This is a genomic window from Sphingobium soli (genome assembly GCF_020782245.1).
GTDB classification, from domain to species: domain Bacteria; phylum Pseudomonadota; class Alphaproteobacteria; order Sphingomonadales; family Sphingomonadaceae; genus Sphingobium; species Sphingobium soli.
On sequence record NZ_JAJGNP010000015.1, the window covers coordinates 56,367 to 100,491 of the forward strand.

The window sequence follows — 44,125 nt, forward strand, 5'->3', positions numbered from 1 at the left end:
TTCTCGACCACGACAATACGCTGATCTTGGTCGGCGAGCAGGTCGAAATCATCGGCGATTATCGTGAGGGTTGATTTCATCGTTCTCGTGTGTGCTTAAACTCGGCCGATCGGACTATCCCGATTCATCGGTTCTGCGCGGAAGGTTGTCGTTCGGCTGAGTGGCTATGCGCGGCCTTCCGCGTTTTCTCGTAGGTGATGTAAGCGTTTCTTCGCTTGAGAGAATGATGTCAGCGAAACTGATAGATCCTTCGCATTAGGTGAAGGACCAAGGCCGCAAGCCAGATCGCCAAGGTGAAATGCAGCAGGTTGACTTTGGCCGACCACCCCCCATCCCACAGCTGCGCGCTGAAGGCGATGGCGCCGAGAGCGTTGATCACCCCGTGCATCCACACCGCCGCAAGCGTGCTGCGCCGCGCCAGCAGCCAGACCCGAGTCATCAGCAGCGACAGGCCTATGACCGTCACCGTATAGGCGGGCAGGTAGAAGCCGAAACTGAGGCCGCCGCGCCATTCGGGCAGGATCGCCATGATCGGCAGATGCCAGAGCGACCAGATTGCCCCGAGCAGGAGCGAGGCCGGCACTTCGCCGAGGCGGTCAAGCAGGCGCGGGAGCAGATAGCCGCGCCAACCGCCTTCCTCGCCGAGCGGACCCGCGCCGAGCACGGCGGTGACCACGCCGTTGAAGATTACCGCCGGGAACAGGGTAAGATACGATAGCACCGGCGGCACGCCGTCCATCGGCACCGGCGTGTAGCCGAGCGCCGCGGTCAGGCCAAGCACCGCGAGCGGTAGCGGCAGGGCGATGGCCGCGATCCCTGCCCAGCCCATGCGCCAGCGCAGGAATCCGGCCGCCCATTCGCGCAGCCGCCCCTCGCGCGCGCTCAGCACCGCTCCCGCCAGACCCGGACCGAAGGAGCCGACATAGACCGCGAACAGCATCGGCGTGGCGGTGAGCGAATCCGGTCGTCCGGTCGCGGACCAGATGCCAAGCCAGACGAGCCAGCTGAAGCCGAAAGCGAGCGCGAGGAAGGTCGCGACACGGGTCGCCCAGGCGGCGGAATGCGGGCACGCGGACGCAGCCCCGGACACGAGGGAACTCATGGCAATCCTTTCTTGTATTACAAGGTAATAAAGTAAATTTTTGCACCGGACCCTACGTGGGGCGCAGGCTGCGCCGTAGCCACCGGGTCAGCAGGACGTAGAGCAACACGCAGATGGCTAGCGTCAGCGGCACCGACCACAGGCCGAGCAGGTCCTGGCCGCCGGAAGCGGACACGATCCCGAAGGTCAGCGAGCCGTCCGCCCCGCGGATCAGGCCGACATTGTCGCCAAAAAAGGGTTTCAGCACGGTCATGGCGGCAAAAATTGCGAGCAGCAGATAGCCCAGCCCGAACAGACCGGCGCGCAGGGCGCGGCCCGAGCCGGAGCGGATCGCGTGATAGAGCCCGCGCGAGATGAGGGGCGCGGAATAGCGTGCGGTGCCGCGCGCGATCAGCTCGTTGGCGAGCATTGGGCGCAGGAAATCGCCCGGGCGGCCGAGCCGGTCGATGGCGCGCTGCAACCGCTCCGCCTCCGCGCCCTGCGTTTCGCTGGCGAAACTGTCCGCCAGATGCATCCGCAGATCCTCCGCCAGCTCCGCCGCATCGGGCCCGATCAGCGCGACCATCCGGTCGATCTCGGCAACATAGCCAGCCCACAGGTTGCGAGCCTCTGCCTGGGTGAACGCGGGCGTGTAAGCGGGGTTCATCGATCAATCTCCGGTGCGGTCAGCGCATCAACCGAGGCGACCAACTTCGTCCAGCCCGCGGTCATCGCGTCGAGCATGCGGCGGCCATGCGGCGTGACCGAATAATATTTGCGCGGTGCCCCGCCATCGCCCTGCGCCAGACGCGACTTGATAAGATCGTCCTTCGCAAGCCGTAGTAGCAGTGGATAGATCGTCCCTTCCGACAGTTCGAGCGAGGAGCGCTTGGCAATTCCGGAGATCAGCTCGAAACCGTATTTTTCCCGCTCACGCAAAGCCAGCAGGATGACCAGTTCGAGCACGCCCTTACGGAGCTGGGTTTCCCAGCGCGCCACCGAATCATCCAACCGAGACTGTTCCTGCGTCATGATTACCTTGTATAACCATTATATTTGCATTGCAAGGATATTGGTTATTCCCCCGATGCGCATTCAACGGGAAAGGATTTCGCCCTGTTTGATAGCAAGCCGGGGCTCTCGCAAGATCGTCAGATCTTTGGAAGGATCGCCGTCATAGGCAATCAGACTGGCTTCTGCTCCTTCCGCAAAACTGCCGATCAGTCGATCTGGAAACAAGGCGCGCGGCGTTGCCGAGGTGGTAAGGGCAAGCACTTCTTCGGAAGTGAAGACATTTGTCGCATGGAGCGCCTCGACCTCGTCAATCACAGAACCATCGAAGAGATCGCTCCCCGCAAGCATTGGGACGCCCGCCGCCTTCAGACGCGTTAAGTTGTCGCGAATTACTGCCAGAAGTTCGGCCCGATCTTCGGGATGAGCAGCCAAGTAGTAACGTGTGACCGCAACAGTCGGAATGATTTTCGTACCGCGCCGCTTCATCTCGGCAATGGTGGATTCCGACAGACGCAGGTCGGTGGCCGTCAGTCCCTTCGGAATGCGCGTGTTGAGGTGTGCGACGATGTCTACACCAGAAGCAACGACGCGATCGATGTCGTCGGCACTGTCAACATGCGCGGCAACACGGGCTCCGATTGCATGTGCGCGCCGAACAACTTCGGGAAGCAAAGCCGTGCTCATCCCTCGGAAACCGTAGCTCGACCGATCCTTCCGCTGCTCCGCCGCATGGGCATCGTCGACAACAATCACCTTGATGAGTTCAGGCCTGGTTTCGGCAATCTTCGACCATTTGGCGTCGAGATCGCCAAGGCTGTCGATCGCCCAGAAGGACTTGTCGATATAGTCTTTTGGATCGTCTGGCATGCCCGCCTGCTTGGCACCTGCCAGCGCCAGCCCGAGAGGGTGCCCGTCCGAACTCGAGAGGGTCGCCTCTGCCCACAGGACATCAACTCTGCCCGGCCCGCCCAGCACGCCGCGATAACCAGCGATTTCTTCTGCATTCGCCGCCAATTGCGCCGAATAGAATATTCCGCGGCGCAGATAATCGTCGGCAAAGGTAGCTGCCGTCCAAGCATTCTGAAGATTGTGGTTATGGGCATCGGCGAGTGGCGGGAGGACGTATCGGCCGTCGAGATAAATTCGCACGTCGATTCTGGGCGGGGGGGTCCGCGTGAGCTTTCCATCGATGCTATACCAATGGTCTTCGACGAAGCGCTGGCCGTCGAACCACTTGCCACCTTCCAGCGAGAGAGCGGGTTTTGGGAAAGCCGCCGCGATCCGGGGGGGGCCGGCAATTTCGCCTTCGTTCGCAGCGAGCGGGGCAGAGGCGAGCAAGAGGGCAAGGCATGGGACAGCAAAACGGATCATGACAGCTCCTTGGTCGGGTTGCCGGTCGCTACTATGCTGGCGCATGCCTGCCAGTTTCCCTGGCGTGAAGCGAGGCTGCGGCGGCGCAAGGCGGTCAGCGTGTGCCCAGCGCTTTTTCGAGTTCGCCCCTGAAAGAACGGCTGAAGCGAACCCGCTTGCCGCCGGCAAGTTCCAGTTCGCCATCGCCATTGCGCCGGGTTTCCATCGCCGTGACGAGGCTGGTGCGCACTACGACGGAGCGATGGACTCGCACGAAACCAGGACCAAGTTGCGCGAGAAGCGCTGCGACAGGCTGTCGAACAAGATGCACTTCCCCTGCGGCATGAATGCACTGGTAGTGGCCCGCACTCTCTACTGCCGCGATCAATTCTGTCGCAATGTAGCGTGTCGAGGACCCGTCTCTGATCTCGATGGGCGGGGGCGGCGCGCCATGTCTCGCCTGACGAACGCGTCTCAGAGCCCGCCCGAGATCGGATGATGCAATCGGCTTGAGGAGATAGTCGAATGCGCCCTGTCGGAAGGCGTCGACAGCCGCAGTCGGGTCGGCAGTGAGGTAGACCAGCGCTGGCCCGTGACCGCGCCGGACCAGTTCGCTGCCAAGCGCGACGCCGGTGCCGTCGGGCAGACAGACATCGAGGAATACGACGTCGAAAGCCATTGCTGTTACAATTTTTCTAGCTTCAGCCAGACTCCTCACTTCAACGACTTGACCGATATCGTCATGGTTTTTCATCAACCGAAGCAGGGCTGCGCTCGCCAGCAGATTGTCCTCGACAACCAGCACAGACAGGTCAGCCATGTGGCACCTCGAGAATGACGGCAAACTGATCACCGTTAGGCGCTGCAGTCAGGCAGCCCTTATCTCCATAAAGGATCGCGAGGCGCTGCCTGACTTGGTCCAGACCGGTGCCAAGCCCCCGCGAAGCGCGTGAATCGCGAAGGATAGGATTCGATATGTGAATTTGTAGCGCGCCGAAAATATCTGTCACCGTCAGTTCGATCTGCCGCGTGCCGTCGGGCAGCGGTGCGCCGTGCGTCAGTGCGTTCTCGATAAGCGGAACAAGGATGCGTGTTGGCACTTGCTGCTGCCACAGTCCGTCGCCAACCTCGCGTCTGTAAACCAGCTTTCCATGCAGTTCACGATACAGCGTCACGTGCTCGTCGACAGCGCCCAGTTCGTCAGCCAGCGTGTGCATTTCCTCTTCCGCTGACAGGCCACTGCGCAGGACGTCGGCCAGCGCCAACAACGCCGCCTCCGCGCGTTCGGCAGACACGTGCGCCATCTGGGCGATCGATCCCAGCGCGTTCATAAGGAAGTGGGGACTGAGCTCTGCCCTCAGCGCGCGCAGCTCTGCCCGAGCTGAGCGAACTTCCTGGTTTCGCGCCCTGTTCGCCCATACAAGGGTCTGACCAATGGCGATGACGGCCACATAGGTTGGTAACGCGAACAGAGATGTGACCAGCACACGTCTGAGTGCTTCCGATGGCGCCTGCGGCTCACCGAACACTGCGGGCAGGGCTACTGCTCCCAGACCCTCGATCAACGGTAAGAAGCCCGCAAGGGAGGGGACAAGGCCTATCCCGATCAGCAGCAAGGCAGCGATGGATCGTGCATTGTTCCCTTCTCCGAGAGGATATCTGCGGCACACTGCGAAGAGGGTCGGCGTTGTCAGAGCCCACGGCAGGAACGTCGCGAAGCAAAGGACGATCGCGCTGGCGAAAGCCCGGAACGACGGATCCGGGCTCGCTGCTAGCGCGGCAGCCGGTCCCCATGCGATCGCAATGCATGACCATGCAAAGGCAATCCATATCCACAAAATTCGGTATGTGGGGCTGGTCGACGATTCCATGCGCGGCGAATAGGCTGAGCGGCGCTCCGACGACAATAGTGGAACGTTTACTTGTTCAAGCTGATCAAGGTTCACGGTGTCCACCGTGGTGCACGATCTCAGCCCAAAGTGGGTGGGATCAACCTGTGAAATGGCAGCTTTTGGGGCGATGCGCTCAAACTTCGAACGACCGGAGTTAGGGCGCATAGCCGACCGGGTGGCATGCGCGACCCGAATGGCAGGTTTCAGAGAGAGCCGCCACTCGCATCAACGACACTGAATGTCTTGAGTTGGTCGTCACCTGCCGGAAAAGCAGACCGTCAGCACCTGGGAAACTAAAAATGGATGCTGAGCGTCCGGCATGGGTCGTCCCTCCTTTGAAGCGTTATACCTATGGCCGTCAGGGCCACAGGAGAAGTGTCATGGGATTATCAGAATTTGATCCCGCTGCTCGCGAGCGGGTGTCTTGAAACGCTGGACGTAAGGTCGGCGCGAAGCGAGCGCTCAAGCCCCGGCAGATATGGGCGATCCGGTGAAGATCAGGATCAGCGACATAATTTGTGATCGGAAAATTCGAACACGGGCCACCGTTGTACAGCAAAAGACCGGCAGACCGGTTCAGTTTGAACTGATGACCGATGCTCGCGCCAGCCTGGTCAAGTGGCTGGAACTGCGAGGTGGATCGTTGGAGGAATTCGCATTTCCCAGCCGTACCGATCACGCAGCCCATATCAGCACGAGGCAATATGCTCGCCTCGTCGACGAATGGGTAACAGGAGTTGGTTTGCCCAGCGAAGACTATGGGACTCACTCTCTGCGCCGAACCAAGGCATCGATCATTTACAAGGCGACCGGCAATCTCCGTGCAGTCCAGATTTTGCTTGGGCACACTAAGATCGAGAGCACGGTCCGGTATCTTGGAGTTGACGTGGAGGACGCCTTGACGTTGGCCGAAGGCACCGAAATTTGAGGTCTGCTGGCTCCTTGCCAGTGTGAGGAGCCAGAACCTTAGCGTAGCGGCTACTGCACATACCAGTCATTGCTGAGGCCAAATAGGCTGCCCGGAGCCCGTCGCTGCAGCTTCACTCTGAATTGACCTGCTGTTATGATCGCGCCCAAAGGGGCTCTGATGCGGATTGTCATTATCGACGACAGCGGACTGCGCGCGACGGTCCTGGAAGAAGGGCTGCGCGATGCTGGCTATGACGACATTCACATCGTTCCACCACGCGGCGCCTTCGTGGCGCGGCTGGAGCGGATGGCGCCCGACGTCGTGCTGATGGACCTGGGCAGTCCCAGCCGCGATACGCTGGAAGAGATGCTGATGGTCAGCCGTGCGCTGGCCCGGCCGATCGCCATGTTCGTGGATCATTCAGACGACGCGATGATCGGCGCTGCGATCGACGCGGGTGTATCCGCCTATGTTGTCGATGGCCTGCGCAAGGAACGGGTTAAGCCGGTGCTGGAACTGGCAGTGCGCCGTTTCAACGCGTTTGCCAAGATGCAGACGGAACTGGACGAGGCGCGCACGGCTCTGTCGGAACGCAAGATCATCGATCGCGCAAAATCCATTCTGATGAACCAGCGCTCGCTCAGCGAGCAGGATGCTTATGCGCTGCTGCGGTCGAGCGCGATGAACCAGGGCAAGAAGATCGTGGATGTGGCGCAGGCGCTGATTACCGCCAGCGACCTGCTGGGAGGAGGATTATGACGATGAGCCTGCGCATCGCCTTCCTGCCGTTGACCGATGCCGCCGTGCTGGCGGTGGCGCGCGAACGGGGCTTTGCCGAGGAGGAGGGGCTGTCGCTGGACCTGATCCGATCGACAAGCTGGGCGACGCTGCGCGACCGGCTGGTCTATGGGCAGGTGCATGCGGCGCAGATGCTGGCGCCGCTGGCCGTAGCGGTGACACTGGGGCTGAGCCAGCAGCCCGCTGCGCTGGCGGCGCCCTACAAGTTGGGCGTCAATGGCAATATGCTGGTGATGGCGAGCGATTTCGCCGCTGCGCTCGATCCCGATACCGGACGGCGCCTGTCCGATCCGCTGGGCACCGCGCATGATTTCGCCGCAGCGATCGGCCTATGGCGGCGCAAGCCGGTGATCGGCGTGGTGCATCGTTTTTCTAGTCATTCGCTTATGCTGCGTTACTGGCTTGCCAGCGCGGGCATCGATCCTGACCGGGACGTGGTGCTGCGTGTGCTGCCGCCGTCGCTGACGGTGGAAGCGATGCGCGCGGGCGAGATAGATGGCTTCATAGCCGGCGAGCCATGGGGCAGTGCGGCGGTAGAAGAGGGGCTGGCTGAGACGGTCGCGATCGGCGAGCGCATCTGGCAGCGGGGCGTGGAGAAGGTGCTCGCTTTCCGCACGCCCTGGCTGGAGGAGAATCCCGACATTGTCGATCGGCTGCTGCGCGCGCTGATCCGGTCGGCTTCCTGGTGCGACGATCCGGCAAATCATGACGCGCTGGCGCAATTGCTGTCCGATCCGCGCTATGTCGATCAGCCTGCCGACCTCATCGCACGTGCGATGAGCGGACAGATCGTTGTGCGGCAGGGGGAAGCGCCTATCGCCAGCCCTGATTTCCTGCTGTTTTCGCGGGAAGCCACGCCCTTTCCATGGCGTAGCCAGGCGCTCTGGATCTATTCGCAGTTCGTGCGCTGGAACATGGTCGAACATGGCCCGGAGGCTTTGGCGAAGGCCGGTGCCGTGTTCCGTCCCGATATCTTCCGTCGGGCGCTGGCCGACGCGGATGTACCGATGCCGGGCGCGAATATGAAGGTGGAAGGGGCATTAGGCCTGCCTCTGGCTGTGGGATCGCGCAAGGGCGGATTGACGCTGGGGCCTGATCGCTTCTTTGACGGGCGCGTGTTCGATCCGGAACGGATGGAGGATTATCTGACCAATTTTGTGTCTCCGCTTTGAATCGGCGGGAAATTTTGTGCCTTGCAACATGATGCGATTCGCGAGATAACATACAGGTCGCGCGACGAAGCGCGCTTATCTGGATGTGCCGTCCCAAGGGTGGGGCCGCCATCCTCACCATATATCGCAGCAAAGCCGCTGACCGGATCATCCCAAGGGATGCTGTCCGGGCTGCGGCTTTTTTCGTGTCCATTTCCGTTTACTGGGGGACGTATCATGGCAACTGCTTATTGGGATCGCGAAGCACAAGACGCCGCGCTCGCGCCGACGACCAGCTTCTGGAAGGCCGGCCACGCGCCGACCCTTGTTGCTGCCTTTCTCTATTTCGACCTCGCCTTCATGGTGTGGGTGCTGCTCGGCCCGCTGGCGCCGATGATTTCCGAGACACTGGCGCTGACCCCGGCGGAAAAGGGGTTGATGGTCGCGACGCCGACGCTGGCGGGGGCACTGCTGCGCGTCGTCAACGGTTTGCTGGTTGATCGGATCGGGCCGAAATTGTCGGGCGCGATCAGCCAGATCATCGTCATCGCCGGTCTTTTCACCGCCTGGGTGGCAGGGATCAACAGCTTCGGCGGCACGTTGGCGCTGGGTGTGATCCTAGGCTTTGCCGGCGCCAGCTTCGCGATCGCGCTGCCGCTGGCGAGCCGCTGGTACCCGCCTGAGCATCAGGGCAAGGCGATGGGGCTTGCCGGAATGGGCAATTCGGGCACGGTGCTTGCCTCGCTCTTTGCCCCGGTGCTGGCCAAGATTTTCGACTGGAATGCGGTGCTGGGTCTGGCCTGCATCCCGTTGGCGATCGTCTTTGTCCTGTACATGATCATGGCCAAGGACGCACCCAATGCACCCGCGCCCAAGAAGATCGTCGAGTATTTTCAACCGCTCAAACAGGCTGACGCCTGGTGGCTGATGGCTTTCTATGCCGTCACCTTCGGCGGGTTCGTCGGTCTGGCCGCCAGCCTGCCCATCTATTTCACAGACCAGTTCGGTCTGACGCCGATCGTAGCGGGATATTGCACGGCCGGCTGTGTTTTTGCCGGATCGCTGGTGCGGCCAATGGGCGGTGCTCTTGCTGACAAGATCGGCGGGTCGAAGGCGCTGATGATCGTCTATGTCGTGGCCGCTATCGCTCTGGCGGGCGTCAGTCAAGCAACGACGCTGGCGGCGGCTCTGGCCTGTTTCGTGGTCGCGATGCTGGCACTGGGCACCGGCAATGGTTCGGTGTTCCAGCTGGTGCCCCAGCGTTTTCAGGCTGAAATCGGCATCATGACCGGCCTTGTAGGCATGGCGGGCGGCATTGGCGGCTTCTACCTCGCCAGTTCGCTGGGCCTTGCCAAGCAACTAGCCGGCAGCTTTGCACCCGGCTTCCTGATCTTTGCCGGGCTGGCGATCGTCGCCCTGCTGGGGGTGGTGCTGGTCAAGGCCAAGTGGCGCGCAACCTGGAAGACGGGCGCCCGCATCTGATCCGGAGAGGAGGGCGGCGGCAATGATCGCCGCCCCATTCGGGTCGCATCTATCTCGTCCGAGGGGGGACGTGCTTTCCATGAAATATCTTCTCGCGTCGGCGGCCGTGCTGGCCGTCGCAGGGTCCGCTTGTGCCCAGACCATCAGCCTGAAACCCGTTGCCGAGGGGCGGTTGCGCTACGAACATGCCGATCAGGAAGGATTGCCGGAGGAAAAAGCCGATGCGCTGACCGTCCGCGCCCGCGCCGGACTGACGGCCAGCAGCGGGGCGCTGTCCGCGACGATCGTGGGGCAGGGGACGCTGGCGCTGGTCGACGATTATTATGACGGCGTAAATGGTGCGGCCACCCGGCCGATCGTGGCCGACCCTGAAAATATAGCCCTCTATATCGCCCAGCTGCAATATAAGACGAAGGTGCTGACCCTGACCAGCGGGCGGCAGAAGATCGTGCTGGATGACGAGCGTTTCGTTGGCAACGTCGCCTTTCGCGATAACGGCCAGACCTTCGACGCCGTGCGCGCCGAAATTACGCCGGCCAAGGGCCTGAAGTTAGATATAGCCTATGCCTGGTCCGTGCGAACCATCTGGGGGTTTCAGGGCAAGGGGGTGCGGCAGCAGGCGGTGAGCGGCGACAATATCCTTGCCAATCTGTCTTATGCCACGCCTGTCGGCACGCTGAACGGCTTTGCCTATCTGGTCGATCAGGATGAAGCGGCGGTGCAGGCGTTTCGCCTGTCCAGCCAGACTTACGGGGTGCGACTGGCGGGGGCGCAGCCTTTGTCGAAAGTGGCGAAGTTCAGCTACCAGTTCAGCTATGCCCGTCAGTCGGACTATCATCGTAATCCCAACGCTTACAGCGCCGATTACTGGCTGGCGGACGGCACGCTGGACATGAAGGGATGGAAGCTGAACGCCGGCTATGAAGTGCTGGGCGCCAGCAGCGGGGCGCCTTTCACCAGCTTTCAGACGCCATTGGGCACCAATTTCAAATTTCAGGGCTGGGCCGACAAATTCCTGACCACGCCAGTCAATGGCATTCGCGACCTCTATGTTGGCGGCGGCTATGGCTGGAAGCAGTTGGGGCCGCTGTCGGGCGTAGCACTGTCGGCCAGCTGGCATCGGTTCGACAGCGACCGGCTCGATCAGCATTATGGCAATGAGATCGATTTTCTTGCGTCCGCGAGAGTGAAGAAGATGAGCCTGTCGATCCGGTACGCCCATTATGACGCCAGGGCGATGGCGACCAACACGGAAAAGCTGTGGCTTCAGGCCGACTGGGCCATCTGACTGAAAATCTATCAGAAGAATCGCTTGAGCCATCAGGCTATTCTTCATATGCTGCACTGCAAAGGACAAGGATGTCCTCCTTCACATTGCCGGGGCGGTTCAGGGTAGAACCGGCAAGGCGCGACATGATGGCAAAGCCGCCATCCTGACTCTCGGAAGCGAAAAGCTCCGGGGGCTAGGATGGCGGCTTTTTCTTTTCTGGAGTAACGGGGATGGAATTTCAGGACGGATTGGCGCCGGCGGCAGAGTGCGAAGGGGATATGCTCGTCCCCGCCGACGACGTACGGGAACATCTGGTGGTCGTAGGCAACGGCATGGCCGGTTGCCGCGCGGTCGAGGAACTGCTGGCGCGGGATGCGGGACGCTATCGCGTCACCATCTTCGGGGCTGAGCCTTATGTGAACTATAACCGCATCATGCTCTCGCCGGTGCTGGCGGGGGAAAAGACTTTCGAGCAGATCGTCATTAACGACCGCGCCTGGTACGACGACAACAGCATTGAACTAATCGCTGGTGATCCGGTGGCGTCGATTGATCGTGACGCCAAATGCGTGACCGCACAGAGCGGTCGCACGGTTCATTATGACAAGCTGCTGATCGCGACCGGTTCCGATCCGTTCATCATTCCGGTGCCAGGCAAGGATCTGCCCGGCGTCATCAGCTTCCGCGACATGAAGGATGTCGACGCGATGCTGGCGGCGGCGGAAGCGGGCAAGGCCGCAGGCGGCGGCAGCGCGGTGGTGATCGGCGGCGGCCTGCTGGGGCTGGAGGCCGCGCATGGGCTGACGCTGCGCGGCATGAAGGTGACGGTGATCCACCTGATGGACACGCTGATGGAGCGGCAGTTGGACGAGGCCGCCGGCTGGCTGCTCAAGAGCGCGCTGGAAGGGCGTGGCCAGACCATCCTGACCGGCGCCGATACAGAAGCCATCTATGGCGACGGCAAGGTCGAGGGCGTGCGCCTGAAAGATGGCCGCGAAATCCCGGCAAGCCTGGTCGTCATGGCGGTGGGCATCCGTCCTTCAACGGCTCTGGCGCGCGAGGCGGGGCTGGAGGTCAATCGCGGCATCAAGGTCGATGACCATATGGTCACCAGCGACCCCGATGTTCTGGCCGTGGGCGAATGCGTCGAGCATGACGGCAATGTCTACGGCCTTGTCGCGCCGCTGTGGGACATGTGCCGCAGCCTCGCCGATGGCCTGACGGATCAGCATAGCGGCTATATAGGGTCCGTTACTTCTACCAAGCTGAAGGTTGCCGGGCTAGACGTTTTCTCGGCCGGTGATTTTTCCGGCGGTGAAGGCTGTGAGGATATCGTGCTGCGCGATGCGTCGCGCGGCGTCTACAAGCGCGTCATCGTCAAGGACGACAGGATCGTCGGCGCGGTGCTTTATGGCGATACCGTTGATGGCGGCTGGTATTTCGACATGCTGAAGCGTGAAGAGAATGTCGCCGACATCCGCGACCTGCTGATCTTCGGTCATGCCTTCGCCTCAGGAGGAGGCGCGCTGGACCCTAAGGCGGCCGTTGCGGCGCTCTCGGACGATGCCGAGATTTGCGGCTGCAACGGCGTCAGCAAGGGTCAGGTCGTGTCTTGCATCGAAGCGGGCAATTGCAGCCTCGACGCGGTGCGCGCCACCTGCAAGGCGTCGGCCAGTTGCGGCAGTTGTACCGGTGTCGTCGAAAATCTGCTGGCGGTAGTCCTGGGTGACGACGTCAAGTCCGGGCCGAAGACGATGTGCAAATGCACCAGCTTCACCCATGACGATGTCCGTCGGGAGATTGTCGCGCAGAATATGCGCTCCATCCCCGAAGTGATGCAGTTGCTGCACTGGTCGACGCCGGATGGCTGTTCCTCCTGCCGCCCTGCGCTCAATTACCATCTGCTCTGCGCGCTGCCGGGCGAATATCAGGACGACCAGCAGAGCCGCTTCGTCAATGAGCGGATGCACGCCAATATCCAGAAGGACGGCACCTATTCGGTCGTCCCGCGCATGTGGGGTGGCCTCACCAACCCGCGTGAATTGCGCGCGATTGCTGACGTGGTCGAGAAGTTCAATGCGCCGATGGTAAAGGTGACGGGCGGCCAGCGGCTCGACATTTTCGGGATCAAAAAGGAAGATCTGCCCGCCGTCTGGGCCGACCTGAATGCCGCGGGCATGGTATCTGGCCACGCTTACGGCAAATCGCTGCGTACGGTGAAGACCTGCGTGGGGTCCGAATGGTGTCGCTTCGGCACGCAGGATTCCACCGGCCTTGGCGTCAAGATCGAGCGGATGACCTGGGGATCGTGGATGCCCCACAAGTTCAAGATCGCGGTGTCGGGTTGCCCCCGCAATTGCGCGGAGGCGACGATCAAGGATTTCGGCGTGGTTTGCGTGGACTCCGGCTATGAACTGCATGTCGGCGGCAATGGCGGCATCCATGTCCGCGCCACCGACCTGCTGTGCAAGGTCGCGACCGAGCAGGAGGCAATGGATTATTGCGCCGCCTTCACCCAGCTCTATCGCGAGGAAGCGCGCTATCTGGAGCGCACAGCGCCCTGGATCGAGCGGGTAGGCGTCGATTATATCAAGAGCCGAATAGTGGAGGACGATGCAGGTCGGGAAGCGCTGCGTGCCCGCTTCCTCTATTCGCAGAGCTTCTCCCAGGAAGACCCATGGGCAGAGCGTGTCGCGGGCGCACAGGCTGACCTGCACCAGCCGCTCGCCCCTATTGCCATCGCTGCGGAGTGAACGACATGACCGACTGGATCGACATCGGAACGCTGGCCGACATTCCCCGGCGCGGCGCCCGCACGGTACAGATTGGCGGGGACAAAGAAATTGCGGTGTTCCGCACCGGCGACGATCAGGTCTTCGCGCTGGTGAACGAATGTCCGCACAAGAAGGGGCCGCTCAGCCAAGGCATCGTCCATGGGCATAGCGTGGCCTGCCCGCTGCATAACTGGAACATAGCGCTCAAGACCGGCGAGGCGCAGGGCGCGGATAGCGGCTGCACGCCGACAATCGCGGTCAGGCAGGAAGGCGCACGCATCTGGATCGCGCGGCCGGTGGCGGTGCAGGTGGCGGCGTGAGGGGTGGACTATAATGTCCGAGGCGATCCGCACCACCTGTGCCTATTGCGGCGTAGGCTGTGGGATATCCGCGACGCCCAGCGGGCCGCGATCCGTTGTCATCAAAGGCGACGACGCGCATCCTGCCAATGCGGGTAAGCTCTGTTCCAAAGGCACGCATCTGGGCGAGACGGTAGGGCTGACAGGCCGCCTGCTCCACCCGATGATCGGTAGCAAGCGCGCCAGTTGGGACAAAGCGCTGGATCTGGTCGCGCGGAAATTTCGCGAGACGATCGCGCAACACGGTCCGGACAGCGTCGCCTTCTACGTATCGGGCCAGTTGCTGACCGAGGACTATTACGTCGCCAACAAGCTGATGAAGGGCTTCATCGGGTCGGCGAATATCGACACCAACAGCCGCCTGTGCATGTCGAGCGCGGTGGCGGGGCATATGCGCGCCTTTGGCGAGGACGTGGTGCCGGCCAGCTATGATGATTTGGACGCGGCGGACCTGATCATACTGGTCGGGTCGAACACCGCCTGGTGCCACCCGATCGTCTATCAGCGCATCCAGACGGCCCGCGCGGCGCGCGGTACGAAGCTGGTGGTGATCGATCCGCGCCGCACCGAAACCTGCGAGGGTGCCGACCTGCATTTGGCCGTAAAGCCGGGCACCGACGTCGCGCTGATGAACGGACTGCTGGCCTGGTGTGCGGCGGAGGGGATCACCGATCCCGCCTTCATCGCGGACCATGTGAGCGCGCCCGAAGGCTTTTGGAAGCATATCGCCACCGGCCATGACCTTTGGACGACGGCCAAGACCTGCGACATCGCGCCCGCTTTGCTGGAGCAATTCTACCGGCTGTTCGCCGCCACGCCGCGCACCGTCACCCTTTTCAGCCAGGGCATCAACCAGTCGATCCGCGGCACCGATCAGGTCAATGCGATCATCAACGTGCATCTGGCGACGGGCCGCATCGGCAAGCCGGGCGCGGCGCCTTTCTCGATCACCGGTCAGCCCAACGCCATGGGCGGGCGGGAAGTGGGTGGCCTCGCCTCGACGCTGGCGGCGCATATGGACTTTGAGCCCGAGAATGTCGCACGGGTCGGCCGTTTCTGGGCCGCGCCGACCATGGCGACCAGGCCGGGGTTGAAGGCCGTCGACCTATTCCGCGCGATCCATGAAGGGCGGATTAAGGCGCTGTGGATCATGGCGACAAACCCGGCAGTCTCGCTGCCCGACGCGGGCCGCGTGCGCGAGGCTCTGGAAGCAATCCCCTTCCTCGTCGTGTCGGACATCATGGCCGATACCGACAGCAGCACCCATGCCCATGTGCGCCTGCCCGCCGCCGGATGGGGTGAGAAGAACGGCACCGTCACCAACAGCGACCGCACGGTCAGCCGGCAGCGCCCCTTTCTGGCTCCGCCGGGAGAGGCAAAGCCCGACTGGTGGATCGTCAAGGAAGTTGGCCGCCGCATGGGATGGCGCAATGCCTTCGCCTATGATCGGCCGGCCGACATCTGGCGCGAACATGCACGCCTGACCGCCTATCAGAATGACGGGCAGCGGATGCTGAACCTGCGCGCGCAGGCGACCATGGGCAATGACGCCTATGACGCAATGCAGCCCTTCCGCTGGGGCGACCGGCCCTTTGCCGATGGCCGCTTCCCCACGCCGGATGGCAAGGCGCGGTTGGTGCTGACGAAGCAGATGGACATTCAGGCGCCGCTGAAGCAATGGCCGATGACGCTTAACACCGGCCGCTATCGCGACCAGTGGCACACGATGAGCCGCACCGGCCTGTCGCCGAGACTGGCGCGCCATCGCGAGGAGCCGCTGGTTGAAATCCATCCCGCCGATGCCGCTGCACTCGGCATCGTCGATCGCGACCTCGCCCGCGTCCAGACCGCGCAGGGCAACAGCATCTTCCGCGCGAGCTTGAGCGAGGAGCAGCGTCCGGGCGAAATCTTCACGCCGATCCACTGGACCGACCAGATGTCGAGCGGCGGCCGCACCGGCCTACTGCCCCGGCCGCTGGTCGATCCCCATTCGGGTCAGCCGGGCTTCAAATCGACCCCCGCCAGCGTTGAGCGGGTCGCGGCCGAATGGAAGGGATTCCTGATCCTGCGTGGGCAAGATGCGGTGAAGCTGCCCTGTCTGTGGGCGACGAAGATCAGCGTGCCGGGTGGCGCGCTCTACGAGCTTGCGGGAAATGGCGATCCGACCCGGCTCGATGCTTTCCTGCCCAAGGGCGACCGGGTCGAGGCGATGGACATGTCGCGCGGCACTCGTCGCATTGCCACGATCAGTGGGGGCAGGCTGAACGGGGTGCTGTTCGTCACCCGCACCGGCCTGTTGCCGTCACGTGATTGGCTGATCCGCCAGTTGGAGGCCGACAATGTCGGTGGTTCTGTTCTTGCTGCGCGCGGCCCCGGCAGCCAGCCGGACAAGGGCGCGACCATCTGCGTCTGTTTCGACATCGGCCTGAACCAGATCGTTGCCGCCATTCGCGACCGGCAACTGGTCGATGTGCCCGCCGTCGGCAAAACACTAGGCGCGGGGACCAATTGCGGATCGTGCCGCCCCGCCATCGCCAATATTCTTGCTCAAACCACGCAGGAGACACTGCATGCAGCCGAATGATCTTATCGCGCCGGGCGAAGTCTGGCTGGTCGGCGCTGGTCCGGGCGACCCGGACCTGCTGACGCGAAAGGCAGAAAGGCTGATCGCGGCCGCCGACATCATCTTTTACGATGCACTGGTCGGACCGGGCGTGTTGGACCTGATCCCCCTCCACGTCGAGGCGGTGAGCGTCGGCAAGCGGTCCGGTCGGCATTCAAGGGATCAGCAGACGATCGACCAGATGCTGGTCGCCGCGTCCCTGGCAGGAAAGCGTATCGTCCGGCTGAAAGGGGGCGACCCGGCGATGTTCGCCCGCGCGACCGAGGAGATGACGGCCCTGCGTGCGATCGGCGCACATGTGCGTATCTGCCCCGGCGTGACGGCCGCCAGCGCCGTAGCAGCGTCAGCGGGTATCTCCCTCTCGCTCCGTGGCATTGCGCGCCGCGTCCAGTTCGTCACCGCGCATAGTCGGCGGGGGCAGGCGCTTGATCTCGACTGGAATGCGCTCGCCGATCCGGCCTGCACGCTTGCGGTCTATATGGGGCGGGATGCAGCGCTTGAGCTCAGTCGCGCGCTAATCGTGGCCGGCTTGCCCGGAAGGACGCCGACGCTCATTACTTGCGACGCCTCCCTGCCGCATGAACAGATGCTGCGGACCCGACTGGACCTGTTGCCCCTGGTCATCCAGTCCTTTGCTCAGGATCGCCCGACATTGATCCTGATCGGTGAGGCGGTCGCTCAGCCCGATCTGGGCATCGCCATCGGCACGATGGCCGACGCTGCACTGACGGACTGAGGTGGTGCCAGAAATTCGGACAGGGTGTTAAGCTGGTCCCGACCTGATGGATTGGTACGGGAATGAAGACGACGAGGAAGCGCTACAGCGCGGATTTCAAGGCGAAGGTAGCGCTGGAGGCGATCCGTGGTGACCTGACGCTGGCGGAGCTGGCGGCCAAGCACGGCGTCCACCATACGATGATCGCGGCCTGGAAGCGCCAGGCGATCGAGGGGATGACGAGCACGTTCTCCGGGGCCGGTGATGCGGCCAAGGCCGTCAGCGAGAGCGAGGTGGAAAAGCTGCACGCCAAGATCGGGCAACTGGTCGTGGAGCGGGATTTTTTAGCGAAAGCCTTCGGTCGATGAGCGTGGACCGGAGGCGGGCGATGATCGAGCCTGCTCACCACCGTCTGTCGATCTCGGCGCAGTGCCGTCTTCTGGGGATCAGTCGCTCGTCGTATTACTACGCGCCGGTGCCGGAAACGCACGAGACGCTGGCGCTGATGACGGTGATCGACGCGACGTTCCTGGACTGCCCGTGGTATGGCAGCCGCCAGATGGCGCGGCACCTGCGGCGTGCTGGCCACGAAGTCGGGCGACGGCGGGCACGGCGCCTGATGTCGAAGATGGGCCTGTCACCGATCTACCAGCGGCCCCGCACCAGTGATCCACACCCGCAGCACCGGGTCTATCCCTATCTGCTACGCAAGCTGGCGATCGAACGGCCCAATCATGTCTGGTGCGCCGACGTGACCTATATCCCGATGCGTCGCGGGTTCCTTTACCTGGTTGCGATCATGGACTGGGCAACCCGCAAGGTCCTGGCCTGGCGGCTGTCGAACACCATGGACGCCGGGTTCTGCGTCGCGGCGCTGGAGGAAGCACTGGCGCGCTTCGGCAAGCCGGAGATCTTCAACACCGACCAAGGCAGCCAGTTCACGTCGCGGGCCTTCACCACTGTGCTGCGCGAGGCCGAGGTTCGCATCAGCATGGACGGGCGGGGCCGGTGGATGGACAATATCTTCATCGAACGCCTTTGGCGATCCCTGAAGTACGAATGCGTTTATCTCCACGCCTTCGAGACCGGCTCGGGGTTGAAAGCTGGCCTGGCCCGCTGGATCACCTATTACAATACCCAGCGTCCGCACTCGAGCCTGGCCGGAAAAACCCCGGCCGAGGCCTATCGGCGGATCGGGCAATCAGATCATGGGGGGCATGCCCCCCATGATCTGATGATCAAACAGGCGGCATGAACGACAACCGGGATTAGCTTAACTCAGCCGCCAAACTGTCCAAGAAGGCGGGACCACCTCATGTGGGACGCGCACCGCTTAGCGTCGAGAGGTGTTATTTGGATCATCCCCGAGCAACAGCAGGTAAATCCGGGGCGTCGGTCATTGGCACAGCCTGAGTATCTCCCGGCGCCACGTCATTATAGCGCTGAAGGACCAGATTGCCGCGCCGCCCCGCTTGCGGATCGAAACGATATTCTGTGACCGAGCAGTTGGCGACGTCCCCGTCTTGGTCGATATCCAGAATCTGGGCTTCATCCATATTTTCGATGATGTAGCGCAGGCAGAGGACGACTACCTGATGCGCGAAGATGATGACCCTCTGCCCCGAATTATGGAGGGACACCGTGTCCATCAAAGCCCGGAGGCGGAAGATGACATCGCACCAGCTCTCGCCACCGGGCGGGCGGTGATAGAATTTCCCAAGCGTCTGGCGGAAGGCGGCTTGCTGCGGCTCAAGCTTCGCGACCCCACCCGTCGTTAGCCCGTCAAGGATGCCGAACTCCTTCTCGCGCAACCGCTCGTCAATGCAAACGGGCTCCTCCATCGCAGCGCCGCCCTCCCCCCTGAACAGCTTGGCCGTCTCCACGGCCCGGCGATAGGGTGAGGAGAGGATCACATCGGGTAGCTGGCCCATCCCGCCATGGGCGACCCAACGACCAAGCGCTCTCGCCTGCGCCTTGCCCAAGGCACTGAGCGGGACATCGACGTCCCTTCCCTCCAGTGCGATGCGATCGAGCGCAGCTTCATGCGCTGCGTCGCGGGCGACATTCCCAGCACTTTGTCCATGACGGACGATCCAGAGTTGCGAAGGCCAAGGTGCATGCTCATTATCCATAGAGGGATCAATGCCGCTCGGCATCTTGCGGTTCCTGCGATATCGCTAGCGGCGCGATCAAGCACGCCACCGCGCAGTCCCGAAAGGTCTTGCGCGGGTGTCGAGGGCGAGGCTCTGGCTGAACAAGCTGCGGTGCGGACTAAAGATCGCAGCATTAAAGGCTCCGGGCTTCGGCGATCGCCGCAAGGATATGCTCGAAGATTTAGCCATAATCACCGGAGGCAACGTCACCAGCGAGGACCTTGGCGCCAAGCTCGATAACCTAATGATTCACATGCTTGCCGAGCCAAGGACGTCACTATCGACAAGGGCAACGCCACGGTCATCGACGACGTCGGCACCAAGGGCGATATAGACGCACGCGTTGCGCAGATTCGCCAGCAGAGCGATGAGACGACCTCCAACTATGACCGAGGGAAGCTCCAAGAGGGGCTTGCCAAGCTCGCCGGTGGTATAGCGGTGATCCGCGCCGGCGACGCGGCCGAGGTCGAGGTAAAGGAGAAGGATGTGGCTAATAATGCGCTCCATGCCACCCGCGCCGCGGTCGAAAAGGCCATCCTGCCCGGCGGAGGCATCTCGTTGCTGCGCGCGCTCAAGGCACGGGATGGCATCAAGGCGGCCAACGACCACCAGCAGTCGGGCTCAACATCGTCCGCTGCGCACTTCGCGCCTTCGCTCACAAGATCGCCGAGAATGCCGGCGAGCATGGTGCTTGGATCGTTGGGAAGCTGCTCGAAGCCGAGGACTATATTGAGCGTGGACATAATGACTCTGTTGTTCGCTATGTGATATGAAGGCCGCCGAAAGTGCGGCCCGCCCGCCTAGCTCCTATTCGGATCGGAATGCTCTTGCCTATCGAGACTATTGACGGATGCGGCTACCATCTTGTGGCGTTTTCGTGAGCGCACCGGGTGACGACGCCCCTTGATCAGATGACAAACCCTGCGCAATCCGTTTTGCAGGGGCAACGACTGCGCGACGAGTTGATACAGTCGAGCCGGCACTCGCCCCTTGCTACTATCGTAACGGACGCAAGAGCCGAAAATGTCATCATCGCTGCCAACGAAGCTTTCGAACGGCTGAGCGGCTATGCTGAGTCGGATGTCATCGGCCAAAACTGCCGCTTGCTTTCCGGGGTTGCGACCTGCCCAACATCTCGAGCCCTGTTGCGCCAGGCTATCGAAGCTGGCCGACCGGCATTTGTCACTCTGGTCAACTATCGTAAAGACGGTCACGCATTCCACAATGCCGTGATGATTGCGCCTGTTTATGACGAAGGTGGTCTTCTTTCCTTTTTCATTGGGACCCAATTGAAGGTAGATGGCGAACTCAAAGATGTCGGAACCGCAAAGGCAAAGTTAGCTGTCTTAACCCCCCAGCAGTTGAAGGTTCTCGCGCATATGGCGCGCGGCATGCGCCACGCCGAGATCGCAAAGAACCTTTGCCTTTCCATCAAAACCATCAAGATGCATCGCGGCGCATTGGTGCATCGCCTGGGTGTGCAGACTTCGACCGAGGCGATCAGGATCGCTGTAGAAGCGGGCCTTTAACCTAGAGCAAGGCGGTTCTGAATGACCTTGCCAACCTTTCAAGATTCGATATGGACTTAAGTCCGGGGCAAGCCGGGGGGGCTTGTTGAGGATGTCGCGTGACTAATTCTGATATGCCCGACAAAGCCGGAGCAAAATTCGAGCTGCTCGTCGACGCAGTTATGGACTATGCGCTCTACATGCTGGATCCGGAAGGCCGGATCACGACATGGAATAGCGGCGCTCAGAGAGCCAAGGGCTATACTGCTGACGAAATCGTAGGGCGGCATTTTTCATGCTTCTTCACCCAGGAGGATCGCGATTCCGGTCTACCGGAAACTGCCTTGCGCGTCGCAGCGCAAGAGGGGCGTTTTGAAGCCGAGGGCTGGCGGATCAGGAAGGATGGCAGCCGTTTTTTCGCCAATTCCGTTATAGATCCCATCAGGAACGAAACCGGAGAACTGATCGGCTTTGCAAAGATCAGCCGCGACATCACCGAACGCCGTGAACGAGAACTCGCTCTCTTTCAGGCGGAACAGCGCTTTCGGCTCCTCGTCCAAGGGGTCAAGGATTGCGCGATCTACATGCTGGATACCGACGGTATCATCACCAATTGGAACACCGGGGCCGCCGCGATCAAGGGCTATGGTTCCGACGAGGTCGTGGGTAAGCATTTCTCCATTTTCTACACGCAGGATGACCGGGACGCGGGCGCACCCGAACGAGCGTTGGCGACGGCCCTCGCGGAAGGAAAATATGAGACAGAGGCCTGGCGCGTTCGCAAGGACGGCACGCTGTTTTGGGCAAATGTGCTGGTCGATCCGATTTATGACGAAGAGGGAAAGCATATCGGCTTCGCTAAGATCACCCGTGACGCGACAGACAAACGCCAGGCACAGGAGGAGCTGGAAGAAACCCGCAGCGCGCTGCTTCAGGCGCAAAAGCTGCAGGCAATTGGCGAACTAACTGGCGGTGTGGCCCATGACTTCAACAATCTGCTGACAGTCATAGGCGGGGCGGCCGAAATGCTCCGAAAAGTCGATCTGCCGGAGGAGAAGCGGGCGCGCTATATCGACAACATAGCAGCAACCGTTGAGCGGGCTTCCACCCTTACCGGTCACCTTCTCGCATTCAGTCGGCGCCGCGCCATCCGTCCCGAGGTTATCGACCTCAATATCCATCTCGATGCCTGGGCTGAAATTCTATCCCGGTCCCTCGGGAGCGGCATCGCCCTGTCGGTGAAGGCATCGGCGAAGAACGCCCGCGTGGAAGTGGACCCGACTGAACTGGAAACAGCCGTCCTGAACGCTGCAGTAAATGCCCGCGACGCGATGCCGGGGGGTGGAGACCTCCTCATAGAGACCCGGGACGACGTCTACGAAAGGCAAGTCGCGGTGGCCATCGATATTACCGATAGCGGCACTGGTATGTCGGAGGAAACACTCGCCCGCGTATTCGAACCGTTCTTCACGACCAAACCGATCGGCGAGGGAACAGGACTGGGATTATCCCAGATTCATGGCTTTGCGGCTCAAGCAGGCGGCATCGCCCGGATAAGTTCACGCGTCGGATCGGGCACCACGCTCACCATCATCCTTCCCAGGGTCGACAAGACGCCGGCGGCGATCCAGCAGAAAGGTGAACTTGCCTCAATACCACCGGGGATAAAGGTCCTTCTGGTCGAAGATAATATTCAAGTTCTCCAATTCGCGGAGCAATTGTTAGACGATCTGGGGTGCCAGACGGTGTGCGCAAGTAACGCGACTGAAGCACTTGCGCTTATCCAGGAGCAATCGTTCGATCTCGTCTTCACAGATATCGTTATGCCAGGACTGAGCGGCATCGATCTTGCGCGACAACTGCACATTCGGGCGCCTGGGCTGCCGGTCCTCCTCGCGACAGGGCATAGTGATCAGCTTGTTGGGGAAGGAGAGGCGCATCTTTCTGTATTATCAAAACCCTATGGCGCCGAGACACTGAGCGCAGCGATTGGTCAGCTTATCGCTGCATCCGTTCTTTCGTCAGGATCGAATGTTGGAGCCAGCACCTGCGACCCGTGAGGCGCGGGTTTCGCCCACCGTGGGGGGAGTTTCACGGATTGTAAATCGGCGCGCCGAACGGCCGAGGCACAGTGCGTCATTTTTAAGTTTCAAGCAGCCGTCCGGTTTGACGTGAGCCGACATTAGAGCGTTTTTCTTTCAGTCTGGGTCATATCCACATGAGCTGAAGTAGTTCGCGCATTCCTGCGGTTGGAAGAGGTCGACCAGCCTGCCGATGAGGGACCACAGCCCGGCAACGGTCCGCTCGCCGGCCTTTCGTAGCATCGCCTTGAGACGGGCGAACGCCTTCTCGATCGGGTTGAAGTCGGGACTGTAGGGCGGAAGGAATATGAGCCGGGCGCCAGCCGCCTCGATCAGGTCGCGGACGCTGGCGCGCTTGTGGCTGGACAGGTTATCCATGATCACGACATCGCCGCGCCTGAGGTCGGGCACGAGCACCTGGTCGACATAGGCCTCGAACCAGTCACCGTTGATCGGCCCATCGAGCACCATGGGCGCGACCATGCCGGTCATGCGCAGGCCCGCGACCAGCGTCGTCGTCTTGCGATGGCCATGCGGGTAGCCCATCCTTAACCGCTCGCCACGTTGGCAGCGGCCGTGGCTGCGGGTCATGTTGGTCGCCGTCCAGGTTTCGTCGATGAACACCAGTCGCGCAGGATCGAGGTCGAGTTGGCCGTCGAACCACGCCTCGCGCTGGCTCAGGACGTCGGCACGGTCCTGCTCGATCGCGTGGCCGGTCTTTTTTTGCGCGTAATCCCGTGCCGGGCGAAGAAGCGGTGCAGGGTCGAAATCGCCACGCTCACGCCCGCCTTGCCCAGTTCCCGGCGCAACTCGTCCAGCGTGATGTCCCGCCGCGCCTCATGCAGCGCCAGGATCGTGTGGGCATGCGCCTCGATCCGCCGCGACCGCGTGTCTCCACCTTGCGCCTTCGCCGCATAGTCGCCCGTCCTGCGGCGCTGATCGTGCCAGCGGATCACCGTCGCATCCGCCACCCCGAACCGCCTCGCCGCAGCCCGGCAACTCATTCCCTCATCCACCGCCGCGAGCGCTCGCGACCGTAGGTCCATCGACAACGGCTTGCCCATCCATGCCGGCCTCCATCCCGGCCAGCACCGTGAATCAGATCAGCGCACCCGTGTGAATCCCTTTTGACTCACGTCGGCCGGAAATCGCTCTAAATCGTTACTGCAAACGACGTATGTTGGTCGCGAGATCCTGGAACCGGAACGTCCGCGGCTGGGGGCCTTGAAATCGAGGCTGAACGGCACAGATGGGTCGGGACCGGAAAGCAGGGCCTAGCACAAACCCGTCGTTTCATTGCGACCGCTTGAACGTCTACTTTCGTCAGAAGCTAACGTTTGGCCTTGGCTCCTGCCTGATGGTTGAGATAGGCATTGGCTAAGTGTTCGGTGTTTTTTTTCTGCCGCGCACTTCTATGGTCCCGGTATCGTCACCTAGCTTGCTCCAACCTGCCGGCTCGACGCGAGAGGCAGCCATTTCGCAGTCTGTCGGCAAACGCACGAGATCCAGAGCGTTCCCCTGCCAGCGCACGAGCCCGAGCCGTTCGAAGTCTGCAAGCCAGCCTTCCATCGGCCACCGTTCCCAGCGCGCTTGGAACACCCGTGCATTGCGCACAATGTCAGCGACGTGCTGCACGGGTGGCTCGTAGCTGTCATGATACTGATGACAGGCAATCGCCTGTCCGACGAATAGCAGCTTCAATCCGGCAGCAGCAGCCCGGAAACCAAAATCGGTATCTTCGGCACCGTAACCGGTGAATCTTTCATCAAACCCGCCCAGGGCCACGAATGTCGATCGACGCAGCGCGAAGGCAAGCGACCAGAAAAGCCCGGCATTCGTTTCCTCACGCACGCCTTGGGTAGGAAACGTCCGCACGGGATGCGCCCGGCCATGCTTGAGCAAGTCGGCTTCTTCCCAAGATCCGCGCGCATCGTCTGGGCCAAGATAGCGAACGTCCGCGCAAAGCAGGGCGTCACGCGCGCGGAGGGCTTTTACCAGGAGACCGACGCAATCCCGCAGTGGAATGCAATCGACATCGAGGAACACCAGCATATCGTGGCTTGCCAAGGCCGCGCCGCGGTTTCGGGCAGCGGCCAGCGGAAGGCCGTCTGCTTTGAACCTGTCGACGCGAACGGGAATGCTTGTCGGTCCTACGGTGACCGGCTCGTCACTCATATCGACAATAATCAGTTCATCGGGTGGGTGCATGCTGCGCCGCAGGCCCTCGACGAGCTGCGCCAGATGCGCGCTCCGGTTGCGGACTATGGTGACGACCGAGACGCCCATCAACGCCGCTTCCACAGATCGAGACGATATTTGTCTCGGCGCTCGGCCAGCTCAATGTCAAAGTCCGCCGCCAGTTTAGCCCATATGGTTTCGACCGCCTCATCCCCGCTTTGCGGATAGTCGGTCTCAGCCGTATAATGGACAAGGATGATCCGGCCGCCCGGAGAGACGTGACCGCGAAGCCATTCACTTGCACGACCCAGGTCAATCAGATCCCAATAATAGGCCACTTCCGACAGCACCACGAGGTCGAAATGTTCTGTCTCGGGGGTTTCCTGCGGAAACACCATGTGGGCGAGCGACACGCCAGGACGATCGCCGACCCGTTCCCGCGCTTTTGCCAATGCCTTTGTGCTGATGTCGACCGCAAGGAGGCTATCGCACAGGGGCGCAAGATGCCCTGTCAGCACGCCATGTGCACAGCCTATCTCAAATGCGTGTGTATATCGTCTGTCCGCCAAGACATCATGCGTATGGACGAATTTGGCCGCTTCATACTTGCTCGACGCAAGGTTCCATGGATCATCGTCCGATCCGAAGATGTCATCGAAATATTGCGCCGTCAGGCTGGAGCCGGTCATCGGCGATCCCTTCTCAATGTCAGAAAATCTCGCGCGGCCATGCGCAGCTTTTCCCGTGGGAGCCGGAATCCCTTGCCGATCACCGGCGACATCTGGCTGCGATGGGCCAGGAGCGCATGGCGCCGCTGCCCAACGGGCATCGCCGGCGTTGCAATACGTCGCGTATGTCGGGGTGGCTCGCTCCAGACATGATAGGCGAACAGGGCGATCGGACGCCTCGCCCCTCGCAAAGCCGCGTCGGCCAGCCTGTACGCCGCAACATGGTCGCAATGCGCCTCGCTCTTATCGGAGACGGCAATGGCATCGATCCGGTGCCAGCGCAGCAGGGCCGCAAGCCGACCGGCATCCCTCCTAAATATTTTGCTATCGCTGGAGTGGGGGTGAGCATCGCGCCATCCCATCCAGATCGTCGGGATCGCTTTGGCGCCTAACCTGCCGACCGCATTGTGGGCCTCTCGGCGCCGCGTCGCGGCAAGGCGGGGCGTACCTTCAGGATGAGAGCCGGCCCCATCGGTCAGGAAGACGATGCCCCCGAGGCGATGATTAGCGACACAGTGCGCGATCAAGGCACCCGCGCCGAGCGTCTCGTCGTCGGGATGGGGGACGAGCACAAGCCAGCGCGCCTGCGCCCAGCGGCTTTGGGCCAAGGGCTCTGCTTTCACCACAAGCGGTCGCTTTCGTCCCAGATGTCGTGATCGAGAAGCGTCTTCGCGGCCTCGTCCCGCGCATGGTCGGGTCCGGCCTGCCGTAGATAGAGCGAAAGGTCGCGGATGATCTTGTCCGCAGGTTCGCCATCAAAGGCGCTGCGCGTGCCAAGGATGCGCGCTGCGGCCTCCATCGCGATGAAACCCGCATTTTCGACGACCCCCCGCGTCAGCCGCGCGACGGCAACGGCATCTGCATCCCCCGACGCGAAGCGCTGCGCTGCTTCTTCCACCCAGAAGCCGGCGGTTCGCATTGCTACCACGGCATCGGCAAATCGTGCCCGCTGCAATGGATCTTCGCGGGCGCTATTGCGCATGGCCGTGCGGATTTCAGAGACAAGCGCCTCGATGCCACCAAGCTGCGACGCGCAGAAGCGCCAAGCACCAGCGGTAAAGCGGGGATCCCGGTCATAGTCGCCCGGCTTACCCAGCAGCATGAGCGGCTCGACGACCATGTCGTCGAGCAAATAGCGACCGCTCACGCTCGCGCGCATCCCGCGAACACGCCAACCCGACAGGTTCGTCCGCGCCTTTTCGTTGGCCGGGACGATGACCAGGCGCCGCGCGGTGTCCTCGCAGGCGGCTGTGACGAGGGTATAATCGAGACCGCCGGCTCCGCTTGCGAACATCTTCTCGCCGATCAGCGACAGGGTCGCTTCGCCAGCGAGCCGGACACCGGGCGCTGGCTCTGTCGCCCATACACCGAACCACGCACCGCGATCCAGCACCTGTGTCAGCCACTCAAGCTGGTCAGGTGATCCGTACCAGTCGAACAGCGACATCGCGTTGACATGGCCCTCATACAAGCGACCGATACTCAAGTCGCCGCGCCCGACCTGGCGCAAGGCCTTTGCCATCGCGCGTGCGCGGGCCGCCTCGTTTTCAAAGATATCGCCTCCACATAGTTGCGGTGCGAACCGACGATGATGGCCGCTCTGGATGAGCGCTGTCAGGCTATCACTGGGAAAATGGGGTGCGGCGTCATAGCGCGCACCTAGCGTTGCAAGGCAATCAACGATGTTGGTCGGGTCAATGGCCTGGTCCTGAGGGTCGGGGATCACACGATATGACTCCTGTTTGTAACGGCCGGGACACCTAGGGCATCAAGCCACCGTGAGACCCGTTCCGGTCCACTTTCCCCATTCAGGCAAGTGGGCCATTGCTGGTTTTGCGCGATCGCCTGACCGATTAGGCGCAGCCATTCCTCAGGCTGGGGCCAATCGTGACGCACGATTGCTCCCCCCACTGCCGCCAGCCTGTTGGCCTTCGATGCCTGCTCGGCGAACGGACGGGGTTCGGGCATGCAAATGAATGGGCGCCGCGCAGCCAGGACTGCGCTGACAACGCCATCGCCTGCAGCGCCGATGACGACCCCGGCAGCAGCAATCTGTGCGTCCGCATCATCGACCCACCCCCGCAATTGTAGATTCGCCGGCATGACGGAAGGCACGGTGCAGGGACCGATGATGCGCCATTGCCATGCGGGCGCTGCGCGAGCTGCGACCGCCCAGTGCTCTCCATTGGATAGGCCACCCCCGCTTCCCAGAACGACCAGAACAACGCCATCATTCACAGTGGCATCTTGGCTCCCAGATCTGACGATGCCGGGTGCGTAGAAGGTCTTCTCGCGCACCCAGCCTGGGATTTCCTCATCGTCGAGCGCTTCGTGGAAAGGGGCGAGCAGAGCGGTAGCTCCGCGAAAGGCGTCCAGATGAGCAGCGTCCAGCCGACTCCCGCTCAACCGGACATAGACGGTTGGCACCGATGAAAGTCGCGCCAACATTGCCACCTCAACCGAGACATCCACCACCATCAGGCGTGGTCGCGCCTCGGCGATCCAGCCTGTCATTTGCGCAGTTCGCTGGCGGAGGCCCTGATGATCCAGCGGCGCATAGTGCAGGGATGAGGGACGGTCCACATGATCGATGCCGGCGAAGCTGTCGTCGAGACGGTCGTCAGGAAGATCAAGGAAGGCGAGGTTTCCGGTTCTGCCAGCAAGCCCGCTCCCCATGAGCATGACATTGTCCAGCAACTGACCGATCGCGATCGCGCGCTGGCGATGACCGTCGCCGTGATGATGCACATAATATCCGATCGGGCGGCTCATGAGACGGCCGCCATTTCAGCTTCCGCCACTTTTGGAAGCGGCATGTCGCAGGGCATGGGGGGGAGGACGCGCTCTGCTTCTATACAAGCCGCGACGCCCATCCTAGCCCTCGTCCGAAGCCGCCAGCGTGCGCGCTCCTCCCAATGGGAGAAAGCAGGGACTAAAGGAATATCACCGCTTGCGGCGCACTCGATCCATCTTCGCATGTCGGCCGCCATGCCGCCATTGGCACGTCCTGTTGTCCGTGAAGATGCCCGGGTCCACACCGCATTCGGATGAACGAGCTTGCCCCCCGCCTTGATCGCCGCGTCGACCAGGGCACGGTCCTCGCCAGCCGGCAAGAGCGGAACGCCGCCCGCGCGGCGGTAAAGGTCGACGGACAGCCCGATGCTCGCCCCTGTGTGATCGCCGTGCCGCGGCGGCATATCCCACGCGACCGGATCGATCCTATCCTCGATCGCTCGCACGGCCTGCCAATAGGCATCGAACCGGCGGCGCAACATGAAGATCGCCGGACCCTCGTCCGCTTCCAACTCGTCCAGTTCAATGCGACCGCCAATGATCCGCTCAGGGGAAAAATGCGCCAGATTGGCCTCGATCCAGTCGGCGGGCGGTCGGCAATCCGCATCCGTGGAAAGCAGTAGGCCGTCAGCGGTAAGAAGATCAGCGCCCATGTCCATCGCCGCCCGGCGGGCAGAACCGGCGTGGGCAAGTTCGGGTTCGAATACGCGCTGAAGGATGTGAAGCGCAAACCCCGCATTGGAGCGAAGCGTGGCCTCAACTGCTTTTTCATGCGTGACATCACTACTGTTGTTGACACATATCGCGACAGCAAAGCTCCGAACGGTTTGCTGTGCCAGGGCTTCGATCAGGCGACCGATACGCTCCGCCTCGTTACGAGCCGGTATGCAGACGCAGACTGGCGGCCTCATGCGACGCTGGCGACAAGCGGCGCATTTTGCGGCTCGCAGGCCAAAACCGAAGCAAGCGCGAGCTGGCGGTACACGGCTTCATATTCATCGACCATGCGTTGCGCGTCGCAATATCGTTCTGCATGAGCCCTGCAGGCACTGCGGCTCAGAATGGAAGCAGCCAGTGCCGCCGATGCCAACGATGCAACATCGTCTGGCTGCGCTAGAACGCCGCAATCTTCATTCAACAGCGCAGGCACCCCGCCGCGCCGGAACGCGGCGACAGGCGTGCCGCAAGCCAGCGCCTCAGCGATGACCAGGCCATAGGGCTCTTCCCATCGCGGGGTGCAAAGCGCGGCGATGGCTCCTCCCACCAGGCAGGCGAGTTCGCGGTGGGACAGATGCCCGACATACTCGACGTTCGCCCCAAGCCGCGGTGCGATCGCCTCATCGAAATAATGCTGGTTCGAAACGGGGCCGGCGATACGCAGCGGCAATCCTGCAAGACGTGCCGCATCGATCGCGTAGTCCAGGCCCTTTTCGGGAACGATCCGGCCATACCAGACCAGATACGGCGTTGCGCTCGCGACAGGCTGATACGGGAAGTGTGTGAGATCGATGCCGTTCGGAATAACATGATCGGTTCTCGCCACGTGGCTCCACATGTCGGCGGTCGCCTGCGAGACGGCGACATAGGTCATTGGCCCGCGGTTGAGCCGGACGCCGCTTTCCAACCAGCAAAAGGGCGGGGTGTGAAGCGTGGTTAGAACGGGTGTGGCAAGCGTCTCGGCCATGCTGATGGGGAGATAGTGTAGCGAATTGTTGTGGATCACATCAAACGATCGCGACCGCAATTCGGTCATCAGCTTGAGATATGCATGGTGCTCGCGGAAGAAGGCGACATCGTTAGCTTCGGCAATGCCGGTTTCGAAAAGCGAGGTCTCATCACAGATCGCTTCCACCCCCAGCGCGGGATCGGAGCGCGTCGAAGCAAAGAGCGTGATGTCGTGTCCCCGTTCGCGCAATGACCGTGCGAGCATGTGCGTGTGCATCTCCAGTCCGCCTGCAAACGGCTCACTGATGGGAAACTTCAGATGGGCTATGATGGCGATGCGCATTCAACAGGCTCCCGGCGACGATGCATATGTTTTTCAACCGCCAAGCCCTGAACGCTTGTGTGAAGGTTTATTTCCCGGATTTGACGGGGTTTTTCTGCAGCGAGTGCAGCTTAACTTATATCAGTATAGTGATTTCGGCCGCACGCTACCAATCGACGAAACGCAGATCACACCGCAGGAGCATTTCACATACGGATGATTATAGTGGGATGAAATTTTTGACTATATGAACATTATAGTCCGCCCACCGATATGATTAAATGTCCTGCTCTTTTTTCGAATAGCATTTTCCCTTTCTGACCTACCGCTGGGCGATCACGGATAGCCTTCCGACGTTAATTTTAATGTGCCGTCTTTTTCCAGCCTGATGCGTTGCTGGTGAACCATATCACGATCAATGCGCAAGGGACCGACATGGCCAGTGAAAACGAAATCGAAAACAGCACGGGAAATGGCGGGGAAACGCATCAGCAGGCGAGGGATGATAATGTCCTGACGACCAACCAGGGCATTCGGATTTCCGACAACCAGAACCAACTCAAGGCAGGCGCGCGCGCGCGCGCGCGGCCTAGTCTTGCTGGAGGATTTCGTTCTCCGTGAGAAGATTTTCCATTTCGACCATGAACGCATCCCTGAACGCATCGTCCATGCCCGTGGCTCGACTGCCCATGGCTATTTCGAGGCGACCGACGACATTTCCGACATCTGCAAGGCTGTGGTCTTTACCAAAGGTACCAAGACTCCGGTCTTTACGCGCTTTTCGACGGTCGCAGGCGGTGCTGCCTCAGTCGATACCCCGCGCGACGTGCAAGGCTTTGCGGTCAAATTCTACACCACCCAAGGCAATTGGGATCTGGTCGGCAACAATACCCCGGTGTTCTTTATTCAAGACGCGATCAAGTTTCCCGATCTGATCCATGCCGCCAAGATGGAAGCCCAGACCGGCTATCCCCAGGCGGCGACGGCCCCATGACACCTTCTGGGGCTTCATCAGCGTGATGCCCGAATCCACCCACATGATCATGTGGGCGATGAGCGATCGTACTCTGCCGGCCTCGTTTGCCACTATGGAAGGCTTTGGCATCCATACGTTCCAGATGGAAAACGAAGCGGGGGACGTGACCTTCGTAAAATTCCACTGGAAGCCCAAGGCCGGCCTCCAGTCGACGATCTGGGACGAGACGGTGACGATTGCCGGCGCCGATCCCGATCATCAGCGCCGTGATCTGTTCGAGCGGATCGACCGAGGCGACTTCCCGGAATGGGAGCTGGGCATCCAGGCTTTCGACAAGGCGCTTGCCGACAGCCTCGATTTCGACGTGCTCGATTCTACCAAGATCATCCCGGAAGAAATGCTGCCGGTGCGTATAATCGGCCGCATGGTCCTCGATCGCTATCCCGACAATTTTTTCGCGGAGAGCGAGCAGGTTGCCTATTGCCCAGGCAACATCGTCCCCGGCATCGGCTTTACCAACGATCCGCTGCTGCAAGGTCGACTGTTTTCTTACCTCGACACGCAGAAGTCGCGGCTGGGCACCGCCAATTTTCACCAGCTTCCGGTCAATGCGCCCAAATGCCCAGTGATGAACTTCCAGCGCGACGGCCAATTTCAGATGGCGGTGCCGAAGGGGCGGACGAACTACGAGCCCAACGGCCTGTCTGAAGGTGGCGAAACGTGATCCGGGGATGAGCCCGGGCCGCGCGAGTGCCCCGTTACCGGCTATCGCAGCATCGCCTCCGCAACGGGACCGGACGAGGAAGATGGCAAGCTTCGGATCCGTGCCGAGAGCTTTGCCGATCATTATAGCCAGGCGCGACTATTCTTCCGTTCCCTCGCCGAGCCGGAGCAGGCGCATCTGGCCTCGGCCCTGGTCTTCGAACTCAGCAAGGTCAGCTTGGCCCATGTTCGCACGCGAATGATGGTCAACCTCGTAAATGTTGACCCCGCGCTCGCCAAGCGCGTTGCGGACGGGCTCGACATGGAAGTGCCCGAAGCTTCACCATCGGCAGCCCCGGTCAAGGACATGAAGCCTTCCCCGGCACTGCGCATAATCGAGGGTCCGAGGGCACCAAAGTCGATTGAGGGGCGCACTATCGCCATTCTCATTGCCGACGGCTCGGATGCGGGGGGCCGTCCAGTGATCGTCGCTCCCAAAATTGGTGGCGCAAAGATGTCTGATGGTTCGGTAATGGAAGCGGATTTCCAGCTCGCTGGCGGTCCTTCTGTACTTTTCGATGCCGTTGCCGTCGCCCTGTCGGAAGAGGGATGCACGCAGCTTCTCAGGAAGCGGCTGCCGTTCAGTTCGTTATCGATGCTTTCGGGCATCTCAAGGCGATCGGCCATACAGCAGAGGCGCAGCCGTTGCTCGACAAGGCCGGCGTCGAACCTGACGAAGGCGTCACCGACCTTGGTGCGACCTTCATCAAGGTTGCCGCGACCCGCATTTGGGCGCGCGAACCAAAGGTCCGCATGCTGGCGTAGGCGTCGATCGGGAACACGGCACCCCAGCATGCGTTTTAAAGATATCTGTTTGAAGGAGAGTATCATGAGCATCGAAGGCAAAGCCAAGGAAGCTGCCGGTTTCGTCAAGGAAGAGCTGAACGAACACGGCGACACGCCCGAAGCGAAGAAAAAGGTTCAAGAAGGCCGCGATCTGCGCAACGAAGGTCGGGTCGAAGACGGCAAGGCGCCCAAGACTACTGAGCCGGGCACCGGCGCCAAGGAATAAGGCTCTACCAAGCTTCAGGACGCCGCCCCCCACAGGGCGGCGTTTTTATATTCATGATCGTTGATTAGATTGTCAGGGCGTCATCCAGCCCATCCGCATTTCAGGCTATTTCTGGGGCTTCCTCTACTGACGCAGCACGGTGGAAGTTCCCGACCGGCGACCTTCGCCGCCGAGCCCTTTGACGGAGATGACCTTTCAAAAATTCGCGGTTTCACGCTGGCGGGACGACAGGTTTGGGCCAAGCCGTCGCCGAACGCGTTACCGGCAACTGGCGCATTTTGGTCGTCACCTGCCGGAAAAGCAGACCGTCAGCACCTGGGAAACTAAAAATGGATGCTGGGCGTCTGTAAAGGGTCGATCCCACCCGGGGCCAATGCCGAGTCGTGGGACTTGACGGTCGTTCCGGAGCGCGACGGTGAATGACGGGTTCCGCCGAAACCCGTCATTATTGGACCCGCGACCCGAGGTCATGACGCTTTCGATCAGCGCTTTGCCTGCGCCATCAAGCCGCGAGATTGCATCCACCAGATCAGTTCATCGAACCAGTAGTCGCTGGTGGTGCCCTTCGGCTTCAGATCGAATCCATGCCGACCGCGCTCATAGATATGAAGCTCGGCCGACGTTCCTGCCTTCCGCCAGGCGTTATAGAGTTGGACAGGATCGTTCGGCGTGAACTCGTCGTCCGCGGCTCCGGCAATGAAGGCCGGCGACGCATCGGCGGGAACCGGCGTGCGAAGCCCGCCATAGATCAGGCCGACAAAATCGGGCCGTGATGCCTTGTCCCCGATGGCCAGATCGGCGGCGAGGAAAGCGCCTGAGGAGAAACCGAGAAAGCCGATGCGCTTGGGGTCGACGTCCCATTCAGTGGCACGTTTCCGCACGATCGCCATCGCACGCGCGCCATCCTCGACCGCATGCTTCTCACCGGCGAACTGTGGCACTTCCACCGGACGACCGCTCTTTGCCCGCGCCATGATGCCCTCCATCTCCTTCATGTGGATTTCAGGCATGTGCATCGCGTTATCGGGACTTTTGATCGTGCGGTATTTGAGCACGAACGCAGTGACACCGCGCTGCGCGAACTGACGGGCTACCGCCCTCCCGCCGGCCTCATATCCGAGGCCAACGAAACCGCCGCCTGGTGCTATGATGATCGCCGTGCCGTTGGCGCTTCCGGCGTCGGGACGGAACAACTCCAGCGTGGGTTCGCTGACGTTGAAGATCATCGTCTCGCCGGATTCGAGCGTGTCCCGAGTTTCCGGGACACCGAGCGAAACAACTGCCCCCTTGGGATAGAGTGGGATGTTCTCCCCACCTGCGGTTGTCTGCGCCATGGCGGTCGTTGCGGTGAGCAGCGCGGCTGCCATCACGAGCCTCGCCACGCTTCCCAGATTCTTCATGATGGTCTCCATGGTCAGATGCGTGCTTTGAGCGTGACGAACGCTGAGCGTGGCTGATTAGGCGAGACGACCGGATAGCCCATATAGCTGTGCGGATCCCAGGCCTTCCGTCCACCGAGATTGACGACGGATACGCCGAGGGAAATCCGGCCGAGGTCATAGGAGGTCTGCACATCGATCACGGCGTATCCGGGAACCGCGATGCTGTTGGGCAGCGTCAGTTCACGCGAGGCGAAGGCGGTGATCCCAGCCCCGAACGACAGACCCTTTGCAGGACCATTCAACACCCGATAACGCGCCGCTACCCGCCCGCTGTCCTTGGGCACGCGGGCAAGCGTGTCACCGGGGGCAACGCCATCGTCACGGGTGTTGGTATAGGCATAGTTTGCCAGCAGGGAGAACGCCGGGGTCGGCTCCCAGACCAGATCGACTTCCAGGCCGCTGGCGCGCTGCCGACCGCTCTGGACATAGAAGCCCACATTGGCCGGATCGGCCGTGACGACATTGTCATGGGTCTGCCGGAAGGCCGCAATCGTACCCGAGAGGCCCACCTTCGGCAAAGCCAGCTTTACGCCGCCCTCGATATTGCTGGAGGTCTCAGGCTTTGCCGCCTGTGTACCGATGAACCCAAACGGCGCGCGGAACGCCGTCGCATATCCCGCGAACAGCGCAATGCCGGGCACCACGTCGAAGGTCGCGCCGATCCGGGGCGAGACATGGGTATAGGTCTTGTCGTTGGCCACGCCGATATTGCTGTTCTCGATGAACTTCAGCGAGGTGACGCGCAGGCCGCCGGTCAGATGGAGCCTGCCATAGGTTGCCTGATCCTGCGCATACACGGCGAATGTTTCGAAGCGGTCGTCCGTGTAACTGTTGACCGGCGTCTGGGGTGTGTAGCGCAGGTCATAAGCTGGATTGGAGAGATTGATCGTGCCCGAAGGGCTGTCGCTGACGAACAGGCCCATGGCGCTGTAGAAGCTGGTCCAGTCATAGTTAGCGCCGACGAGCAACGTGTGTGCGCCGCCAAGCATCTCCGCTTTCACAGCGAGGTTGGCATCGATGGTCGCCTCCTTCGTCCCATTGACCATCGTGATCGGGAAGACATCATAGTTTGGCGCTACGGTGCCGGTCCCGGCCAGGCCGGGATACACGAAGCTCCCGCTCTCATCGACGTCGCTGTCATAATCGCGGCCAGTGACGGTCAGTTTGACGCGATCCGAAAAGGCATGGCGCAGCGTCGCCGTGCCCATGTTGTTATCGTTTCTCGTGCGGGGCTGGCCGATCGGCGATCCGGGGAAGGCATCGCGATCAAGCGTGCCGGCCAGCGCCGCATCGGCAGGCAGGCCTGAATATTCTAGCTGTCGGCGGCGGTTGAACTGGCCCTGGACGAGAAGGTCGGTATCCGCGTCGATCTGGAAGGAGAGGCTTGGCTGGATGGACCAGCGCTTGCCACCGACCTTGTCGATCCAGCTTTTGTTGCTTTGATACTCACCGGCCACCCGTGCAGAAATGCCGGAGGTCAACGCCACGTTGATGTCGCCATAGGGATTCCAGGTCGAGAAGCTGCCAGCGCGCATCGCCACATATCCGCCCGTCTTGTCGGACGGCCGCTCGGTCACGACATTGATAATACCGCCGAGCGGGGTGCCCAGACCGCCGCCATAAAGCGTGGCGCTTGGTCCCTTGAGCACCTCGATCCGCTCGACACCGATCAGGCTGCTAGGGTCATAGGCTTGCTGGTTGCCCGCGAAAATCGGCAGGCCATCGAGATAGACCTCCCCTGGGAAGCCTCTCAGGATCGGCGGGATGAAGAGGTTCTCTTCCGATCGCGTGGGCGTCACGCCGGAGACATTGACCAGCGCGTCGCCCAGCGTCCGACGATCCTGCTCCTGCACGAGCGAGCGGGTGACGACCTGAACCGACTGTGGCACTTCGATCAGCGGCGTGTCAGTGCGCGTTGCGGTGCTGGAAGTGGGGACCGCATAGCCTTCGCGCTCGCCGGTAACGACGATGTCCCTCGTCCAGCTTGGCGTATCCTCCGTCTGCGCGGCTGCTGGTGAGGTGAAAGCCAGGGTTGCAGCCAGGGCGATGATCGATGTTTTCATGGGAGATACTTTCCGATTCGATGGTGGCCGGGTGGCTTAGAAGCGCTTGCTGAAGGAGAGCTCGACGCTGCGCGGCGCGCCGACGAAGACGAGGCCGGAGGCGTACCCGGACCAGTCAGCGTAGAATTTATCGGTGAGGTTGCGGCCGCGCAGCGTGAGCGTCCCGATGGACGCATTCCACGAGATGGCCGCGTCGAAGGTGGTGAAGGCGGTGACCTTAATGACGTTCGCGGTCTCGGTGTAGAAATCGCCATTATGGCGCATGCTGCCGACCACGGTGATCGGCAGTGCCCTGGGCGACCATGTCACGACGACGTCGGCGAGACGTTCGGGGACATTCTGTGGGCGGTTTCCCGCGCGGTCGACGCCGCCGGCCTCGATCAGCTCCAGATATTGGGCGTCGAGGAGCGTCCCGCTGGCCGCGACGCTGAGTTCCGGCGTGACCGGCAGGTTCAGCGACAGCTCGAACCCACGTGAGCGCTGGGCGCCGCCCTGGAACACAACCGCCGGGCTTGTCGGATCGCGGGTCAGGATGTCGTCCTGACGGATGTAGAAGGCCGAGGCAGTCAGTTCGACGCCCGTGCCGGTGAGAGAGGTCTTCACCCCGCCCTCGTAACTATGGCCGGTCGTCATCTTGAACGCGGCATTCGTCGCGCTCAGGAACAGGAGGCCGCTGAGAGGCGAGACGGCATAAGTGTATTGTGCGAACAGCTGGGTCCGGGGTGTGACGCTATAGACGGTGCCGGCACGCCAGGAGATCGGATGATAGGTTTGGCCGTAAGTCTGGACCGCGCCGCTGGTCGCGTTGAGGACGTGCCGGTCGAGCTTCACGTCGTCATATCGGAAGCCGCCGACCACCAGCCACTCGTCCGTCAGGTTGAGGGCATCCTCCGCGAAGATCGCGAAGGCATCGACCTTGGCATTGATGTCCTGCCGCGTCCCGAAATTGGCGGGTGTGTCAGCAGGGAAGGTGCCGCGGACCGGATTGAACGGATCGACCGACGTGCCGGTGCCGAAGCGGCGTACCGTGAAGAAGTCGGTTTCACCATATTCCGCGCCAAGCGTGAAGCGGTTGCGTAAGCCCGCGATCCGACCGTCGAAAGCCAGATGCAGGCGCTGGTTCCAATATTGATGGTCGTGGCTGATGTAGGTGGCGCCGCGATCGATCAGGCCGGTGCTGGCGTTGAACGTATATTCGTCGGCATCCTTATAGTCGCGGAAACTGTCATAATAGCTCATGTCGCTGACGATCTTCAGGTTGTCGGTCAGCGCATATTCGGCGCGGGCGCGCAGCCACGTCGTGTTCGAGCCGTCCTTGCCGTCCGTGTAATCGTAATTGGTCTTGCGTATCGCCTTGTCGAGCACGAGGCCGGAACTGCCGGAGACCGCCGATGACGGATCGCGGGCCAGCGCCCGTGAGATTGCCGGCGTGCCGTAATAGGCGGTCTTGAACCGGTCCTCGAAATGGTCGACCGATACCACCAGCGAGAAACGATCGCTGGGCTTGAAGAGCAGCGATCCGGTCGCTGCGAAGGTGCGGCTGTCGGTATCGTCGACCCAGCCCGACGAGCGCGCGGAGGACACATCGCCGCGAACGGCCACGGTCTCTCCCAGCGGCAGATTCACGTCCGCGGCCAGGCGGGCGGTGTCGAAGCTGCCATAGCTGGCCAGCATCTCGCCGCTCACGCCGTCGAGTTTGGGACGGCGAGGCACGAAGTTGATCGCGCCGGCCAGCGCGCCTTCACCCGACGTCACCGACGCCGGCCCCTTGATGACCTCAATCCGCTCGAAGGACCAGGCGTCCCAGTTGCGCACGCCAACGTCGGAATTGGCCATGCGAACGCCGTCGTACAGATAGTTCACCGCGCGATGGAAGCCGCGCATCGAGACCGATCCGATCGATCCCGGCAGGTTGCCAGAGACGACACCGGGCGCGGCATTCATCGCCTCGATCGCGGTTCGGACGCCCTGCAGCTTGAAGTCCTGCTGGGTGACGATGTCGACCACAGCCGGGGTCTCGCGAATGGTGAGGCCAAGGCGGCCGGAGACTTCCGTTTCCTTTTCCAGCTGCTGGCCCGTGACGATGATCGTGTCGCGTTCTGGCCGGTCAGCGGCATCGTCTGGCGTCTGCGCCAGCGCGGGAGAGGACGCCAGGCAAGCGGCTATAGCGATGAATGATGCTTTCATGAGAATCTCCCTGTTTTGTTGGATTGGGCGCGCGCTGCGAGGCGCCGGCGCCAATGAAGGAACCCGGTCACGAAGAGACCGAGCGGAACGAAGCCGAGGATGACGGCAAGGATGCGGGTCGAGAGGCCCGCGATCGATCCATCGTGAAGAACGCGGATCCATTTGGCGGTCGTGGTCGAGGCGTTGCCGCGCCGGACATCGTGGACGGCGAGCACTGCGCCAGAATACTGGTCGATGAAGATGAAGCTGCTCGGAAAGCGCCGGTGGGGATCGCCGGGAAGCTGCACGCGCATCCGGAACGGCTCCGATCCCGCGCCGGGCACGTCGATGGAGGCCAGGCGTGCATCCGGCATGGCGCGGTGCGCGGCGGCCAATGCCCGCGACACCGTAATCTGCTGGCCTTCAGATTCCCCCGACTGCGGATCGGGCACTTTGTCCGGCGCGACTATGACGGCCGTTAGCAACTGGGCCTTGATCGTAGGCAGCGCCAGCAACGCGCCGGTGCCTACCAGGATGAACAGCAGCGCCATGCTCCACACGCCGGTCAGCTTGTGGAGATCGCGCAGGCGACGGAGCGCGACGGCATTGCGCTTGAACGCGAATGCCTTGCGCCAACTGCCGCGCGGCCACCAGACGACGATCCCGCTGACCAGCAGCGCCAGCATGGCAAAGCCCGACCAGCCAACGATCTGGCTGCCGACCTCTCCCGCGAGAAGGTGCATGTGCAGTTCGTAGAGCCAGCTCATCAGATAGCCGCCCCATGGCTCCGCGCGCAGGATCTGCGTGCCGTCAGCCGAGAACCACACCATCTCGCGGTCACCATGATGGCTGTGATGATCGGAAGGATAGTAGCGCGCCGGGATAGCACCCGGCTCACCGGTCGCTTCGAATGACCAGCTGCCATGCGGATTATCCCAGCGCGATCGGGCCGTCGCGAGCGCGCGATCCCAGACCGGCGAAGACCAGTCAGGTCCATTGCCCGCTACGGTCTGCTCGATCGCAGGATGCAGCGCCTTGTCGATCTCGATGTAGAAGACAAGCGAAGATCCTGTCGCGCCCAGCAGCGCGAACAGGCCACCGAGCCCAAGGCCCAGCCACAGATGGAGCTGGCGCAGGAGAATGCGACTTCGCGCGGTCATGCGAAGTGGCGAACCCGGCGAAACCAGGCAGCGATAATCATGATGGTGATCCTCGGCAGGCCTGACCACCGCACACACGCGCACAGCCAGGCCAATCTGAAGCAGGGTGCATGACAGCACAGGAGCCAGATGCGCGGCGCGCACCTGTCCCCTCAGCCGCTCACGCGACGACTACCGATCAGATTGCCGGAGGCCCCCTCAGGGGAGGACGTAGATAAGGCGGTGCTGTCGAGATTCGCAACACCTGCGGGCGCGTGCCGAGCGTCAGCACGAACAGGATGGCCCCTGCCAGCAGGATCGGATCCGCCGCAGCGAGCGAGGGTGCCGACAAGCCTGAGAAGGCGCAGGGCTGTTCGGCCTTGCCCTGATGGCCGTCCCCTTCGGACTTCCCGTGCTCCAGACCGGGGATGGTCATGACCATCGTCATCGGCCCGGTGCCCGAGCAGATGCTGACCACGATCTGGCCGTTCGAGACCGTCGGCATGAACCCGGCCGGCATGACGATTTTCATCATCAACGCGAATGCAACCACCGCGCAGGCAAAGGGCCTATTGGCAAAGACAAGGTTACGCAGTCGATGCACGGGTTGTGCTCTTAGTCACCGACCGTGCTTCTGTCATGTGCGAATGACAGTGAGACGAATTGTCCATTTGAAAGAATAGCCGCTTTCACCGGATCCTATCAGTTATTGCTTGGAGATAGCGATGGCGGAAAGGTCTGTTTTCGGATCGACGGGCGCGCCCCTCTGCTTGCGTTCCGAATAGCGATCGACCAGTTGCTGCGCGTGCGGGCGCATCAGCACGGTGAAGCGTACCAGTTCCTCCATCACGTCTACGATCCGGTCATAATAGCTCGACGGCTTCATGCGGCCCGCTTCATCGAACTCCTTGTACGCCATTGCCACGGATGACTGGTTGGGGATCGTGAACATCCGCATCCAGCGGCCGAGCAGGCGCAACGTATTGACCGCGTTGAACGACTGCGATCCTCCCGACACTTGCATGACCGCAAGCGTGCGCCCCTGCGTCGGCCGCATCCCTTTCATCTCCAGTGGCAGATGATCGATCTGCGCTTTCATGATGCTGGTGATCTGCCCGTGCCGTTCCGGGCTGCACCACACCTGTCCCTCCGACCATAGTGAAAGCGCGCGCAATTCATGGACGGCAGGATGATCGTCTCCCGCTACCTGATCGGGCAGCGGCAGCGTCGAGGGATCGAATATCCGGGTGTCCGCGCCGAACAGACGCAGAAGGCGGGCGGCTTCCTCGACGGCAAGACGGGAGAAGGACCGCTCGCGCAGGCTGCCATAGAGCAGCAGAATCCGCGGCGCGGGGTTGAGTGCGCCCCGCTCCGATGCGGGCCACTGGTGGATGTAGGCGGGATCGAGCGCGGGCAGGCTGTCGGCGTCATGGAGATTACGAAGGGGCATTCAGGCCAATCCTATACGCAGGGCGAGCGCCGCAAGGGAGATGAGGAGGACAGGAACGGTAAGCGTGAAGCCAACCCGGAAATAATAGCCCCACCCGATCCCGATCCCTTTCTGGCCAAGAACGTGGAGCCACAGCAGGGTCGCAAGCGAGCCTATGGGCGTGAGCTTGGGTCCGAGGTCGCAGCCGATCACATTGGCGTAGATCATGGCGTCCTTCACCGCGCCCGTGGCGTGCGCGGCGTCGATCGACAGTGCCCCCACCAGTACGGTCGGCATGTTGTTCATGACCGACGACAGGGCCGCCGCGATCATGCCGGTTCCCAGCGCCGCGCCCCATACGCCGCCTTGGGCGATCTGATCGAGCAGTGCAGCGAGGTGGTCGGTCAACCCGGCATTTCGCAGGCCATAGACGACCAGATACATGCCGAGCGAAAAGATCACGATCTGCCAGGGCGCTTCGCGCACGACCCTGCGGGTCATGATGACATGCCCCCTGCCTGCAATCGCGAGCAGCAGGATGGCACCGGCAGCGGCGACGGCGCTGACAGGCACGCCCATCGGTTCAAGCAGGAAGAAACCGAGCAGCAGCAGCGCCAGCACGATCCATCCAGCGCGGAACGTCGCCGCATCGCGGATCGCCTCACGCGGCGCGCGCAGCGCCGCCACGTCATAGGTCGCGGGTATGTCGCGCCGGAAAAACAGCATCAGTACGCCCAGCGTCGCGGCGATCGCAGCGAGATCGACCGGAACCATGACGCTGGCATATTCGCCAAAGCCCAGACCGAAGAAATCGGCCGACACGATGTTGACGAGGTTCGAGACGACCAGTGGCAGGCTCGCCGTATCGGCAATGAACCCGGCGGCCATGACGAAGGCGAGCGTGGCCTTGTCGCCATATCCCAGCGCCCGCAACATGGCGATGACGATCGGCGTCAGGATCAGCGCCGCGCCGTCATTGGCAAAGAGGGCCGAAACGGTCGCGCCCAGCAGCACGACCAGCGCGAACAGGCGGCGACCATTGCCCTTGCCCCATCGGGCGACATGGAGCGCGGCCCATTGGAAAAATCCGGCTTCATCGAGCAACAGGCTGATGATGATGATTGCGACGAACGTAGCTGTCGCGTTCCAGACAATGCCCCACACCACTGGCACATCGGATAGCGAGACAACGCCCAGGAGCAGCGCCACCGCCGCTCCGCCCGATGCACTCCACCCAATGCCGAGGCCCTTTGGTTGCCAAATGACGAGCGTGATCGTGGCAACGAATATCAGGACTGCGAGCAGCATCAGGCGATGCGCTGGCCCGAGGCATCGACCACTTGCTCGCCATCCTCCTTCGCGAACGCGCCGAGCTGGCCAGTCGGCAGCAGATCAAGCACGGATTCGGAAGGACGGCACAGCTTCACGCCCAGCGGTGAGACGACCAACGGCCGGTTGATGAGGATCGGGTGCGCCATCATCGCATCGATCAATGCATCATCCGACAATGCGGTGTCGCCCAGGCCCAGTTCTGCATAGGGCGTTCCCTTCTCTCGCAGCAGGGCGCGCGCGCCGATCCCGGAGCGGTCGATCAAATCGACCAGCAGGGCGCGCGAAGGCGGGTTTTTCAGATATTCGATGACATGGGGTTCTATGCCCGCATTGCGGATCATCGCCAGAGTGTTGCGCGAAGTGCCGCATTCCGGGTTGTGATAGATGATGATGTCGGTTGCCACGATGAATCCTTCAGCAACAGGTGAGTTCGGAGACGAGCGGTTCGCAAAGTTCGGATCGGCCCTGACAGCAGTCTTTGGCCAGAAAGAGGATCAGCCCCTTCAGTGCGCTGATGTTGGCCCGCTGGATTTGCTGGCGACCGCGCTTTTCCGACAGGACGAGTCCGGCTTTCGCGAGCACAGCCAAATGGGTCGAGAATGTGCTTTGGGTCAGCCCTGACGCTTCGACCAGTTGTCCGGTGGAGAGGCCATGAGGTTCGTGGCGGACAAGAAGGCGAAAGGCATCAAGCCTGGTGGGATGCGCCAGCGCACCGAGAATTTCGAGGGAGACATCGGTTTCCATACATCGGAATTATCTGATAGAATTGGTGAGGTCAAGACGCATCGGAATTTTCCGATAAGTTACCGAACGTTGACATCCTAGGCCGAAGCGTTCTCGCGAAGGGCTGGTTTCGGCGAAGACTGCCATTGATGGCCGCGCTGTTGATTTCCACTGAGAAGTGACCCGGGTTTTCCATCGAGAAGTGACCCGTCTGCGGATTATGTTTCGGGTGTC

At 61.8% G+C, this 44,125-nt stretch carries 41 protein-coding genes and 4 pseudogenes (1 of these 45 running past the window's edge); 19 read left to right on the plus strand and 26 right to left on the minus strand.

Features of this window, described 5'->3' with window-relative positions; translation table 11 throughout:
* Positions 1-74 carry the 3' portion of an EthD domain-containing protein gene (locus LL253_RS15570; RefSeq protein WP_228227739.1) on the plus strand. It extends 286 nt beyond the left edge of the window, so 74 of the gene's 360 nt are visible here — the last part of the coding sequence; the start codon falls outside the window, past its left edge; the stop codon is at positions 72-74.
* 155 nt (positions 75-229) lie between these two features.
* Here LL253_RS15570 and LL253_RS15575 read toward each other — a convergent pair whose 3' ends face one another.
* The 6 genes from LL253_RS15575 to LL253_RS15600 all read right to left on the minus strand — a co-directional run bounded on the left by LL253_RS15575 (position 230) and on the right by LL253_RS15600 (position 5,391).
* The gene (locus LL253_RS15575; RefSeq protein WP_228227740.1) at positions 230-1,102 is read right to left on the minus strand and encodes a CPBP family intramembrane glutamic endopeptidase; all 873 of its coding nucleotides are present in this window, start codon (positions 1,100-1,102) and stop codon (positions 230-232) included.
* Positions 1,103-1,154: 52 nt separating this feature from the next.
* A complete protein-coding gene (locus LL253_RS15580) occupies positions 1,155-1,748 on the minus strand; it encodes a hypothetical protein (protein WP_228227741.1) in 594 nt (197 codons plus the stop codon).
* On the minus strand, positions 1,745-2,113 hold the full coding sequence (locus LL253_RS15585) for a PadR family transcriptional regulator (RefSeq protein WP_228227742.1): 369 nt from the start codon (positions 2,111-2,113) through the stop codon (positions 1,745-1,747). Before LL253_RS15585 ends, LL253_RS15580 begins: the two co-directional genes overlap by 4 nt.
* A gap of 63 nt (positions 2,114-2,176) precedes the next feature.
* Positions 2,177-3,466: an amidohydrolase family protein gene (locus LL253_RS15590; protein WP_228227743.1), complete on the minus strand. Its 1,290-nt coding sequence runs from the start codon at positions 3,464-3,466 to the stop codon at positions 2,177-2,179.
* Positions 3,467-3,560: 94 nt separating this feature from the next.
* On the minus strand, positions 3,561-4,265 hold the full coding sequence (locus tag LL253_RS15595) for a LytR/AlgR family response regulator transcription factor (protein WP_228227744.1): 705 nt from the start codon (positions 4,263-4,265) through the stop codon (positions 3,561-3,563).
* Complete coding sequence (locus LL253_RS15600) at positions 4,258-5,391, minus strand: sensor histidine kinase (RefSeq protein ID WP_228227745.1); 1,134 nt, start codon at positions 5,389-5,391, stop codon at positions 4,258-4,260. The genes LL253_RS15595 and LL253_RS15600 overlap by 8 nt, the downstream gene beginning before the upstream one ends.
* Before the next feature lie 326 nt (positions 5,392-5,717).
* Here LL253_RS15600 and LL253_RS15605 point away from each other — a divergent pair.
* From LL253_RS15605 to LL253_RS15650, 10 genes and pseudogenes are all read left to right on the plus strand, one after another.
* A pseudogene (locus tag LL253_RS15605) lies at positions 5,718-6,265 on the plus strand (tyrosine-type recombinase/integrase).
* A 159-nt stretch (positions 6,266-6,424) separates the two neighbouring features.
* Positions 6,425-7,006, plus strand: coding sequence for an ANTAR domain-containing response regulator (locus LL253_RS15610; protein ID WP_037544075.1), 582 nt, complete (start codon positions 6,425-6,427; stop codon positions 7,004-7,006).
* Positions 7,003-8,217 (plus strand): CmpA/NrtA family ABC transporter substrate-binding protein, encoded by a 1,215-nt coding sequence (locus LL253_RS15615; RefSeq protein WP_228227746.1) that lies wholly within the window; start codon positions 7,003-7,005, stop codon positions 8,215-8,217. The genes LL253_RS15610 and LL253_RS15615 overlap by 4 nt, the downstream gene beginning before the upstream one ends.
* A 216-nt stretch (positions 8,218-8,433) precedes the next feature.
* The gene (locus LL253_RS15620) at positions 8,434-9,678 is read left to right on the plus strand and encodes a nitrate/nitrite transporter (RefSeq protein ID WP_228227747.1); all 1,245 of its coding nucleotides are present in this window, start codon (positions 8,434-8,436) and stop codon (positions 9,676-9,678) included.
* Positions 9,679-9,757: 79 nt separating this feature from the next.
* Positions 9,758-10,966, plus strand: a complete 1,209-nt coding sequence (locus LL253_RS15625; RefSeq protein ID WP_228227748.1) for a hypothetical protein — start codon at positions 9,758-9,760, stop codon at positions 10,964-10,966.
* 212 nt (positions 10,967-11,178) lie between these two features.
* Complete coding sequence (nirB, locus tag LL253_RS15630; protein WP_228227749.1) at positions 11,179-13,701, plus strand: nitrite reductase large subunit NirB; 2,523 nt, start codon at positions 11,179-11,181, stop codon at positions 13,699-13,701.
* 5 nt (positions 13,702-13,706) lie between these two features.
* Positions 13,707-14,042 (plus strand): nitrite reductase small subunit NirD, encoded by a 336-nt coding sequence (nirD, locus tag LL253_RS15635; protein WP_228227774.1) that lies wholly within the window; start codon positions 13,707-13,709, stop codon positions 14,040-14,042.
* Between the two features lie 13 nt (positions 14,043-14,055).
* Positions 14,056-16,665: a nitrate reductase gene (locus LL253_RS15640; RefSeq protein ID WP_228227750.1), complete on the plus strand. Its 2,610-nt coding sequence runs from the start codon at positions 14,056-14,058 to the stop codon at positions 16,663-16,665.
* Entirely contained in the window at positions 16,652-17,440 is a 789-nt protein-coding gene (gene cobA, locus LL253_RS15645) for a uroporphyrinogen-III C-methyltransferase (protein WP_009823866.1), read from the plus strand. The genes LL253_RS15640 and cobA overlap by 14 nt, the downstream gene beginning before the upstream one ends.
* A gap of 62 nt (positions 17,441-17,502) precedes the next feature.
* Positions 17,503-18,674, plus strand: a protein-coding gene (locus LL253_RS15650) for an IS3 family transposase (protein WP_228227751.1) whose coding sequence is annotated in 2 segments (ribosomal slippage) — positions 17,503-17,767 and positions 17,767-18,674 — 1,173 coding nt in all. Because the reading frame shifts where the segments join, the coding sequence is not laid out codon by codon here.
* Between the two features lie 103 nt (positions 18,675-18,777).
* Here the strand turns inward: LL253_RS15650 and LL253_RS15655 are convergent.
* Complete coding sequence (locus LL253_RS15655) at positions 18,778-19,575, minus strand: histidine phosphatase family protein (RefSeq protein WP_228227752.1); 798 nt, start codon at positions 19,573-19,575, stop codon at positions 18,778-18,780.
* Between the two features lie 82 nt (positions 19,576-19,657).
* Between LL253_RS15655 and LL253_RS15660 the strand changes: the two are divergent.
* The 3 genes and pseudogenes from LL253_RS15660 to LL253_RS15670 all read left to right on the plus strand — a co-directional run.
* Positions 19,658-20,297 (plus strand): annotated as a pseudogene (locus tag LL253_RS15660) (TCP-1/cpn60 chaperonin family protein); the annotation flags it as partial.
* A 165-nt stretch (positions 20,298-20,462) separates the two neighbouring features.
* Positions 20,463-21,101, plus strand: a complete 639-nt coding sequence (locus LL253_RS15665) for a PAS domain-containing protein (RefSeq protein WP_156784259.1) — start codon at positions 20,463-20,465, stop codon at positions 21,099-21,101.
* Between the two features lie 98 nt (positions 21,102-21,199).
* On the plus strand, positions 21,200-23,140 hold the full coding sequence (locus tag LL253_RS15670; RefSeq protein ID WP_228227753.1) for a hybrid sensor histidine kinase/response regulator: 1,941 nt from the start codon (positions 21,200-21,202) through the stop codon (positions 23,138-23,140).
* Between the two features lie 138 nt (positions 23,141-23,278).
* Here the strand turns inward: LL253_RS15670 and LL253_RS15675 are convergent.
* The 9 genes from LL253_RS15675 to LL253_RS15715 all read right to left on the minus strand — a co-directional run bounded on the left by LL253_RS15675 (position 23,279) and on the right by LL253_RS15715 (position 31,405).
* Positions 23,279-24,225 (minus strand): IS630 family transposase gene (locus LL253_RS15675; protein WP_228227754.1). Its coding sequence is split into 2 segments (ribosomal slippage): positions 23,279-23,889 and positions 23,889-24,225, totalling 948 coding nucleotides; the frame shifts between segments, so codons are not numbered across the junction.
* 313 nt (positions 24,226-24,538) lie between these two features.
* Entirely contained in the window at positions 24,539-25,447 is a 909-nt protein-coding gene (locus tag LL253_RS15680) for a glycosyltransferase family 2 protein (RefSeq protein WP_228227755.1), read from the minus strand.
* Positions 25,447-26,028 carry an SAM-dependent methyltransferase gene (locus LL253_RS15685; RefSeq protein ID WP_228227756.1) on the minus strand — a complete coding sequence of 194 codons (582 nt, stop codon included), beginning with the start codon at positions 26,026-26,028 and terminating at the stop codon, positions 25,447-25,449. The genes LL253_RS15680 and LL253_RS15685 overlap by 1 nt, the downstream gene beginning before the upstream one ends.
* Positions 26,025-26,675: a PIG-L deacetylase family protein gene (locus tag LL253_RS15690; protein ID WP_228227757.1), complete on the minus strand. Its 651-nt coding sequence runs from the start codon at positions 26,673-26,675 to the stop codon at positions 26,025-26,027. The genes LL253_RS15685 and LL253_RS15690 overlap by 4 nt, the downstream gene beginning before the upstream one ends.
* Before the next feature lie 11 nt (positions 26,676-26,686).
* Positions 26,687-27,793 (minus strand): acyl-CoA dehydrogenase family protein, encoded by a 1,107-nt coding sequence (locus tag LL253_RS15695; RefSeq protein ID WP_228227758.1) that lies wholly within the window; start codon positions 27,791-27,793, stop codon positions 26,687-26,689.
* The gene (locus tag LL253_RS15700; RefSeq protein WP_228227759.1) at positions 27,790-28,839 is read right to left on the minus strand and encodes a glycosyltransferase; all 1,050 of its coding nucleotides are present in this window, start codon (positions 28,837-28,839) and stop codon (positions 27,790-27,792) included. The genes LL253_RS15695 and LL253_RS15700 overlap by 4 nt, the downstream gene beginning before the upstream one ends.
* A complete protein-coding gene (locus LL253_RS15705; protein WP_228227760.1) occupies positions 28,836-29,771 on the minus strand; it encodes a glycosyltransferase in 936 nt (311 codons plus the stop codon). Before LL253_RS15705 ends, LL253_RS15700 begins: the two co-directional genes overlap by 4 nt.
* Positions 29,768-30,868: a glycosyltransferase family 4 protein gene (locus tag LL253_RS15710; protein ID WP_228227761.1), complete on the minus strand. Its 1,101-nt coding sequence runs from the start codon at positions 30,866-30,868 to the stop codon at positions 29,768-29,770. The genes LL253_RS15705 and LL253_RS15710 overlap by 4 nt, the downstream gene beginning before the upstream one ends.
* A gap of 315 nt (positions 30,869-31,183) precedes the next feature.
* Positions 31,184-31,405, minus strand: coding sequence for a hypothetical protein (locus LL253_RS15715; protein ID WP_228227776.1), 222 nt, complete (start codon positions 31,403-31,405; stop codon positions 31,184-31,186).
* A gap of 28 nt (positions 31,406-31,433) precedes the next feature.
* Here LL253_RS15715 and LL253_RS20015 point away from each other — a divergent pair.
* The 5 genes and pseudogenes from LL253_RS20015 to LL253_RS15725 all read left to right on the plus strand — a co-directional run.
* Positions 31,434-31,841 (plus strand): annotated as a pseudogene (locus LL253_RS20015) (catalase); the annotation flags it as partial.
* Positions 31,842-31,866: 25 nt separating this feature from the next.
* Positions 31,867-32,547 (plus strand): catalase, encoded by a 681-nt coding sequence (locus LL253_RS20020; RefSeq protein ID WP_407696118.1) that lies wholly within the window; start codon positions 31,867-31,869, stop codon positions 32,545-32,547.
* 96 nt (positions 32,548-32,643) lie between these two features.
* A pseudogene (locus tag LL253_RS20025) lies at positions 32,644-32,784 on the plus strand (catalase-related domain-containing protein); the annotation flags it as partial.
* Between the two features lie 350 nt (positions 32,785-33,134).
* Positions 33,135-33,350 (plus strand): type 1 glutamine amidotransferase family protein, encoded by a 216-nt coding sequence (locus LL253_RS20030; protein WP_407696119.1) that lies wholly within the window; start codon positions 33,135-33,137, stop codon positions 33,348-33,350.
* Positions 33,351-33,414: 64 nt separating this feature from the next.
* On the plus strand, positions 33,415-33,597 hold the full coding sequence (locus LL253_RS15725) for a hypothetical protein (protein ID WP_228227762.1): 183 nt from the start codon (positions 33,415-33,417) through the stop codon (positions 33,595-33,597).
* Positions 33,598-34,079: 482 nt separating this feature from the next.
* Here the strand turns inward: LL253_RS15725 and LL253_RS15730 are convergent, their stop codons facing one another.
* From LL253_RS15730 to LL253_RS15775, 10 genes are all read right to left on the minus strand, one after another.
* A complete protein-coding gene (locus LL253_RS15730) occupies positions 34,080-35,009 on the minus strand; it encodes an alpha/beta hydrolase (RefSeq protein WP_228227763.1) in 930 nt (309 codons plus the stop codon).
* A 2-nt stretch (positions 35,010-35,011) separates the two neighbouring features.
* Positions 35,012-37,102, minus strand: coding sequence for a TonB-dependent siderophore receptor (locus LL253_RS15735; RefSeq protein WP_228227764.1), 2,091 nt, complete (start codon positions 37,100-37,102; stop codon positions 35,012-35,014).
* A 36-nt stretch (positions 37,103-37,138) separates the two neighbouring features.
* Positions 37,139-39,289 (minus strand): TonB-dependent receptor, encoded by a 2,151-nt coding sequence (locus tag LL253_RS15740; RefSeq protein ID WP_228227765.1) that lies wholly within the window; start codon positions 39,287-39,289, stop codon positions 37,139-37,141.
* On the minus strand, positions 39,286-40,428 hold the full coding sequence (locus LL253_RS15745; protein WP_228227766.1) for a PepSY-associated TM helix domain-containing protein: 1,143 nt from the start codon (positions 40,426-40,428) through the stop codon (positions 39,286-39,288). Before LL253_RS15745 ends, LL253_RS15740 begins: the two co-directional genes overlap by 4 nt.
* 178 nt (positions 40,429-40,606) lie before the next feature.
* Positions 40,607-41,011: a DUF2946 family protein gene (locus LL253_RS15750; protein ID WP_323133420.1), complete on the minus strand. Its 405-nt coding sequence runs from the start codon at positions 41,009-41,011 to the stop codon at positions 40,607-40,609.
* A gap of 102 nt (positions 41,012-41,113) precedes the next feature.
* Positions 41,114-41,857: an arsenical resistance protein ArsH gene (arsH, locus tag LL253_RS15755; RefSeq protein WP_228227767.1), complete on the minus strand. Its 744-nt coding sequence runs from the start codon at positions 41,855-41,857 to the stop codon at positions 41,114-41,116.
* A complete protein-coding gene (locus tag LL253_RS15760) occupies positions 41,858-43,144 on the minus strand; it encodes an arsenic transporter (RefSeq protein ID WP_228227768.1) in 1,287 nt (428 codons plus the stop codon).
* Complete coding sequence (gene arsC, locus LL253_RS15765; RefSeq protein WP_228227769.1) at positions 43,144-43,572, minus strand: arsenate reductase (glutaredoxin); 429 nt, start codon at positions 43,570-43,572, stop codon at positions 43,144-43,146. The genes LL253_RS15760 and arsC overlap by 1 nt, the downstream gene beginning before the upstream one ends.
* Positions 43,573-43,582: 10 nt before the next feature.
* Positions 43,583-43,912, minus strand: coding sequence for an ArsR/SmtB family transcription factor (locus LL253_RS15770; RefSeq protein ID WP_228227770.1), 330 nt, complete (start codon positions 43,910-43,912; stop codon positions 43,583-43,585).
* Positions 43,913-43,943: 31 nt separating this feature from the next.
* Positions 43,944-44,125 (minus strand): hypothetical protein (locus tag LL253_RS15775; protein WP_228227771.1); only part of this gene is annotated, 182 nt, incomplete at its 5' end.

Coding starts and splice junctions, on each gene's coding strand:
- LL253_RS15575 (WP_228227740.1), bottom strand. CDS start 1,102: ATGAGTTCCCTCGTGTCCGGGGCTGCGTCCGCGTGCCCGCATTCCGCC.
- LL253_RS15580 (WP_228227741.1), bottom strand. CDS start 1,748: ATGAACCCCGCTTACACGCCCGCGTTCACCCAGGCAGAGGCTCGCAAC.
- LL253_RS15585 (WP_228227742.1), bottom strand. CDS start 2,113: ATGACGCAGGAACAGTCTCGGTTGGATGATTCGGTGGCGCGCTGGGAA.
- LL253_RS15590 (WP_228227743.1), bottom strand. CDS start 3,466: ATGATCCGTTTTGCTGTCCCATGCCTTGCCCTCTTGCTCGCCTCTGCC.
- LL253_RS15595 (WP_228227744.1), bottom strand. CDS start 4,265: ATGGCTGACCTGTCTGTGCTGGTTGTCGAGGACAATCTGCTGGCGAGC.
- LL253_RS15610 (WP_037544075.1), top strand. CDS start 6,425: ATGCGGATTGTCATTATCGACGACAGCGGACTGCGCGCGACGGTCCTG.
- LL253_RS15615 (WP_228227746.1), top strand. CDS start 7,003: ATGACGATGAGCCTGCGCATCGCCTTCCTGCCGTTGACCGATGCCGCC.
- LL253_RS15620 (WP_228227747.1), top strand. CDS start 8,434: ATGGCAACTGCTTATTGGGATCGCGAAGCACAAGACGCCGCGCTCGCG.
- LL253_RS15625 (WP_228227748.1), top strand. CDS start 9,758: ATGAAATATCTTCTCGCGTCGGCGGCCGTGCTGGCCGTCGCAGGGTCC.
- nirB (WP_228227749.1), top strand. CDS start 11,179: ATGGAATTTCAGGACGGATTGGCGCCGGCGGCAGAGTGCGAAGGGGAT.
- nirD (WP_228227774.1), top strand. CDS start 13,707: ATGACCGACTGGATCGACATCGGAACGCTGGCCGACATTCCCCGGCGC.
- LL253_RS15640 (WP_228227750.1), top strand. CDS start 14,056: ATGTCCGAGGCGATCCGCACCACCTGTGCCTATTGCGGCGTAGGCTGT.
- cobA (WP_009823866.1), top strand. CDS start 16,652: ATGCAGCCGAATGATCTTATCGCGCCGGGCGAAGTCTGGCTGGTCGGC.
- LL253_RS15655 (WP_228227752.1), bottom strand. CDS start 19,575: ATGCCGAGCGGCATTGATCCCTCTATGGATAATGAGCATGCACCTTGG.
- LL253_RS15680 (WP_228227755.1), bottom strand. CDS start 25,447: ATGGGCGTCTCGGTCGTCACCATAGTCCGCAACCGGAGCGCGCATCTG.
- LL253_RS15685 (WP_228227756.1), bottom strand. CDS start 26,028: ATGACCGGCTCCAGCCTGACGGCGCAATATTTCGATGACATCTTCGGA.
- LL253_RS15700 (WP_228227759.1), bottom strand. CDS start 28,839: ATGAGCCGCCCGATCGGATATTATGTGCATCATCACGGCGACGGTCAT.
- LL253_RS15705 (WP_228227760.1), bottom strand. CDS start 29,771: ATGAGGCCGCCAGTCTGCGTCTGCATACCGGCTCGTAACGAGGCGGAG.
- LL253_RS15710 (WP_228227761.1), bottom strand. CDS start 30,868: ATGCGCATCGCCATCATAGCCCATCTGAAGTTTCCCATCAGTGAGCCG.
- LL253_RS20020 (WP_407696118.1), top strand. CDS start 31,867: ATGCCCGAATCCACCCACATGATCATGTGGGCGATGAGCGATCGTACT.
- LL253_RS20030 (WP_407696119.1), top strand. CDS start 33,135: ATGCACGCAGCTTCTCAGGAAGCGGCTGCCGTTCAGTTCGTTATCGAT.
- LL253_RS15725 (WP_228227762.1), top strand. CDS start 33,415: ATGAGCATCGAAGGCAAAGCCAAGGAAGCTGCCGGTTTCGTCAAGGAA.
- LL253_RS15730 (WP_228227763.1), bottom strand. CDS start 35,009: ATGGAGACCATCATGAAGAATCTGGGAAGCGTGGCGAGGCTCGTGATG.
- LL253_RS15735 (WP_228227764.1), bottom strand. CDS start 37,102: ATGAAAACATCGATCATCGCCCTGGCTGCAACCCTGGCTTTCACCTCA.
- LL253_RS15740 (WP_228227765.1), bottom strand. CDS start 39,289: ATGAAAGCATCATTCATCGCTATAGCCGCTTGCCTGGCGTCCTCTCCC.
- LL253_RS15745 (WP_228227766.1), bottom strand. CDS start 40,428: ATGACCGCGCGAAGTCGCATTCTCCTGCGCCAGCTCCATCTGTGGCTG.
- arsH (WP_228227767.1), bottom strand. CDS start 41,857: ATGCCCCTTCGTAATCTCCATGACGCCGACAGCCTGCCCGCGCTCGAT.
- LL253_RS15760 (WP_228227768.1), bottom strand. CDS start 43,144: ATGCTGCTCGCAGTCCTGATATTCGTTGCCACGATCACGCTCGTCATT.
- LL253_RS15770 (WP_228227770.1), bottom strand. CDS start 43,912: ATGGAAACCGATGTCTCCCTCGAAATTCTCGGTGCGCTGGCGCATCCC.